At 73.9% G+C, this 41,482-nt stretch carries 40 protein-coding genes (1 of these 40 running past the window's edge); 32 read left to right on the plus strand and 8 right to left on the minus strand.

Annotated features, from left to right (window positions below; all coding sequences use genetic code 11):
* Both ACTWQH_RS16850 and ACTWQH_RS16855 read left to right on the plus strand, forming a co-directional pair.
* Nucleotides 1-10, plus strand: partial view of a tRNA (adenine-N1)-methyltransferase gene (locus tag ACTWQH_RS16850; protein WP_443287386.1) — the 3' end only. The gene continues 881 nt to the left of window position 1, outside the view; only the last 10 of its 891 coding nucleotides appear in the window; its start codon lies off the left edge, out of view; it ends in the stop codon at nt 8-10.
* 160 nt (nt 11-170) lie between these two features.
* Nucleotides 171-743 carry a hypothetical protein gene (locus ACTWQH_RS16855; protein ID WP_443287387.1) on the plus strand — a complete coding sequence of 191 codons (573 nt, stop codon included), beginning with the start codon at nt 171-173 and terminating at the stop codon, nt 741-743.
* A 41-nt stretch (nt 744-784) separates the two neighbouring features.
* Here ACTWQH_RS16855 and ACTWQH_RS16860 read toward each other — a convergent pair whose 3' ends face one another.
* On the minus strand, nt 785-1,099 hold the full coding sequence (locus ACTWQH_RS16860; protein WP_443287388.1) for a ferredoxin: 315 nt from the start codon (nt 1,097-1,099) through the stop codon (nt 785-787).
* Between the two features lie 226 nt (nt 1,100-1,325).
* Between ACTWQH_RS16860 and arc the strand changes: the two genes are divergently transcribed.
* The 15 genes from arc (at nt 1,326) to ACTWQH_RS16935 (ending at nt 18,010) form a co-directional block, all read left to right on the plus strand.
* The gene (gene arc / locus ACTWQH_RS16865; protein WP_443287389.1) at nt 1,326-3,092 is read left to right on the plus strand and encodes a proteasome ATPase; all 1,767 of its coding nucleotides are present in this window, start codon (nt 1,326-1,328) and stop codon (nt 3,090-3,092) included.
* 193 nt (nt 3,093-3,285) lie between these two features.
* Nucleotides 3,286-4,797, plus strand: a complete 1,512-nt coding sequence (gene dop / locus ACTWQH_RS16870) for a depupylase/deamidase Dop (protein ID WP_443287390.1) — start codon at nt 3,286-3,288, stop codon at nt 4,795-4,797.
* A gap of 224 nt (nt 4,798-5,021) precedes the next feature.
* Nucleotides 5,022-5,240: a ubiquitin-like protein Pup gene (locus tag ACTWQH_RS16875; protein ID WP_443287391.1), complete on the plus strand. Its 219-nt coding sequence runs from the start codon at nt 5,022-5,024 to the stop codon at nt 5,238-5,240.
* Nucleotides 5,241-5,416: 176 nt separating this feature from the next.
* The gene (gene prcB / locus ACTWQH_RS16880; protein ID WP_443287392.1) at nt 5,417-6,262 is read left to right on the plus strand and encodes a proteasome subunit beta; all 846 of its coding nucleotides are present in this window, start codon (nt 5,417-5,419) and stop codon (nt 6,260-6,262) included.
* Nucleotides 6,263-6,324: 62 nt separating this feature from the next.
* Nucleotides 6,325-7,170, plus strand: coding sequence for a proteasome subunit alpha (prcA, locus tag ACTWQH_RS16885; protein WP_443287393.1), 846 nt, complete (start codon nt 6,325-6,327; stop codon nt 7,168-7,170).
* Between the two features lie 111 nt (nt 7,171-7,281).
* Nucleotides 7,282-8,643 carry a Pup--protein ligase gene (gene pafA / locus ACTWQH_RS16890; RefSeq protein ID WP_443287394.1) on the plus strand — a complete coding sequence of 454 codons (1,362 nt, stop codon included), beginning with the start codon at nt 7,282-7,284 and terminating at the stop codon, nt 8,641-8,643.
* 143 nt (nt 8,644-8,786) lie between these two features.
* Entirely contained in the window at nt 8,787-9,842 is a 1,056-nt protein-coding gene (locus ACTWQH_RS16895) for an FKBP-type peptidyl-prolyl cis-trans isomerase (RefSeq protein WP_443287395.1), read from the plus strand.
* 58 nt (nt 9,843-9,900) lie between these two features.
* Entirely contained in the window at nt 9,901-10,275 is a 375-nt protein-coding gene (locus ACTWQH_RS16900) for an FKBP-type peptidyl-prolyl cis-trans isomerase (protein ID WP_443287396.1), read from the plus strand.
* Between the two features lie 120 nt (nt 10,276-10,395).
* A complete protein-coding gene (locus ACTWQH_RS16905) occupies nt 10,396-11,349 on the plus strand; it encodes a helix-turn-helix transcriptional regulator (protein WP_443287422.1) in 954 nt (317 codons plus the stop codon).
* A 48-nt stretch (nt 11,350-11,397) separates the two neighbouring features.
* Entirely contained in the window at nt 11,398-12,366 is a 969-nt protein-coding gene (locus ACTWQH_RS16910) for a helix-turn-helix transcriptional regulator (RefSeq protein ID WP_443287397.1), read from the plus strand.
* 137 nt (nt 12,367-12,503) lie between these two features.
* Complete coding sequence (locus ACTWQH_RS16915) at nt 12,504-12,725, plus strand: hypothetical protein (RefSeq protein WP_443287423.1); 222 nt, start codon at nt 12,504-12,506, stop codon at nt 12,723-12,725.
* A gap of 139 nt (nt 12,726-12,864) precedes the next feature.
* Nucleotides 12,865-13,149, plus strand: coding sequence for a Sec-independent protein translocase subunit TatA (gene tatA / locus ACTWQH_RS16920; RefSeq protein ID WP_443287398.1), 285 nt, complete (start codon nt 12,865-12,867; stop codon nt 13,147-13,149).
* A gap of 73 nt (nt 13,150-13,222) precedes the next feature.
* Nucleotides 13,223-14,140 (plus strand): twin-arginine translocase subunit TatC, encoded by a 918-nt coding sequence (gene tatC / locus ACTWQH_RS16925; protein WP_443287399.1) that lies wholly within the window; start codon nt 13,223-13,225, stop codon nt 14,138-14,140.
* Nucleotides 14,141-14,160: 20 nt separating this feature from the next.
* Nucleotides 14,161-15,087, plus strand: a complete 927-nt coding sequence (locus tag ACTWQH_RS16930; RefSeq protein ID WP_443287400.1) for a diacylglycerol kinase — start codon at nt 14,161-14,163, stop codon at nt 15,085-15,087.
* A gap of 55 nt (nt 15,088-15,142) precedes the next feature.
* Nucleotides 15,143-18,010 carry a DEAD/DEAH box helicase gene (locus tag ACTWQH_RS16935; protein ID WP_443287401.1) on the plus strand — a complete coding sequence of 956 codons (2,868 nt, stop codon included), beginning with the start codon at nt 15,143-15,145 and terminating at the stop codon, nt 18,008-18,010.
* 107 nt (nt 18,011-18,117) lie between these two features.
* On the opposite strand, the gene ACTWQH_RS16940 is transcribed toward ACTWQH_RS16935, so the two are convergent.
* The 4 genes from ACTWQH_RS16940 to ACTWQH_RS16955 all read right to left on the minus strand — a co-directional run bounded on the left by ACTWQH_RS16940 (nt 18,118) and on the right by ACTWQH_RS16955 (nt 22,460).
* Entirely contained in the window at nt 18,118-19,032 is a 915-nt protein-coding gene (locus ACTWQH_RS16940) for a 5'-3' exonuclease (RefSeq protein ID WP_443287424.1), read from the minus strand.
* Between the two features lie 118 nt (nt 19,033-19,150).
* Nucleotides 19,151-19,861: a gamma-glutamyl-gamma-aminobutyrate hydrolase family protein gene (locus ACTWQH_RS16945; protein ID WP_443287402.1), complete on the minus strand. Its 711-nt coding sequence runs from the start codon at nt 19,859-19,861 to the stop codon at nt 19,151-19,153.
* Between the two features lie 208 nt (nt 19,862-20,069).
* Nucleotides 20,070-21,587 carry an ethanolamine permease gene (gene eat, locus ACTWQH_RS16950; RefSeq protein WP_443287403.1) on the minus strand — a complete coding sequence of 506 codons (1,518 nt, stop codon included), beginning with the start codon at nt 21,585-21,587 and terminating at the stop codon, nt 20,070-20,072.
* A 93-nt stretch (nt 21,588-21,680) separates the two neighbouring features.
* Nucleotides 21,681-22,460 (minus strand): FadR/GntR family transcriptional regulator, encoded by a 780-nt coding sequence (locus ACTWQH_RS16955; protein WP_443287404.1) that lies wholly within the window; start codon nt 22,458-22,460, stop codon nt 21,681-21,683.
* A gap of 73 nt (nt 22,461-22,533) precedes the next feature.
* On the opposite strand from ACTWQH_RS16955, the gene ACTWQH_RS16960 reads away from it, so the two are divergent.
* From ACTWQH_RS16960 to ACTWQH_RS16975, 4 genes are all read left to right on the plus strand, one after another.
* Complete coding sequence (locus ACTWQH_RS16960; protein WP_443287405.1) at nt 22,534-23,940, plus strand: glutamine synthetase family protein; 1,407 nt, start codon at nt 22,534-22,536, stop codon at nt 23,938-23,940.
* Between the two features lie 137 nt (nt 23,941-24,077).
* A complete protein-coding gene (locus ACTWQH_RS16965; protein ID WP_443287425.1) occupies nt 24,078-25,403 on the plus strand; it encodes an aldehyde dehydrogenase family protein in 1,326 nt (441 codons plus the stop codon).
* An 89-nt stretch (nt 25,404-25,492) separates the two neighbouring features.
* Nucleotides 25,493-26,287, plus strand: a complete 795-nt coding sequence (locus ACTWQH_RS16970; protein ID WP_443287407.1) for a 3-oxoacyl-ACP reductase — start codon at nt 25,493-25,495, stop codon at nt 26,285-26,287.
* A gap of 106 nt (nt 26,288-26,393) precedes the next feature.
* Nucleotides 26,394-27,296 (plus strand): DUF2510 domain-containing protein, encoded by a 903-nt coding sequence (locus tag ACTWQH_RS16975; RefSeq protein WP_443287408.1) that lies wholly within the window; start codon nt 26,394-26,396, stop codon nt 27,294-27,296.
* Nucleotides 27,297-27,356: 60 nt separating this feature from the next.
* Here ACTWQH_RS16975 and ACTWQH_RS16980 read toward each other — a convergent pair whose 3' ends face one another.
* Nucleotides 27,357-28,313 carry a hypothetical protein gene (locus ACTWQH_RS16980; protein ID WP_443287409.1) on the minus strand — a complete coding sequence of 319 codons (957 nt, stop codon included), beginning with the start codon at nt 28,311-28,313 and terminating at the stop codon, nt 27,357-27,359.
* On the opposite strand from ACTWQH_RS16980, the gene ACTWQH_RS16985 reads away from it, so the two are divergent.
* The gene (locus tag ACTWQH_RS16985) at nt 28,312-29,160 is read left to right on the plus strand and encodes a hypothetical protein (RefSeq protein ID WP_443287410.1); all 849 of its coding nucleotides are present in this window, start codon (nt 28,312-28,314) and stop codon (nt 29,158-29,160) included. The genes ACTWQH_RS16980 and ACTWQH_RS16985 overlap by 2 nt on opposite strands.
* Nucleotides 29,157-30,440 carry a type VII secretion-associated serine protease mycosin gene (mycP, locus tag ACTWQH_RS16990; protein ID WP_443287411.1) on the plus strand — a complete coding sequence of 428 codons (1,284 nt, stop codon included), beginning with the start codon at nt 29,157-29,159 and terminating at the stop codon, nt 30,438-30,440. Before ACTWQH_RS16985 ends, mycP begins: the two co-directional genes overlap by 4 nt.
* Here the strand turns inward: mycP and ACTWQH_RS16995 are convergent.
* Nucleotides 30,427-31,488, minus strand: coding sequence for a serine hydrolase (locus ACTWQH_RS16995; RefSeq protein WP_443287412.1), 1,062 nt, complete (start codon nt 31,486-31,488; stop codon nt 30,427-30,429). The two genes, mycP and ACTWQH_RS16995, sit on opposite strands and share 14 nt — an antisense overlap.
* 150 nt (nt 31,489-31,638) lie before the next feature.
* Here ACTWQH_RS16995 and ACTWQH_RS17000 point away from each other — a divergent pair, with 150 nt between their 5' ends.
* On the plus strand, nt 31,639-32,409 hold the full coding sequence (locus tag ACTWQH_RS17000) for an SseB family protein (RefSeq protein ID WP_443287413.1): 771 nt from the start codon (nt 31,639-31,641) through the stop codon (nt 32,407-32,409).
* 174 nt (nt 32,410-32,583) lie between these two features.
* Entirely contained in the window at nt 32,584-33,438 is an 855-nt protein-coding gene (locus ACTWQH_RS17005; protein WP_443287426.1) for an aquaporin, read from the plus strand.
* Here the strand turns inward: ACTWQH_RS17005 and ACTWQH_RS17010 are convergent.
* Nucleotides 33,435-33,818 (minus strand): DUF1844 domain-containing protein, encoded by a 384-nt coding sequence (locus ACTWQH_RS17010; protein ID WP_443287414.1) that lies wholly within the window; start codon nt 33,816-33,818, stop codon nt 33,435-33,437. The two genes, ACTWQH_RS17005 and ACTWQH_RS17010, sit on opposite strands and share 4 nt — an antisense overlap.
* Before the next feature lie 285 nt (nt 33,819-34,103).
* On the opposite strand from ACTWQH_RS17010, the gene infC reads away from it, so the two are divergent.
* From infC to pheT, 7 genes are all read left to right on the plus strand, one after another.
* Nucleotides 34,104-34,718: a translation initiation factor IF-3 gene (gene infC / locus ACTWQH_RS17015; RefSeq protein WP_443287427.1), complete on the plus strand. Its 615-nt coding sequence runs from the start codon at nt 34,104-34,106 to the stop codon at nt 34,716-34,718.
* Nucleotides 34,719-34,845: 127 nt separating this feature from the next.
* Entirely contained in the window at nt 34,846-35,040 is a 195-nt protein-coding gene (rpmI, locus tag ACTWQH_RS17020; RefSeq protein ID WP_443287415.1) for a 50S ribosomal protein L35, read from the plus strand.
* A gap of 75 nt (nt 35,041-35,115) precedes the next feature.
* Nucleotides 35,116-35,499: a 50S ribosomal protein L20 gene (gene rplT / locus ACTWQH_RS17025; RefSeq protein WP_443287416.1), complete on the plus strand. Its 384-nt coding sequence runs from the start codon at nt 35,116-35,118 to the stop codon at nt 35,497-35,499.
* 201 nt (nt 35,500-35,700) lie between these two features.
* On the plus strand, nt 35,701-36,561 hold the full coding sequence (locus ACTWQH_RS17030) for a TrmH family RNA methyltransferase (RefSeq protein ID WP_443287428.1): 861 nt from the start codon (nt 35,701-35,703) through the stop codon (nt 36,559-36,561).
* A gap of 38 nt (nt 36,562-36,599) precedes the next feature.
* Nucleotides 36,600-37,679, plus strand: coding sequence for an ATP-binding protein (locus ACTWQH_RS17035; RefSeq protein ID WP_443287417.1), 1,080 nt, complete (start codon nt 36,600-36,602; stop codon nt 37,677-37,679).
* 111 nt (nt 37,680-37,790) lie between these two features.
* The gene (pheS, locus tag ACTWQH_RS17040; protein ID WP_443287418.1) at nt 37,791-38,912 is read left to right on the plus strand and encodes a phenylalanine--tRNA ligase subunit alpha; all 1,122 of its coding nucleotides are present in this window, start codon (nt 37,791-37,793) and stop codon (nt 38,910-38,912) included.
* A 5-nt stretch (nt 38,913-38,917) separates the two neighbouring features.
* On the plus strand, nt 38,918-41,443 hold the full coding sequence (pheT, locus tag ACTWQH_RS17045) for a phenylalanine--tRNA ligase subunit beta (protein WP_443287419.1): 2,526 nt from the start codon (nt 38,918-38,920) through the stop codon (nt 41,441-41,443).
* The last annotated feature ends 39 nt before the right edge of the window (nt 41,444-41,482 follow it).

Genomic DNA, 41,482 nt, shown 5'->3' on the forward strand with positions numbered 1-41,482 from the left:
CGAGGGCTGACGCCGGGCCCCGGCCCGGCACGGGCCGCGGAAGGGGACCCCGCCGTTCCGGCGCGGTGTGAGATATGGCACGATGCCCGAACCTGCCTGCGTGCAGGCTTCCAGCACGGCCCTGTGTCTCATCTCACGCCCGCCCCGCGCCCTCTTCGAGGAGTCCCCGCGTGCAGCTGCCACCGGCAGGCCCCGAGCACCCCGACCTCCCCCACACCCAGGCCCGTCCCGTCCACTGGATCGTCACCGCCGCCGCCCTCGGCGCCGCCCTGGGCGCCGCGGCCCTGGCCCAGCCCTCCGACGCCACCGCCAGCCCCGGATCCCGCGCCGCCGGGGCGCCCGAGGCGGCCGAGGCGGCGTACCCGGTCGACTGCGGGCCGTACGACGTCCTGGTGACCGACGAGGCGGCCGTCGACCTCGACGACGACGGCCGCGCCGAGACCGTCGCGGCCGTCCGCTGCGACGCGGGCGGCGGCACGCCGCCCAGCGGCCTGTACGTGCTGGCCGCGCCGCCGGAGCCGGGAGCGCCGCCCCGCGTCGCCGGGACGCTCGTGGACCCGGCGGAGCGGATGATCGTCGACCGGCTCTCGGCCGGGCGCGGCTCGGTCTCCGCGCGACTGCTGGGCTACTCCTCGCCCGACGTGCCGCGCACCGCCCCCGACCTGCGACGGGAGGTCACCTGGCAGTGGCGGGACGGGCGGCTGCGCCTCGAGGCCGAGCCCGCGACGGCCACCAGCGCCTGAGCCGGGGCAGGGACCGACGCCGGCCCCCGGCGGGCCAGGCGTCACTCAGGGGCGTCGGGCCCGTACACCTCGGCGCCGTCCGCCACGCGGCGTACGTGGATGCACTCTCCCGGGCACTCCCTCGCCGAGTCGGCGACCTCGCGCAGCAGGGGCAGCGGCACCGGGGCGGCGGACCGCGGCTCGGTCAGCAGCTCGGCCTCCACGCCGGGCGGCGCGGGCGGCTTCACATAGGCGAGCCCGTCGATGTCCAGCTCGAACACCTCCGGGGCGTACTGCGCACAGATGCCGTCCCCCGTGCAGAGGTCCTGGTCGATCCAGACCTCCAGCTCCCCGGCGACTTCGTGCTGCGCGGTCATATGGCCTACCGTTCCTAGATGGGTGTCCCCGACGGGCGTTGACCGCTTACGACCATACCGCCGCCCGCTTTCCGGCAAGGCAGGGTGGGTATTCCCTGGCGTGAGGGAGTGCGCAAGGGTGAAGATCGGACACACCCCGACGGTCTTTGTGATCTAGGGGTTTCGAACGACACCGGTCCAGGTAGGGTCTGGAAGCGTCCAGCTCCCCTTGGAGGAGGTGAGGACCGTGGCATCCCACGACGAAGACAGCAACCGCGGCATCCGGCCGGGGCGGGGTTCCGATGGCCCTTCCCGGGACGTCGCCGACCTGGAGCAGGAGATCACTGTCCTGCGTCGAAAGCTGGCCGACTCTCCGCGGCACACTCGGATTCTCGAAGAGCGGATCGTCGAGCTCCAGACGAACCTGGCCGGCGTCTCCGCGCAGAACGAGCGACTCGCGAACACCCTGCGTGAGGCCCGGGACCAGATCGTGGCCCTCAAGGAGGAGGTGGACCGGCTCGCCCAGCCGCCCTCGGGCTTCGGCGTCTTCCTGAGCGCCGCCGACGACGGCACGGCCGACATCTTCACCGGCGGCCGCAAGCTCCGGGTCAACGTCAGCCCGAACATCGAGCTGGAGGAGCTCCGGCGCGGTCAGGAGGTCATGCTCAACGAGGCGCTCAACGTGGTCGCCGCCATGGCGTTCGAGAGCGCGGGAGAGATCGTCACCCTCAAGGAGGTCCTGGAGGACGGCGAGCGGGCGCTGGTGGTCGGTCACACCGACGAGGAGCGCGTGGTCCGGCTGGCCGAGCCCCTGCTCGACGCCACGCTGCGCGCCGGTGACTCCCTGTTGCTGGAGCCTCGCTCCGGGTACGTCTTCGAGGTCGTGCCCAAGAGCGAGGTCGAGGAGCTGATCCTCGAAGACGTCCCCGACATCGACTACACGCAGATCGGCGGCCTGGGCGGCCAGATCGAACTGATCCGCGACGCCGTGGAGCTGCCCTACCTCTACCCCGACCTCTTCCGCGAGCACGAGCTGCGCCCGCCCAAGGGCGTCCTGCTCTACGGCCCGCCCGGCTGCGGCAAGACGCTGATCGCCAAGGCGGTGGCGAACTCGCTGGCCAAGAAGGTCGCCGAGGTCACCGGCATCCCCGCGGGGAAGAGCTTCTTCCTCAACATCAAGGGCCCCGAGCTGCTGAACAAGTACGTCGGCGAGACCGAGCGGCACATCCGCCTGGTCTTCCAGCGGGCCCGGGAGAAGGCCAGCGAGGGCACGCCCGTGATCGTCTTCTTCGACGAGATGGACTCCCTCTTCCGCACCCGTGGCTCCGGCGTCAGCTCGGACGTGGAGAACACCATCGTCCCCCAGCTGCTCTCCGAGATCGACGGCGTGGAGGGTCTGGAGAACGTCATCGTCATCGGCGCCTCCAACCGCGAGGACATGATCGACCCGGCGATCCTGCGCCCCGGCCGGCTGGACGTGAAGATCAAGATCGAGCGCCCGGACGCCGAGGCCGCCAAGGACATCTTCTCCAAGTACCTCAAGCCGCGGCTGCCGCTGCACGCCGACGATCTGAACGAGCACAACGGCAGCCCGGAGGCCACCATCGCCGGGATGATCCAGACCGTCGTGGAGCAGATGTACGCCGAGACCGAGGAGAACCGCTTCCTCGAGGTCACCTACGCCAACGGCGACAAGGAGGTCCTGTACTTCAAGGACTTCAACTCCGGCGCCATGATCGAGAACATCGTGGACCGGGCCAAGAAGATGGCCATCAAGGACTTCCTCGACCACAACCAGAAGGGTCTGCGCGTCTCCCACCTGCTCGCCGCCTGCGTGGACGAGTTCAAGGAGAACGAGGACCTGCCGAACACCACCAACCCGGACGACTGGGCTCGCATCTCCGGCAAGAAGGGCGAGCGGATCGTCTTCATCCGCACCCTCGTCACCGGCAAGCAGGGCGCGGACACCGGCCGCTCCATCGACACGGTGGCGAACACCGGCCAGTACCTGTAGTCACGACCCGAGGTCGGCCCTCGGGCCCACCGTCGGTTCGCGGCGTCCGGCTGCGGGGCACCAGTCCGTGCCCCGCAGCCGGACGCTTTCCCGGAAGGAAACCCGCAGTGAACTCCCCGCCGCAGGCCGTGTCGCTTAGGCTCGTACCCAGTGGCGCGGCCGTGCGGGGCCGCCGCCCGGCAAGGAGGGCCGCATGACTGTACGGCGAGTGATGGGCATCGAGACGGAGTACGGCGTCTCCGTGCCCGGCCACCCGAACGCCAACGCCATGCTCACCTCTTCGCAGGTGGTCAACGCCTACGCCGCGGCGATGCACCGGGCCCGCCGCGCCCGCTGGGACTTCGAGGAGGAGAACCCGCTCCGCGACGCCCGCGGCTTCGACCTGGCCCGGGAGAACGCCGACGCCAGCCAGCTCACGGACGAGGACATCGGGCTGGCCAACGTCATCCTCACCAACGGCGCCCGGCTGTACGTCGACCACGCCCACCCGGAGTACAGCGCCCCCGAGGCCACCAACCCCCGGGACGCGCTGCTGTGGGACAAGGCGGGCGAGCGCATCATGGCCGAGGCCGCCCGCCGGGCCGCCGAGGTGCCCGGCGCCCAGCCGATCCACCTCTACAAGAACAACACCGACAACAAGGGCGCCTCCTACGGCACGCACGAGAACTACCTGATGAAGCGGGAGACGCCGTTCTCCGACATCGTGCGCCACCTCACCCCGTTCTTCGTCTCCCGCCAGGTCGTCTGCGGCGCCGGCCGCGTGGGCCTGGGCCAGGACGGCAGCGAGCACGGCTTCCAGCTCAGCCAGCGCGCGGACTACTTCGAGGTCGAGGTCGGCCTGGAGACCACGCTCAAGCGCCCCATCATCAACACCCGCGACGAGCCGCACGCCGACGCCGAGCGCTACCGGCGGCTGCACGTCATCATCGGCGACGCCAACCTCTCCGAGGTCTCCACCTACCTCAAGCTCGGCACCACCGCGCTGGTCCTGTCCATGATCGAGGACGGCTTCATCGCGGTCGACCTCGCCGTCGACCAGCCCGTGCGCACCCTCCACCGGGTCAGCCACGACCCCGGCCTGCGCGAGCTGATCACGCTCCGCAGCGGGCGTACGCTCACCGCCGTCCAGCTCCAGATGCAGTACTACGAGCTGGCCCGCAAGTACGTCGAGGAACGCTGGGGCTCGGACGCCGACGAGCAGACCGCCGACGTGCTCAGCCGCTGGGAGGACGTGCTGACCAGGCTGGAGGGCGACCCGATGAGCCTGGCCGGGCAGCTGGACTGGGTCGCCAAGCGTGAGCTGATGGAGGGCTACCGCCGCCGCGACGGCCTGGGCTGGGACGCCGCGCGCCTGCACCTGGTGGACCTGCAGTACGCCGACGTGCGCCCCGACAAGGGCCTGTACAACCGTCTCGCGGCCCGCGGCAGGATCGCGCGCCTCCTGGACGAGGAGGACATCCTGCGGGCCCAGGGGACCCCGCCCGAGGACACGCGGGCCTACTTCCGGGGCCGCTGCCTGGAGCAGTACGCCGACGACGTCGCCGCGGCCTCGTGGGACTCGGTCATCTTCGACCTGCCCGGCCGCGACTCGCTGCAGCGCGTGCCCACCATGGACCCGCTGCGCGGCACGAAGGACCACGTCAAGGAGCTGCTCGACCGCTGCGCCACCGCCGAGGACCTGGTGCGCGCCCTGTCCGGCGGCTGACGCGCGTCCGGAGCCTCCTCGCGGGCGCCTCAGGGCGTCTCCCCGCGTCACGGCGGGATCTTTCCGCGTGATCCGGGAATCATGGAGGTGGCTGCAGGACGTTATAGCTAGGAGCAAGCTTCGAGAGAGCCAATGTCAGCCCCGGCTAGTAGGGTCTGATCTTGATACGTCTCGACCGACGAGCTGAGCATCTCGACCGACGAGCTGAGCATGGGGTGAGGGAGATGGCGACGAAGGACACCAGCGGCGGCCAGCAGAAGGCCTCGCGGACCACCGAAGAGACCGACGAGCAGACCCAGGACGTGGAGGTCTCCGAGGAGCTCAAGGAGCGCCAGGAGGCACTGACCGACGACGTCGACTCCGTGCTGGACGAGATCGACGAGGTCCTGGAGTCCAACGCCGAGGACTTCGTCCGAAGCTTCGTGCAGAAGGGCGGCGAGTGATCCGCGTCCGGGTCGTCCCGGGCATGTGGATCACCACCCTCTGAGGGGTAGGGTCCGTCGCGGATCCTGTCCGGCCGGGCCGGGCGGCGGGGAGGCCGGGGCTCCGGCCCGCCCCGCCACCCACGGCCCCTCGCTCCTCGCCCCATCCTCAGCCGACGTCCCCTGGAAGGAAATCTGTGGCAGCCAACACCCACGGCACGGGCCGACTCCCGGAGGCCTTCCTGAAGCCGGGGTCCTCCTCGTTCCTCGACTTCCTGTCCGACTACGCACCCGAGCGGCTCCCCGGCAACCGCGCGTTGCCGCAGGTGGAGGGCGCGATCGAGGCCGTCCACGGCACCACGATCGTCGCGGTCACCTTCCCCGGCGGCGTGGTGCTCGCCGGTGACCGGCGGGCCACCATGGGCAACATGATCGCCCAGCGGGACGTGGAGAAGGTGTTCCCGGCCGACGACTACTCGGCGGTCGGCATCGCGGGCACCGCCGGCATCGCCGTGGAGCTGGTCAAGCTCTTCCAGCTGGAGCTGGAGCACTTCGAGAAGGTCGAGGGCGAGGTGCTCTCCCTGGAGGGCAAGGCCAACCGGCTGTCCACCATGATCCGGGGCAACCTGGGCATGGCCATGCAGGGCCTGGCCGTCGTCCCGATCTTCGCCGGCTTCGACCTGGAGCGCGAGAAGGGCCGGATCTTCTCCTACGACGTGACCGGCGGCCGCTCGGAGGAGCTGGGCTTCGCGGCGGTCGGCTCCGGCTCGATCTTCGCCCGGGGCGCGCTGAAGAAGCTCCACCGCGGCGACCTCACCGAGCAGCAGACCGCCACGGTGGCGGTGCAGGCGCTCTACGACGCGGCCGACGACGACTCCGCCACAGGCGGCCCCGACCTGGCCCGCCGGATCTACCCCATCGTCACGGTGATCACGCAGGAGGGCTTCCGCCGGCTCGCCGAGGACGAGGTCGCCGAGCTCGCCCGCGCCGTCCACGAGGGGCGCCTGCAGCTGCCCAACGGCCCCCAGGCGCCGGTTCTGTAGGGCCCGGTTCTGTAGGGTCCCGGTGGAGTAGTTTTCGACGACGACGAAGGGACGAGTAGCCGGTGTCCACGCCGTTCTATGTCTCACCCCAGCAGGCCATGGCCGACCGCGCCGAGTACGCCCGCAAGGGCATCGCGCGCGGCCGGAGCCTGGTCGTGCTGCAGTACGCCGACGGCATCGTGTTCGTCGCCGAGAACCCCTCGCGCGCGCTGCACAAGATCAGCGAGATCTACGACCGGATTGCCTTCGCCGCCACCGGCAAGTACAACGAGTACGAGAGCCTGCGCATCGGCGGCACCCGGTACGCCGACTTCCGCGGCTACACCTACCACCGCGAGGACGTCACCGCCCGCGGTCTCGCCAACCTCTACGCCCAGACCCTGGGGAACATCTTCTCCTCCTCCACCGAGAAGCCCTTCGAGGTGGAGCTGCTGGTCGCCGAGGTGGGGGAGACCCCGGCGGAGGACGCGATCTACCGGCTGCCGCACGACGGCTCGATCATCGACGAGCACGGCTCGGTGGCCGTGGGCGGCAACTCCGACCAGATCGGCAGCTACCTCGACCAGCGGCACCGCGAGGGCATGACCCTGGGCGAGGCGCTGCGGCTGGCCGTCGACTCCCTCACCCGCGACAGCAACGGCGGCGAGCGCGAGCTGACAGCCGACCAGCTGGAGGTCGCCGTCCTCGACCGCACCCGCCCCCAGCAGCGCAAGTTCAAGCGGGTGCTCGGCGGCCAGCTCTCCCAGCTGCTCCAGGAGGGCGGGAAGGGCGGCAAGGGCAAAGGCGGAGAGGGAGACGGCGGCGAGGACGCCGCGGCCTCCGGCGAGGACACCGGCGACGAGGCCGCCGGCAGCTCGGGCAAGGACGCCGAGGGCGGCTCCCGGAAGGGCTCCGAGGGCAAGTCCTGAGGCGTTCCCGCAGCTCCCGGCCGTCCCGGATCGCGGCCCGATCGGGAAAATGATCGAAACGCCGTCCGGGAACCCGGTTTCAGACCGGGGCATCGGGCGTACTGTTCAGTCATGGATCGCCGAATCTTCGGGCTGGAGAACGAGTACGGCGTCACCTGCACGTTCCGGGGACAGCGACGGCTGTCGCCGGACGAGGTGGCGCGGTACCTCTTCCGCCGAGTCGTGTCATGGGGCCGCAGCAGCAACGTGTTCCTGCGGAACGGCGCCCGGCTCTACCTGGACGTCGGCTCCCACCCCGAATACGCGACTCCGGAGTGCGACAACGTCATCGAGCTGATCACCCACGACAAGGCGGGCGAGCGCATCCTGGAGGGGCTGCTGGTCGACGCCGAGCGGCGGCTCCACGAGGAGGGCATCGCCGGCGACGTCTACCTGTTCAAGAACAACACCGACTCCGCCGGCAACTCCTACGGCTGCCACGAGAACTACCTGGTGGCGCGGCACGGGGAGTTCTCCCGGCTGGCGGACGTGCTCATCCCCTTCCTCGTCACCCGGCAGCTCATCTGCGGCGCGGGCAAGGTGCTGCAGACCCCGCGTGGCGCGGTCTTCTGCGTCAGCCAGCGGGCCGAGCACATCTGGGAGGGCGTGAGCTCGGCCACCACGCGCTCCCGCCCGATCATCAACACCCGGGACGAGCCGCACGCGGACGCGGAGCGTTACCGGCGGCTCCACGTCATCGTCGGCGACTCCAACATGTCCGAGACGACCATGCTGCTGAAGGTCGGCGCCACCGACCTGGTGCTGCGCATGATCGAGGCCGGCACCGTGATGCGCGACCTCACGCTGGAGAACCCGATCCGCGCCATCCGGGAGGTCAGCCACGACATCACCGGCCAGCGGAAGGTCCGCCTCGCCACCGGCCGCGAGGCCTCCGCGCTGGAGATCCAGCAGGAGTACTTCGACAAGGCGCTCGACTTCTGCGAGCGCCGGGGCATGCGCAACGGGCTAACCGCGCAGGTCCTGGAGCTGTGGGAGCGGGCGCTGGAGGCGATCCGCAGCCAGCAGCTCGACAAGATCAACACCGAGATCGACTGGGTGATGAAGTACCAGCTCATCGAGCGGTACCGGACGCGGCACAACCTCACCATGTCGCACCCGCGGGTCGCGCAGATAGACCTGGCGTATCACGACATCCACCGCCGGCGCGGCCTGTACTACCTGCTGGAGCGCAAGGGCCAGGCCCAGCGGATCTGCAACGACCTGAAGATCTTCCAGGGCAAGTCGGTGCCGCCGCAGACCACGCGGGCCCGGCTGCGCGGCGACTTCATCCGCCGGGCCCAGGAGCAGCGGCGCGACTTCACCGTCGACTGGGTGCACCTGAAGCTGAACGACCAGGCCCAGCGCACCGTGCTGTGCAAGGACCCGTTCCGGTCGGTGGACGAGCGGGTGGAGAAGCTCATCGCGGGCATGTGACGGCCTGCCGCGGCGTCACGCTCGCGACACCACTTCTACGCCGTTCAGGGGTGATCCTTACGGGGCTCAGACGGTGAAGGCCGTAGGGTGGTGCGGGACCAACGGGTCCCGCCCGCCCACCGTCCCTACCCCGAGTTGGACTGATGATCCCCACAAAGCGACTGCGCCGCACCGTCGCGGCCCTGGCCCTGCCCGCCGCCCTCCTGTTCACGGCCGCCTGCGGCTCGGACGAGGACGGCGGCTCCGGCTCCTCCGGCTCATCCGACTCCGCCTCCTCCGGGCCCGTGGCCAGCGTCTCCGGCCAGCCCGGCGAGCAGCCCAAGATCACCGTCGAGGACGGTGCCGGGGTCGGGGCGGAGACCGTCTCCAGGGTTCTTCGGGAGGGGGACGGCGCGAAGGTCGACGAGGGCGACTTCCTGCGCATGGACGTCCTGGCCCGGTTCGTCGAGAACGACGCCGAGCTGCTCAACACCTGGTCCTCGTCCCAGAACGCCCAGGAGGGCGAGGGCTCCGGCGGCGAGGAGTCCAACGCCGGGGGCTCCGAGGACCTCCGGCAGCAGATCGTCAGCCAGGCCGGCGTCGAGTCGTACCTGCCCAAGGCCGTCACCGAGCCGCTGATCGGCAGCCCGGTCGGCAGCCGCGTCCAGATCGAGGGCCGCGCCGCCGAGATCTTCGGCGAGTCCGTCGCCCAGCAGTACCAGCTCTCCGAGGACGAGGGCGTCGTCTGGGTCATCGACGTCGTCGGCGCCGTCACCGTCGACGCCAAGGCCGAGGCCGAGGGCGAGCAGGCCCCCGTCGAGGAGGGCATGCCCGAGGTCGAGGCCGGCGGCCAGAAGCCCGCCACGATCACCATCCCCGAGGGCCAGGACCCGCCCAAGGAGCTCCAGGAGCAGGTGCTGATCGAGGGCGAGGGCCCCGAGGTCGAGGCCGGGCAGGCGCTCGCCGTCCAGTACACCGGCGTCACCTGGGCCGACGGCAAGAAGTTCGACTCCTCCTGGGACCGGGACAGCGCCTCGGCGTTCCAGATCGGCACCGGATCCGTGGTGCCCGGCTGGGACGAGGGCCTGGTGGGCAAGCACGTCGGCGACCGGGTGCTGCTGGTGCTGCCGCCCGACAAGGGCTACGGCGAGGAAGGCACGGAGGGCATCCCCGGCGGCTCCACCCTGGTGTTCGTCGTGGACATCCTCGGCGCCGCCTGACGCCCCCGACGCCGGCGCGCCCGGTGAGCAAGAAGACCACCTGCCAAGGAGCAACCACGTGAACACCGAAAAGCCCGAGGTCGAGTTCCCCGGCGGCAACCCCCCGGCCGACCTGGAGATCACGGACATCAGGGAGGGCGACGGCCCGGTCGCCCAGTCCGGCGCCCAGGTCGCCGTGCACTACGTGGGCGTCGCCTTCTCCACCGGCGAGGAGTTCGACGCCAGCTGGAACCGGGGCACCCCGATCAGCTTCCAGCTGGGCGCCGGGAAGGTCATCCCCGGCTGGGACCGCGGCCTGCAGGGCATGAGGGTCGGCGGCCGCCGCCAGCTGATCATCCCGCCGCACCTCGCCTACGGCGACGCCGGGGCCGGCGGCGGGCGCATCAAGCCGGGCGAGACGCTGATCTTCGTCTGCGATCTGGTCGCCGCGTAATCGCACCCGCCCGCATGGCGGTACCGTGGGCCCATCCCGTGCCGGGGTGGGCCCACGGCGTTCACCTGACGAGCGGTGAGAAACGAGCGGTTGACGAGCAAACGGGAGGGCGGCGCGCCGATGGCGATCGCCAAGGCCGAGCGGCTGATGAACCTGGCCCTGTGCCTGCTGGACAGCGGCCGCCCGCTGAGCAAGCGGGAGCTGCGCACCTCCATCGAGGCGTACATCGAGGTGAGCGGCGAAGACGCGTTCAACCGCATGTTCGAGCGCGACAAGGACGACCTGCGCGAGCTCGGCATGGTGATCGAGACCGTCGAGGGCCTCGACGGCGAGGTCGGTTACCTCGCCCACCGCGACCGCAACCGGCTGCCTCCCATCACGCTCGACGCGGAGGAGGCCGCCGCCCTGGGCCTGGCCGCCAAGGTGTGGCAGCAGGCCCGGCTGGCCGGTGCCGCCAGCGGCGCGCTGCAGAAACTGAGGGCCGCCGGGATGCCGCTGGCCGAGCGGGAGCAGGAGCCCTACAGCGCGCTGGAGCCCCGCATCCCGGCGGGCGAGGCCGCCTTCGAGCCGCTGATGATCGCCTGCCGTGACCGCAGGCCGGTCACCTTCGACTACCGCAAGTCCAACGCCGCCCGCCCGCTGACCCGGCACGTCGAGCCCTGGGCGCTGGAGTGCTGGCGCGGCCACTGGTACCTGGCGGGCTTCGACCGCGACCGCCAGGCCGAGCGCGTCTTCCGGCTCTCCCGCATCGTCGGGCGGGTGCGGTCCCGCGGCGAGGCGTTCACCGCCGAGGTGCCCGGTCACGTGGCGGTGCGCGAGAGCGTGGCCCGCTGGGCGGGCGAGAGCGCCACCTCCACGGCGCGGATCCGGCTGCGCGCCGGCTCCGGGTACCCGCTGCGCGCGCGGGCGGCCTCGGTCACCCCGTGGAACGCCGAGTGGGACGAGCTGGAGATCCCCAACGGCCACGGCCTGGACGCCTGGCTGGCCGAGCTGGGGCCGGACGTGATCGTGCTGGAGCCCGCCGAGCTGAGGGCGGGCGTGGTCGACCGGCTGCGCGCGGTCGCCAAGGGCTAGGGCTGGGGCGAGGGTTAGGGCCGAGGGCCAGGGAGGACGGAAGCTCACATGGCGACCACCGCCATCGACCGGACGCGGCGGATGCTGTCTCTCATCACCTATCTGCGGGAGCGGCCCGGCGCCCGGGTGGACGAGGTGGCCAGGGCGTTCGGGATCAGCGAGGCGGAGCTGATCTCCGACCTCGGCGTGCTGCCGATGTGCGGCACCAGCTTCCGCGGCGGCGACCTGCTCGACATCGACACCGACGGCGAGCACATCTGGTGGCACAACGCCGAGGCGGTGGCCTCCGGCGCCGGGCAGCCGCTGCGGCTCGCCGCCGACGAGGCCACCGCGGTGCTGGTCGCCGCGCGGGCGGTGGCGACGCTGCCGGGGCTGCGGGACGGCGACCGGGACGCGCTGCTGCGGGCGACCGCCAAGCTGGAGGCGGCGGCCGGGGAGAGCGCGACCGCCAGCTCCCGGCTGAACGTGACCTTCGAGGCCGAGGGCGGCGTCTTCGCCGACGTCGACCGCGCCATCACCGAGCGGCGGCGCCTGCGCATCCGCTACTACTCGCCCGGCCGCGACCAGCTCACCGACCGCGAGATCGACCCGATCCGGCTCTTCGCCGTCGGCCACACCTACGTCGAGGCGTGGTGCCGCAGGAGCGAGGCGCGGCGCACCTTCCGGCTCGACCGGGTGGCGCGCATCGAGATGCTGGACGTGCCGTCCGACCCGCCGCCGCTGGAACCGCGCGACCTCAGCGAGGGGCTGGTGCAGCCCGCGCCCACCGACCCGGAGGTGGTGATCGAGGTCGGGCCCGGCGGGCGCTGGGTGGCCGAGTACTACCCGTACGAGGAGGCCGAGGAGCTGCCCGACGGCGGGCTGCGCGTCACGCTGCGCACCCCCGACCCGGCCACGCTGCGCCGCCTGGCGCTCCGCCTCGGCGGCGACGGCCGGATCATCTCGCCACCCGAGCTGGCCGAGGCCGCCCGCGAGGCGGCGCGGGCCGCGCTGGCCGAGTACGAACGGATGCCCTGAGGAGACAGGCGCGCGACGCGACGCACCCCCGAACGCCGGGACGCCGAACGCCGGGCAGCCACGCAGCCGACGAAGACCACGAGACCACGCAGCCCACGCAGCCCACGCAGGACCCACCGATGGGGGGAAACGCCGCCATGTTCTGGCCGATGTTCCAGCTCGCCCTCGCCTTCGCCGGCGTGGCCGTCCTCGGCGTGCTCGCGGTGCGCGTCGGGCGGGAGGTGGGCCGCTTCTCCCGGGCCGTCGCCGACAGCGCCGAGCGCATCGGCCGGGCGGCGGAGGATCTGGAGCGCGCCGCCACGCCGCTGGCGGAGTCCGGCGGCCGGCTGCGTCGGCGGTCTGGCGCGAGCGGGGAGTAACGGGGAGACTGCGTGTACGCTCGGGCATTGATTCGTGTTCACCCTTGCGCGTTAAGATTGCCGCGCCTGCGGGACGTTAGGGACGCTCCGTCCGGCACGGCCGGAAGGTCACCCCCCAGAGAGAATTAGGACGGACACTATGGGCTCGCTCTCACCATGGCACCTGCTGCTTGTCGCCCTTGTCGTCATCGTGGTCTTCGGATCCAAGCGCCTGCCCGACACCGCCCGGTCCCTCGGCAAGTCCATGCGCATCCTCAAGAGCGAAACGCAGGCCATGAAGACCGACGGCCAGCAGACCACGGACTCCGGCACGGCCGCCAGCACCGCCGAGCAGCCGACCCCTCCCAAGACCATCCAGGCCGCGCCCGGCGACGTCGGCAGCGCCCGGCCGGTCGAGGAGCCCAAGGGCACCACCCAGAGCTGAACGAAGTCCGGTGCCAGGAGTGAAGTCAGGCGGCCGGCGTGGTTCCGGCTGCCCTACGAGATGAGGACGTGGGGTGGCAAGGGTCGCTCGGAAGACGAAGAAGGACCCCGAGGGGCGGATGCCCCTCACCGAACACCTTCGGGAGCTGCGTAACCGGCTCGGTATCTCGGTCGCGGCGATTCTCGCCGTCACGATCGTGGCGATGTTCTTCGCCAAGGACATCATGGGCTTCCTCATCGAGCCGATCCCGGAGTGCGAGGAGCAGACCCCTCCCGAGCCCAACTGCGCCCAGATCACGCAGCAGGGTTTGACCGCGCCGTTCGCCACCTTCTTCCGCGTCTCCCTGATGGTCGGCGTCGTGGCCGCCTCGCCGGTGTGGCTGTACCAGCTGTGGGCGTTCATCGCCCCAGGCCTGCACAGGAACGAGAAGAAGTACGCGCGCGCGGTCGTCGCGGTGGGTGTGCCGCTGTTCCTGACCGGCGTCAGCTTCGCGTACTGGCTGCTGCCCAAGGCGGCTGCGGTGCTGCTCAACTTCAGCACCGAGGGGGCGGACAACCTGGTCGACGTCGAGAACGTGCTCGACATCGCGATCCGGTTGGCGCTCGCCTTCGGTATCTCCTTCGAGCTTCCGCTGCTGCTGGTGCTGCTCAACGTGAGCGGCGTGGTGACGGGCAAGCGCATGCTGAGCTGGTGGCGCTGGATGGTCGTCGGCATCGCGATCTTCGCCGCCGCGATCACCCCGACCGACATGCTGTCGATGGTCGCCCTCCAGGTCCCGGTCACCGGGCTGTACTTCATCGCCTGCGGCATCTCTCTCCTGAACGACCGGCGCAGGCGGCGCGGCGACCCCGAGGCCGAGCTGAGCGACGACGAGGCGTCCGCGCTGGACCTCACGCCCTCGACGATCGAGCCCACGGCCGAGACGGTGAGCGCCTCGGGCGGCGACGGCGGCGGGGCGACTCCGCGCAACGGGTACGACGACGCGACGTGAGCTGACGTGGGGCCACGCGCGTGAGCGGTGAGATAGCGCTGCTGATCAACCCGACGGCGGGCCGCGGCCGTGGCGCCCGCGCCGCGCAGCCCGCCGCCCGCGCGCTGCGGGAGGCCGGGTTCGCCGTGCGCTCCGTCGTCGGCGAGGACGCCCCGGACGCGCTGCGCCGGGCGCGGGCCGCCGTCGCCGGCGGCACCGGCGCGCTGATCGCCGTCGGCGGGGACGGCGTCGTCTCGCTGGCGCTGCGCGCCGTGGCGGGCACGGACACGCCGCTCGGCATCGTCGCCGCCGGCACCGGCAACGACATCGCGCGGGCCTGCGGCCTGCCGGTGCGCGAGCCGCGCGCGGGCGCCACCGCTGCCGCCGCCGCGCTCAAGGCCGGCGACGCCCTCGCCATCGACCTGGGCCGGGTGGGGGAGGGCCCGGAGGCGGACTGGTTCGGCGGCGTGCTGGCCTCCGGCTTCGACTCCCGCGTCAACGACCGGGGCAACCGGATGCGCTGGCCGCGCGGCCGGCTCCGCTACGACGTGGCGATGCTCGCCGAACTCGCCTCCTTCCGGCCCATTCCCTTCGGCCTGAGGCTCGACGACGGCCCGTGGCGGGAGATCGACGCCACCCTCGTCGCCGTCGGCAACGGGCCGGACTACGGCGGCGGCATGCGCGTCTGCGCCGGCGCCCGGCTCGACGACGGCCTGTTCAGCATCACCGTGGTGGGGGAGTGCTCGCGGACGACGCTCGTGCGTGTCTTCCCCCGCGTCTACCGGGGCACCCACCTGGGCCACCCCGCGGTGACCGTCCACCACGCGGCCAAGGTCGAGCTCAGGGCCCCGGGCGTCACCGGCTACGCCGACGGCGAACGCATCGGCCCGCTGCCGCTGACGGCCGTCTGCGTCCCCGGCGCGGCCCGCGTGCTCGGCGCCCGCCCGGCCGCCCCGGCCGGGGCGTAGCGCTCGTCACGAGATCACGGCCCTGTCGGAGGGGGCCGGTAGGCTCGTAAGCACAATGACCGACGAGACCGACGCGATGTCACCCGCCGAGCGGTACGCCGCCGCCCGGGTCCGTGCCGCCGACCAGGCCACGGCGTTCGCCCCGTTCCGCGAGATGTACGACTTCGATCTGGACGACTTCCAGATCGAGGCGTGCCGGGCCCTTGAGGCGGGCAGCGGCGTCCTGGTGGCGGCCCCCACCGGCTCCGGCAAGACCATCGTCGGGGAGTTCGCCGTCCACCTGGCCCTGACGCACGGCCGCAAGTGCTTCTACACCACGCCGATCAAGGCGCTGTCGAACCAGAAGTACGCCGATCTGGTCAAGCGGTACGGGCCGGACCGGGTGGGCCTGCTGACCGGCGACAACAGCATCAACTCCGAGGCCCCCGTGGTGGTCATGACCACCGAGGTGCTGCGGAACATGCTCTACGCGGGGTCCTCCTCGCTGACCGGCCTGGGATACGCCGTGATGGACGAGGTGCACTACCTCTCCGACCGCTTCCGCGGCGCGGTCTGGGAGGAGGTGATCATCCACCTCCCCGAGTCCGTGACGCTGGTGTCGCTCTCCGCGACCGTCTCCAACGCCGAGGAGTTCGGCGACTGGCTGGGCGCGGTCCGTGGCGAGACCCGGGTGATCGTCTCCGAGCACCGCCCGGTGCCGCTGTGGCAGCACGTGCTCGCCGGGCGGCAGCTGTACGACCTCTTCGAGGAGCGGAGCGCCGGCGCCGCCGCCCGTCGCGAGGTCAACCCCGACCTGCTGCGCATGGCCCGGCTGGAGAACAGCCGCCCCCTGCCGCGCGAGCGCTACCGCAACGGCCGGGACCGCCGCGGCGCGGCGGACCGCGAGCGCGAGCGCCGCCAGCGCGCCCGGCTCCAGCCGCCGAGCCGCCCCGAGGTCATCGCCCGGCTGGACGCCGCCGGCCTGCTGCCCGCGATCACCTTCATCTTCAGCCGCGCCGGCTGCGAGGCCGCCGTCCAGCAGTGCCTCTTCGCCGGCCTGCGGCTGAACGACGCGGCCGCCCGCGACCAGGTGCGGGCGATCGTCGAGCGCCGCACCTCCGGCATCCCCGAGACGGACCTGCACGTCCTGGGGTACTTCGAGTGGCTGGAGGGCCTGCAGCGCGGCATCGCCGCCCACCACGCCGGGATGCTGCCGACCTTCAAGGAGATCGTCGAGGAGCTCTTCGTCCGGGGCCTGGTCAAGGCGGTCTTCGCCACCGAGACCCTCGCGCTCGGCATCAACATGCCCGCCCGCTCGGTGGTGCTGGAGAAGCTCGTGAAGTGGAACGGCGAGCAGCACGCGGACATCACCCCCGGCGAGTACACGCAGCTCACCGGGCGCGCCGGGCGGCGCGGCATCGACGTGGAGGGCCACGCCGTCGTGCTGTGGCAGCGCGGCATGGACCCGGCGGCCGTCGCCGGCCTCGCGGGCGCCCGCACCTACCCGCTGCGCTCCTCCTTCAAGCCGTCCTACAACATGGCCGTCAACCTCGTCGGCCAGTTCGGGCGGCACCGCTCCCGCGAGCTGCTGGAGACCTCCTTCGCGCAGTTCCAGGCCGACCGGGCGGTCGTCGGCATCTCCCGCCAGGTGCAGCGCAACGAGGAGGGCCTGACGGGCTACCGCGAGGCCATGACCTGCCACCTCGGTGACTTCGAGGAGTACGCGCGGCTGCGGCGCGAGCTGAAGGACCGGGAGACGGAGCTGGCGCGGCAGGGCACCGCGCAGCGCCGGGCCGCCGCGGCGACCGCGCTGGAGCGGCTGCGTCCCGGCGACATCATCCACGTGCCCAGCGGCAAGTTCGCCGGCCTCGCGCTCGTGCTCGACCCGGGCCTGGCCGACGGACGCAGCCCCGGCGCGCGCGGCGGTGTTCACGGGGAGCATCTCGACGGCCCGCGCCCGCTGGTCCTCACCGCCGAGCGGCAGGTCAAGCGCCTGGCCTCGATGGACTTCCCCGTGCCGGTGGAGCCGCTGGACCGGATGCGCATCCCGAAGTCGTTCAACCCGCGCAGCCCCGCCTCCAGGCGCGACCTGGCCTCCGCGCTGCGCACCAAGGCTGCGGGCGGCGGGCGCGGCACGCCGCCGCCCCCGCGCCACCGGCAGCGCGGCCGGCGCGGCCAGTGGAGCGGCGCCGCGGAGGACGCGGAGGTGACGCGGCTGCGCACCGAGATCCGCGCCCACCCCTGCCACGGCTGCGACGAGCGGGAGGACCACGCGCGCTGGGCCGAGCGGTACTACCGGCTGCTGCGCGACACCCGGCAGCTCCACCGGCGCATCGAGGGCCGCACCAACACCATCGCCCGCACCTTCGACCAGGTGTGCGCGCTGCTGACCGAGCTGGACTACCTGCGCGACGACGAGGTCACCGAGCACGGCCGCCGCCTGGCACGGCTGTACGGGGAGCTCGACCTGCTGGCCAGCGAGTGCCTGCGGGACGGCGTGTGGGAGGGCCTGGGCCCGGCCGAGCTGGCCGCCTGCGCCTCGGCGCTGGTGTACGAGTCCCGGAACGCCGACGACGCCCCGGCGCCGGAGCTGCCCGGCGGCCAGGCGCGGCAGGCGCTGGGGGACATGGTGCGGATCTGGGGGCGGCTGGACGCCCTGGAGGAGCGGCACCGCATCAACCAGTCCGCGAGCGTCGGGCAGCGGGAGCCGGACCTGGGCTTCGCGTGGGCGGCGTACCAGTGGGCCCAGGGCCACGGGCTCGACACGGTGCTGCGCGACGCCGACATGCCGGCGGGGGACTTCGTGCGCTGGTGCAAGCAGATCATCGACGTGCTGGGCCAGATCGCGGCGGCGGCGCCCGCGGACGGCACCGTGGCCAAGAGCGCCCGCCGGGCGGTGGACAAGCTGCTGCGCGGCGTCGTCGCGTACAGCTCGGTCGGCTGAGCCCGGCTGAGCCCGGCTGAGCCCGGCTGAGCCCGGCTGAGCGCGGCTGAGCCCGGCCAAGAGGCGTCGGGCCGCCGGCGCGGGCTCCCTGCGCGCAGGTGCCCGCTCTACGCCGCCCGCGTGGCCAGCGCGGCGATGAGGCGCCGGAGCGGTCCGCCGAGCCCCCAGCGGGCGTCCAGCGCCTGAAGGGCCTCCGCGTCGCGCGGCACGCGCGGCAGCGTCGCGTCGCGCTCGGGCAGCGGCACGTCCGTCGCGACCCGCACCACCCGGGGGGCGACCGCCAGGTACGGGAGGGCCTCGGTCAGCCGCCGCCGCTGGGTCGGGGTGAGGCCCGAGGCGGGGTCGTCGAGCGCGGCGAGGATCCCGGCCAGGTCGTGGAAGCGGGCCAGCAGCTGGGCGGCGGTCTTCTCGCCGATCCCCTGCACGCCCGGCAGCCCGTCGCTCGGATCGCCGCGCAGCAGCGCCAGGTCGGCGTACCCCGGGCCGTCCACGCCGTACTTCTCGCGCAGCGCCGCCCCGTCGAAGGACGCCAGGGTGCCCATGCCCTTGACCGGGTAGAGCACGCGGACGCCCCGCGGGTCGTCGATGAGCTGGAAGAGGTCGCGGTCCCCGGTGACGATGTCCACCGGGCCCGTCGCCCGGGTGCTGAGGGTGCCGATGACGTCGTCCGCCTCGTACGCCGGGGCGCCGAGCCTGACGATGCCGATCGCGTCGAGCACCTCCTCGATCACCGGCACCTGCGGGGAGAGCGTGTCGGGCACGACCTCGGTGTCCGGGCCGACGGCCGTCTCCTCGGCCACGCGGTGGGCCTTGTAGGAGGGGATCAGCTCGACCCGCCACGCCGGGCGCCAGTCGAAGTCCATGCAGGCGACCAGGGCGTCGGGCCGGTGGTCGATGACCAGGCGGGCGATGAAGTCCAGCAGCCCGCGCACCGCGTTGACGGGCGTGCCGTCCGGGGCGCGCACCGACTCGGGGACCCCGAAGTAGGCGCGGAAGTAGAGGGAGGCGGTGTCGAGCAGCATCAGGCGTGCGGTCGTGGAACTCACCCCACGGATCATGCCGCATCGGCGCCGCGCGGGGAGGGCTGGGGAGGCGTACGGGGCGCGGGGGGCGCCCGGCGTCCGGGGGCGGAGCCCGCGGCTACAGCCGCACCGCCGGGGCGGCGGCGCGGGTCAGCGCGCGCATGAGGCGTACGTCGTGCTCGCGCAGCCCCGCCTCGGGATGCCACTGCACCCCGAGGACCAGCACGGGAGCGCCGGCCAGCTCCACCGCCTCCACCGTGCCGTCCCCCGCGAGCGCCGCCGCCCGCAGGCCCTCGCCCAGCCGGTCCACGGCCTGGTGGTGGAAGGTCCGCACCGCCACCGGCTCCGGCAGCTCCCGCGCCACCAGCGTGCCCGGCAGCGGCGTCACCTCGTGCTCGGCGAAGACGCCCGGCGCGCCCTCGTGGCCGTCCACGTGCTGCCGCAGGGTGCCACCGAGCGCGACGTTCAGCAGCTGCATGCCCCGGCAGATGCCCAGCACCGGAACGCCGCGCGCGAGCGCCGCCCCGATCAGGGCCAGCTCCCAGGCGTCCCGCTCCGGCGCGGGCGGACCGGTGCGCGGATCCCGCGCCGCCCCGTACCGGGCCGGATCCACGTCCGGGCCCCCGGCGATGACCAGCCCGTCCAGCCGCGCCACCACCTCCCCGGCCGCCGCCGGCTCGTCGTCGGGGGGCAGCAGCGCCGCCAGCCCTCCGGCCCGCTGCACCAGCCGGTGGTAGCCGTCCGGCAGCAGCGCGGACGGCAGTGCCCACTCGCGCCAGCGGGCCGACGCCTCCAGATAGGTGCTGACGCCGATCAACGGCCGCGGCATGCGGCATCTCCCTTCGCTCGTCTCCGGCCTCGGCCGCCCCGGCCCGGCCCGGGGACCGGACCAGCCGGAGGCGTCAGGCCCTGTCCGGGCGGATCGTGCCGTGCCCGCGGCGCCGGTCACGGCACCTCGCCGCGTTGCGGCGGGCTCGCCCACGTATTCCCCCCGGCCGCCGCCGCGGGCCGATCCGGCAAGACCGCCCGGACAGGGCCTAGTCGCGGTTCAGCTCCGCCTCCGCCTCCGCCAGCGCCGCGAACTCCTCCTCGGGGGCGGCGGCCACCAGCCGGTGCCGACTGTAGACGGCGAAGTAGGCGATGGCCACCGCGTACACCCCCAGTGCGATGAACGCCGCCTCCCGGTCCACAAGGAACGTCGCCACCAGCGCCGCCAGCGACAGCGCCAGCGCCACGCCCGAGGTCGCCACGCCGCCGGGCGTCCGGTACGGGCGCGGCAGCCCCGGCTCGCGGCGGCGCAGCACGATGTGCGAGAGCGTCATCAGCGCGTAGGAGATCGTGGCCCCGAAGACCGCGACGTTCAGCATGCGGGCGCCGTCGCCGGTGGCGGCCGCCAGGCCGAAGCCGAGTGCGCCAAGGATCAGCAGCCCCAGGTAGGGGGACTTGCGGCGGGAGGTGAGCGACAGGAAACGCGGCAGGTAGCCGGCCCGGGAGAGCGCGAAGAGCTGCCGGGACCCGGCGTACACCAGCGAGAAGAAGGAGGCCACGAGCCCGGCCAGCCCCGCGTAGTTGACGAAGCGGCTCAGCGCCGACTCCTCCCCGTCCGGCTCCAGCGCCGCCACCAGCGGGTTGCCCGCGTCCTGCACGGCCGCCGAGCCCCGCGCCCCCGAGGCGGCCACGAAGGTCAGCAACGCCAGCACCAGCAGGATCCCGATCGCCCACGCCATCGCCTTCGGCAGGGTGCGGACGGGATCCCGCGCCTCCTCGGCCGCCAGCGGCACGCCCTCCACGCCAAGGAAGAACCACATGCCGAAGGGGAACGCCGCCCAGATGCCCATCAGCCCGAACGGCAGCCAGGAGCCGGATCCGAAGGCGTCCTCGTCGACCGGGATGTCGTCGAGCGAGCCCGCGCTGAACTCCGGGGCCGCGCCGATCACGAAGACCAGCAGCGCGGCCACGGCGATCGCGGTGACGACGAGGCTGAAGCGCAGAGCCTCGCCCACGCCCCACAGGTGGATGGCGATGAAGACGGCGAAGCAGGCCAGGTAGACCGGCCAGCCGGAGGTCAGGCCGAACAGGTCCAGGGATTCGACGTAGTCGCCGATGAAGATCGCGATCGCGGCCGGCGCCAGCACGAACTCGATGAGGATCGCCGTGCCGGTCAGGAAGCCGCCCCAGGGGCCCAGCGCGCGGCGGGCGAAGCCGTAGCCGCCGCCGGCCGTCGGCAGGACGGCCGCGAGCTCCGCCAGCGCGAAGACCATGCAGGTGTACATCAGGCCCATCAGCACGGCGGCGACCGCGAGGCCGCCGAAGCCGCCCTCGGCCAGGCCGAAGTTCCACCCGGCGTAGTCGCCGGAGACGACGTACGCCACGCCGAGGCCGGTCAGCAGCAGCGGGCCCGCGCTGCCGGTGCGCAGGGCGCGGCGGCTCAGATAGGCGTCCTCTGGAGAAGCGGACGAGGCAGGCGAGGCAGACGAGCCAGGCGAGGCAGCAGCCGGGGCGGTGCCGGAGGTGGAGTCGGATGGGGCGGACGGGGACTCGGTGTCGTCGGTCATGGGCTGCCGCTCCTGCCTCGCGCCGTAATGGTATGGGCGCATACCTTTGCGGCAGCCGGGCGGGCGCGCAACCCCTCGCGCGTAAAACGGCGGTTACGCCTCGCCCAGGAAGCCGCGCAGCAGCGCGGCCGTGCCCGCGCAGTGCTCGCGCATCACCTCACGCGCCCGGGGCGCGTCCCCCGCCAGCACCGCCTCCACCAGCGCGGCGTGCTGCGTCTGCGAGTGCTCCAGGTTCCGCACCAGCAGCGGGATGCGGTCCAGCAGTTCGTTCAGGCGCGCCCGCACCGCGGCGTACTGCGCGGCCAGCGACGGCGAGCCCGATATCTCCGCCAGCGTGAGGTGGAGGAGGGTGTCCGCGCGCCGGTAGTCCGCCGGCGGCGCCTCCCCGGTGCCGGCCAGCGCGGCCCGCAGCCGCCGGGCTGCCGCCGGGTCCGCCCCGTCCGCCGCGTCCGCCGCGGCGAGCCCCGCGGCCCCCACGTCGAGCACCTCGCGCAGCCGCAGCGTGTCCTCGATGTCGACCTCGGCCAGCGCCGCTCCCAGTGCCCCCGCGCTCGCCGCCGGGCTCGCGGCCGGGCCGCCGCCGCGCACGAAGGTGCCGCCGTACCGACCGCGCCTGCTCTCCACCAGGCCCTCGTCCTGCAGCACCTTCAGCACCTCGCGCAGCGTCATCCGGCTGACGCCGAGCCGCCCGGCCAACTCCCGCTCCGACGGCAGCCGCTCGCCCTCGGCGACCAGGCCGAGCCGCAGCACCTGGAGGATCTGCTCCAGCGCCTCCTCGAAGCCGTTGCCCGCCCGCACCGGTCGCAGCACCGCGGCCACGTCCCCGGCCACGTCCCCGGTCATGCCCCCGCCGGCGTCCCTGGTGTCACCCATCGGCCCTACTTCCCAATCAATGGTCTGCGCCGATACCTTATGGCCTCCGGCTGACGTGACAGGAGGCCATCGGATGACAGGTGTGAGAACCCGCCCGTCGGCGGGCGGCACACCCCCGCTGTCAGTAGAGGAGCTGCGGGGCCTGACCGACCTCGGCGAGATCGACACCGTCGTGCTGGCCTTCGCCGACATGCAGGGCAGGCTCCAGGGCAAGCGCTTCGCCGCCCGCTTCTTCCTCGACGAGGTCCTCGACCACGGCACCGAGGGCTGCAACTACCTCCTCGCCGTGGACGCCGACATGAACACCGTCGACGGCTACGCCATGTCCTCCTGGGAGCGCGGCTACGGCGACTTCGCCCTGCACGGCGACAGCTCCACTCTGCGCCGCGTCCCCTGGCACCCCGGCACCGCCATGATCACCGCCGACCTCGCCTGGCACGACGGCTCGCCCGTCGCCGCCTCGCCCCGCCAGATCCTGCGCCGCCAGCTCGACCGCCTCGCCGAGCGCGGCTGGCGGGCGTACGCCGGCACCGAGCTGGAGTTCATGGTCTTCACCGACACCTACGAGCACGCCTGGCGCTCCGGCTACCGCGGCCTGACCCCGGCCAACCAGTACAACGTCGACTACTCCGTCCTCGGCACCGGCCGCGTCGAGCCGCTGCTGCGCCGCATCCGCAACGAGATGGGCGGCGCGGGCATGACCGTGGAGTCCGCCAAGGGCGAGTGCAACCTCGGCCAGCACGAGATCGCCTTCCGCTACGCCGACGCGCTGACCACCTGCGACCAGCACACCATCTACAAGACCGGCGCCAAGGAGATCGCGGCCCAGGAGGGCTGCTCCCTCACCTTCATGGCCAAGTACGACGAGCGCGAGGGCAACTCCTGCCACATCCACTTCTCCCTCCGCGACGAGGAGGGCCGCCCGGTCTTCGCAGCCCCTGCCGCCGACCCGGACGGCCCCCACGGCATGTCGCCGGTGATGCGCCACTTCCTGGCCGGTCAACTCGCCGCGCTGCGCGAGCTCAGCCTGCTGTACGCCCCGAACATCAACTCCTACAAGCGCTTCCGCCCCGGCTCCTTCGCCCCCACCGCCGTCGCCTGGGGCATGGACAACCGCACCTGCGCGCTGCGCGTCGTCGGCCACGGCCCCTCGCTGCGTTTCGAGAACCGGCTGCCGGGCGGCGACGTCAACCCCTACCTCGCCGTCGCCGGGATGATCGCGGCGGGCCTGGACGGCGTGGAGCGGCGCCTGGAGCCGCCCGACCCCTGCGCCTCCAACGCCTACGCCGCGAGCGACGCCGAGCACGTGCCCGCCACGCTGCGGGACGCGGCCGAGCTGTGGCGGGACAGCCCGCTGGCCACGGCGGCCTTCGGCGAGGAGGTGGTGGCGCACTACCTCAACATGGCCCGGGTCGAGCAGGAGGCGTACGACACCGCCGTGACCGACTGGGAGCGGTTCCGCTCCTTCGAACGCATGTGAGTGTGAGGAAGCGCGTGCCCGACGAGCCGCAGGAGATCCAGCACCGGGGCCCCGAGCCAGCCGAGGTCACCGGCTCCGCCGAGGCCCCCGAGTTCCCCGAGGCCCACGAGGTCGTCAACCCGGCCACCGAGGAGGTCATCGCCACCGTCCCCGCCACCACCCCCGCCGGGGTCGACGCCGCCGTGCGCCGCGCGAGCGCCGCCCAGCGCCGCTGGGCCGCCCTCGCCCCCGCCGAACGCGCCCGCCTGCTGCGCCGCTTCGCCGCCGCCGTGGACGCCGCCGTCGACGAACTGGCCGGGATCGAGGTCCGCGAGGCCGGACACCCCGTCGCCGCCGCCCGCTGGGAGGCCGGAAACGTCCGCGACCTGCTCGACTACGCCGCCGGCGGCGTCGAGCGGCTGACGGGCCGCCAGATCCCCGTGGCCGGCGGCATCGACATCACCTTCGCCGAACCGCTGGGCGTGGTCGCCGTCATCGCGCCGTGGAACCTCCCTATGCCGATCGCCGCCTGGGGCACCGCCCCGGCCCTGGCTGCCGGCAACGCCGTGCTGCTCAAGCCCGCCGAGACCACCCCGCTCACCGCCCTGCGCCTGGCCGAACTCGCCCTCGCCGCGGGCCTGCCCGAGAACCTCCTCCAGGTGCTCCCCGGCGCCGGGCCCGTCACCGGCGAGGCCCTGGTGGACCACCCCGGCGTCGCCAAGATCGTCTTCACCGGCTCCATGGCCGTCGGCCGGCGCGTCATGGCCCGCTGCGCGGCGGGCGTGAAGCGGCTCACCCTCGAACTCGGCGGCAAGAGCCCCAACATCGTCTTCGCCGACGCCGACCTGGAGCGCGCCGCCGCCACCACCCCCGCCTCCTTCCTCGACAACGCCGGGCAGGACTGCTGCGCCCGCAGCCGCATCCTCGTGCAGCGCGCCGCCTACGACCGCTTCCTCGGACTCCTCGAACCGGCTGTCCTCGCCGTCACCACCGGCGACCCGGCCGACCCCGCCACCGTCATGGGCCCGCTGATCTCCGCCGCCCAGCTGACGCGCGTTCGCGCTTACGTCCCCGAGACGACGCCCGCCGCCATCCGGGGCCAGGTCCCCTCCGGGAAGGGCTTCTGGTACCCGGCCACCGTGCTGGAGTCCCGCCACGCGCCCGCCCGCGCCGCCGTGGAGGAGGTCTTCGGGCCGGTGGCCGTCGTCACGCCCTTCGAGGACGAGGCGGAGGCCGTGCGCCTGGCCAACGCCACCGAGTACGGCCTGTCGGGCTCCGTGTGGACCCGCGACCTGGGCCGTGCCGTGCGCGTCTCGCGCGCCGTGGCCGCGGGGAACCTCTCGGTCAACTCCCACAGCAGCGTTCGCTACGCCACCCCGTTCGGCGGCTTCAAGCGCTCCGGGCTCGGCCGCGAGCTGGGCCCCGACGCGCTGGCCGCCTTCACCGAGACCAAGAACGTCTTCATCAGCTCCGAAGAAGACTGAGCGAAGCGAAGAACGAAGAACGAAAAGCGATCAGCGATAAGCGATAAGCGAAAAAGAAAGCGACTAGGGAAGCGAACAGAGGGGACACCGTGAGCGAGGAAACGGCCGGAACCGCCGTCTGCCGCCGGCTCGTCGGCCGGACGGCCGTGATCACCGGGGCCGGCAGCGGCATCGGCCTGGCGACCGCCCGCCGACTGGCCTCCGAGGGCGCCCACGTGGTATGCGCGGACATCGACGCCGAACGCGGCGAGGCCGTGGCCAAGGAGACCGGCGGGCGGTACGTCCCCACCGACGTCACCGACGCCGACCAGGTCGAGGCGCTGTTCCGGGCCGCGCACGAGGCGTACGGCTCGGTCGACGTCGCCTTCAACAACGCGGGCATCTCGCCCCCCGACGACGACTCCATCCTCACCACCGGCCCCGACGCCTGGCGCCGCGTCCAGGAGGTCAACCTCACCTCCGTCTACCTGTGCTGCAAGGCCGCCATCCCCTACATGCGCCGCCAGGGCAGGGGCTCGATCATCAACACCGCCTCCTTCGTTGCGGTGATGGGCGCCGCGACCTCACAGATCAGCTACACCGCCTCCAAGGGCGGGGTGCTGGCCATGTCGAGGGAGCTGGGCGTGCAGTTCGCCCGCGAGGGCATCCGGGTCAACGCCCTGTGCCCCGGGCCGGTCAACACCCCGCTGCTGAAGGAGCTGTTCGCCAAGGACCCGGAGCGGGCCGCCCGCCGCCTGGTGCACGTCCCCGTCGGCCGCTTCGCCGAGCCCGAGGAGATCGCCGCCGCCGTCGCCTTCCTCGCCAGCGACGACGCCTCCTTCGTCAACGCCTCGACCTTCCTCGTCGACGGGGGCATCTCCGGGGCGTACGTCACACCCCTGTAAGGGCGGCGGGCGCGAGGTGGCTAACGCGCGGGGAGCTGTGAGAGGTTCGCGGTGTGCGGAGGGCGGAGGCGGCCGAGGGGCCGAGACCGATGAGGGGGAAGCGGGCATGACGGAGCCGGTGGGTCCCGGCTGGTATCCCGACCCCCGCCACGCCGGGGAGGACCCCGCGCCGGAGCGGTGGTGGAACGGCACCGACTGGACCGGCCACACCCGCGCCGCCGGCGAGGGAATCCCGGGTCCGGTGGCCGCCGCGCCCGCCGCGCCGCCCACGCCCGAGCGGCTGCCCGCGCCGCCGGGGGACACCGTCGGCGGCCGCGGCCCGCTCCTCATCGCCCTGACCGGGGCCGTCCTGGTGCTTTCGGCACTCGCCGCCGCGGCCGTGCTGCTGCTCGGCGGCGGGTCCGGCGACGACGAACGGGCGGACGGCGACCGCACCCCCACCGCCACCGCGCCCACGACCGGGACCGGCGATCCGGGGCCCCGGTACCCGCTCACCGAGGGCCGGGCCCGGGGCGTCGCGCTCCCCGTGCTCGACGGCTGGGAGGAGCGCCCCCTCGGCGACGGCGCGGCGACGGCCACGAGCGCCGGCTACCCCTGCCCAGCCGACGACGGCCAGGAGTGCCGCACCGCGGGCGCGTTCCTGACCACCGCCGAGGAGCACATCCCCGCCACCCCCCAGGAGGTGGCCGCCGCAGACGTCGCCGTCGGCGCCCGGGAGTCCTACAACCCGGAGGCGTACGGCGGCATCGCGTCCCACACGCAGGTGCTCGCCGACGAGGTCACCATCGCGGGCGAGAGCGGCTACCGCGTCCGCTGGCGCATCGTGACCGAGGCCGGGACGGAGGCGTACGTCGAGTCGGTGGCGTTCCCCGCCCCCGACGACTCCGGACGCATGCTGGTGCTGCGCCTGGGCTTCGACATCGGCGGCGACGCGCCGCCCGTGCGGGACATGGACCGGATCATCCAGGGCGTGCGGCCCGTATCGGACGCACCCGGTACCGACGCGTGAGCGGGCGCCCGTAAAGTGACTCCGTCATGGCGGCGATGGGGGTGCGTGGATGAGCATCGATCAAGGTGAACGGCGCGTGCCACCCCCGCCCACGGCCCCGCCCAGGCCCGCTGCCCCGCCCAGGCCGACGGCCCCGCCCAGGCCGACGGCCCCGCCACGCCCGTCCGGCCCGCCGGGCGTCGGCACCGGGCCCACGAACGCCGAGCGGGGAACCGCGCCCGCCGATGCGGCCAAGGCCAGGCCCGCGGCGAGGCCCGCGACGGAGACGTCAACGAAGCTCGATGCGCCGGAGGTTACGCCGCCCGAGGCGAGGCCCGGGAAGCCGGGACCGCGGGCCGGGACGGGCGCCGGGCAGCGCGAGGCCGCGCCCGGCCAGGAGATACCGGCGACGGTTGCGCCGCCCGAGGCGAAGCGCGTGAACGCCCGGCCGTCCGGGGCCGGACTGGCGGGGAAGGATTCCGCCGCAGCCGGGCCGCGCGACGCCGGTACGGCGGGGCCCGCACTCGCCGAGCCCGAGCCGCCGAGGGCCGGGCCGAAGGCCGGGCGGAAGGCCGGGCCGCGCGAGGCTGTGCCCGGCGCGGCGCCGCCGACCAGGGTTCCGCCGCCGGAGGTTGGCCCGCCCGGGGCCGGGCCCGCCGACGCCGCGCCGCCCCGGGCGGGGTCCGGGCCCGCGGCGACCTCGCCGCCGGCCGCGTCGCCGGGGGGCGCGCCGCCCGCTGCGGGAGCCCGAAAGGCCGGGAGGTCCGAAGGGAGGCCCGCGGGGGCGGATTCCCCTGACGCCGGGTCGCGCGACGCCGGTCCCGCTGAACCCGTCCGCGCCGAGCCTGCCTCGCCCCGCGCGGAGTCGCCCAGGGCGGCGACGCCCGCGAAGGCGCCGACGCCCGGCAGCGGCCCCGCGCGGGCGGACTCCGACGGCCCCGGGCGGGCCAGGGCCGCGCCTCCCGCGATGAAGCCGCGCACGGTCAGGGCGCCGGCGCGGCCGTCCGTGCCGCCGCCTCCGGCGGCGCCACCCGCCATGGCCGCCGCCGCCCACGACGAGTCGCCGCCGACGCTGCTGCTGCGCGCCGTCACCGTGCCCCGCCGCACGACGCCCCACCACCTCCCGACGCGCCTCGTGGCGCCCGTCGTCTGCCTCGTGCTCGGCGCCGGCCTGCTCAGCGGGGCCGCCGCCGGAGCCTGGCTCACCGGGGATGGCGACGATCCCTCCTCCGTCGAGGCGATGTACGAGGACGGCCGTTCGCTGTGGCGCGACGTGCCCGTCGACCGCCTCTTCCCCGCCGAACTCGCCGGCGAGGGCGCCGGGCCGGGGGGCGCGGACCGGCGCTGGCTCCGGGTCGGCGTCGCGCCCGACGGCGGCTGCGACCAGGCGTTCGACCCGCTGCTCGCCGAGGTCCTCGCCCCCGTCGGCTGCCACCGGCTGGTGCGCGCCACCTACGTCGACGAGACCCAGACCAGCGTCACCACCGTCGGGCTCCTCTTCACCGAGGCACCGGAGAGCGTCATGCGGCAGGCGAAGGAGCGCTTCCGCACCGAAGACCTCGCCGAACGCCCCGACCTGATGCCCCGGACCTACGCGCCCCCCGGCACCGTCGCCGAGGGCTTCGGGGACGCGCAGCGCTACTCCTGGACGGTGCGGGTGCTGACCGGGATACCGGTCGTGGTGTACGCCGTCACCGGATTCGTCGACGGCCGCACCGCCACCGATCCGCAGCCCGCCGCCGAGGCGACGGCCGAGGGGGAGGAGACCACGGTCGCCCTCGCCGGTCTCGGCCACGACGCCGAGGGCATCGCCGACCGCGTCCAGTCCGGCCTGCACCAGGCGGTCGACGAGGCCGAGGAGTTCGACCTGGGGGAGCCGCGATGACGCCCGCCCGCCTCCGCACCTCCACACCCACACCCACACCCACCCGCGCCCGCGCCCGCGCCCGCGTCCTGGCGTCCGCCGCCGCCCTGGCCGTCGCCTGGGGCCAGGGCCTGGTGCCCGGCACCCCGGGCCCCGAGGCCCGCGCCGACTCCATACGCGACCAGCAGCAGTGGGCGCTCGACGCCGTCAACGCCCCCGACGCCTGGCGCACCAGCAGGGGCGAGGGCGTCACCGTGGCCGTGCTCGACACCGGCGTCGACTCCGACCACCCCGACCTCGCCGGATCCGTCCTCGACGGCGAGGACTTCGTCGGCCTCGGCGCCGCCCCCGGCGACCCGGCGTGGGCCGCCCACGGCACCGCCATGGCCGGCATCATCGCCGGGCACGGCCACGGCCCCGGCCGCGACAGCGGCGTGCTCGGCGTCGCGCCGGAGGCCGAGATCCTGCCCGTGCGGGTGCTGCTGGAGGACGAGGACCCGCAGCGCGACGAGGCCAGCGAGTCGCGCGGCGACGCCCTCGCCGAGGGCATCCGCTACGCGGCCGACCAGGGCGCCGACGTCATCAACCTCTCCCTCGGCGACGACAGCGAGTCCGCGCACCCCGACCCCGAGGAGGACGCGGCCGTCCGCTACGCCCTGCGCAAGGGCTCCGTGGTGGTCGCCTCCGCCGGCAACGGCGGCGAGAACGGCGACCCGGTCTCCTACCCCGCCGGCTACCCCGGCGTCATCGCCGTCGCCGCCGTCGACCGCTCCGGCACCCCGGCCGAGTTCTCCACCAGCCGCTGGTACGCCACCGTCGCCGCCCCCGGCAAGGACGTCATCGTCGCGGAGCCCGACGGCCAGTACTACTCCGGCTGGGGCACCTCCGCCGCCGCGGCGTTCGTCTCCGGCTCGGCCGCTCTGCTGCTGTCCGCCTACCCCGACCTCACCCCTGCCGAGGTGAAGCGGCTGCTCGCCGACACCGCGCAGAACTCGCCCGAGGGCGGCCGCGACGACGCGGTGGGCAGCGGCATCGTCGATCCGGCGGCGGCGATCGAGGCCGCCGCGGATCCGGAGTCCGGGGAGCGGCAGCCCGCGGCCGCGGCGGAGCCGTACGCCCGGGAGTACTTCGGCGCGGGCCCGCGCCGGAACGACGGCGGCGGGGGCGGCGTACCGTGGCTGGCGCCCGCCTCGGGCGTGCTCGGCGCGCTGATGCTCGCCACCTCGGCGGTGCTCTTCCTGCGCCTGCGGGAGCCCGGCCCCGCGAGCCCTGGCGGTCCTGGCGGTCCTAGCGGTCGCTGACCGCGCCGCCGCTGACCGCGTCCACCGCGGCACGGGCGGCGGCCTCCACCGCCGCGATGCCGTCCGCCTGCGACGCGTGCCCGTCCGAGACGACCGCGACCAGGTAGGACGCGCCCTCCACCGTGACGCGGCCGATGCTGTTGACGTCCCACAGGCCGGTCTGACTGCGCGGCAGCCAGCCGTTCTTCAGCTCGAACTCCCCCCCGGACGCCGCCGATATCCCCCACTGCTGCTCGGATATGACCGAGCCCATCAACTCCTGTATGTACGCCCGCGAGCCGGTGTCGAGCGCCGAGTCCCCGCCGTACACCGCCCGCAGCAGCGCTATCTGGTCCGCGCTCGTGGTCTGCGTCAGCCCCCAGGTCCCGCCGCTCCCGGCCCGCGTCTCCGTCAGACCCAGCCGCCGGTTGGCGGCATCGAGGCCCGACGGGCCGCCTATCGACCACCACAGGCTGTCGGCCGCGTCGTTGTCGCTGGCCACGATCATCGCCTCGGCCAGCTCCCGCTCCGCGTCCGTCAACTCCCGCCCCGCGTCCTGCGCCTGAAGCAGCAGCGCGGCGAGTATGTCCACCTTCACGATGCTGGCGGTGTCGAAGCTCTCCGAGCCGTACCCGGCGGCGAGCCCGGTGTCCAGGGCCAGCACGGAGACCGACAGGCGCACCGGGGAGTACACCGGCACCTCCGACTCGCCGTCGAGCAGCCGGGTCATCGCCTCCTCCAGGACGGCGTCCGGTTCCTCAAGGAGCGCCGGGGAGTTGGGGGAGTCCTGTTCAGGGGGGCCGTCGCCCTCGGGCGGCGGCTGCGTGGCCTGCCCCGCTCCGGGCTCGTCGCCCCGCTCCTCTCCCCCCACCTCGCCCGCCTGTCCCTCCTGCCCGTCCCGCTGGGCCTGAGCCGCCGCCTCCGCGCTCCCCACCGGCTCGGAGGCCGGCATCAGCCGCGCCGCGTCGCCCGTGGCGGCGACGCCCAACAGCGCGGTCGCCAGCGCGGCCTGCGCTGCGACGGCAGGCCGGATCCGCCGCGCCAGCCGGCGGGGAATCGGGGGAGTCATGTCTCGCACGCTATCCCGCACACCTGGACGAGTCATCCGCCGTTCCATGACGAACTCGTAACAGTCGGTGACGAATACCGTGCATCGGTCGATTCGCCCGGGACGGACGGCGGCCACGGGACGCGGCGGACCCCCGGCTACCCTCGACCCGTGGCGTTGAAGAACATCCCCCAGCCGGAGTTCGCCCGCGACGACGGCTCGGCCGACCCCGAGGTACGCCGGGCCCTGGCCGACCTCGGGAGCGACCCGGCCGCCGAGCCCCGGCTGCTCGCCGCGCTCGCCCGCTCCAGGCTGCTGGTGCCGGTGGTCGCCGTGCTCGGCGAGGACGGCACCGCCGAGGCGGCCGCGACCGGCCCGGACGGGACGCCGCTGAGGCGCGAGAAGAGCAGCGACATGGCGCTGCTCACCCTCACCGTGCCGAGCGGCCGGCGCGCCCTGCCGGTCTTCACCGCCATCGAGACCCTCGCGCGCTGGCGGCCCGACGCCCGGCCCGTCCCCGTCACCACGGCCCAGGCGCTGCGCGCCGCCCACCAGGAGAACGCCGACACCCTGGTCGTCGACGTCGCCGGCCCCGTCACCTACGAGATCGCCGGCCCCGCGCTGCGCGCCCTCGCGGCCGGCGGCGGCGACCCGGGCGGGAGCCCGGTGGTGGCCGACGCGGTGCGCGCGCTGCTGGCCGCCGAGCCGGCCGTGGCCGCCGCCCACCTGGTGCCCGGCGGCGGCGCGGACGCCACCCTCGCTCTCGTCCTCGCCCCGGACGAAGAACCGCGGCCCGTCGTCACCCGGCTCGCGCGGGCGTTCGCGGCGGACGAGACCCTCCGCGCCCGGCTCGTGCGCGGCCTCGACCTCGCAGTCGTACCCGCCGGCACCCGGCTCCCCGGCGAGCCCCTGTACCGCCGCCAGGACCGCCCCGTGGCCTGACGCCCCACGTCTCCGCACCTCCGCACCTCCGCGCATCCGCGCATCCGCACCTCCACACCCACCCACCCATCCACCCGCCCGGCCCGCCACGGCGTGCGGTCGCCGGGCGCCGCCGGAAGACTGCGTGCAGGACCGGACGCAGGCAGGCCGGCAGCGGAGGGCGCCATGTTCCCGATGTCCCCGGAGACCCGGGACACGATCAGGCAGACGGCGAAGACCGCCGAGTCCGAGCCGCAGCCCGTCGCGGCCGAGGCGGTGGGCACCTTCGCCCTCGTCTTCTTCGGCGTGGGCTCGGCCGTGCTGGCCGCCGAGTACGTCGGCGCCTTCGGCATCGCCCTCGCCTTCGGCTTCACGCTGCTGGCCCTCGCCTACGCCATCGGGCCGGTCTCCGGCTGCCACATCAACCCGGCGGTGACCCTGGGGATGCTGCTCGCCGGCCGGATCGGGACGCGGACCGCGGTCGCGTACTGGCTGGCCCAGCTCGCCGGCGCGATCGCCGGAGCCGCGGTGCTCTACCTGCTGGCCCGCCAGGTCCCCGGGCTCCACGTCCACGACCGGTTCGGCACCAACGGCTTCGACGACCGTTCCGCGGTGGACCTCTCCCTCGGCGGCGCCTTCCTCGCCGAGACCATGCTCACCTCGCTGCTGGTCTTCGTGGTGCTGTCCGTCACCCACGAGGTCGCGGTCGTCGGCTTCGACGGCCTGCCCATCGGGATCGCGCTCGGCGCCGTCCACCTGGTCGGCGTCCCGCTCACCGGCACCGGCGTCAACCCGGCCCGCAGCATCGGGCCCGCGCTCTTCGCGGGCGCCGACGCGCTGGCGCAGCTGTGGCTGTTCATCCTGGCCCCGCTCGTCGGCGCCGCGCTCGCGGTCGCCGTCCACCTGCTGGTCCACCCGCAGCCGCATCCCCACCTGCGGCAGCCCACGACGCCGTCCGGCCCTGGCCCGGCGGGCGCAGCGGGGCCGGAGGACACGCGGGGACGGGGGGACTCGCGGGGACCGGAGGGCCCGGGCCCCGAGGGCGCCTAGCCGGGGACCACCGGCCCGGTGTGTCGTTCGCCCGGTCCCTCGCCCGGCGCGTCCGGCACCGCCGACGCCTCGCGGAACGCCAGCTGCAGCGACCTCAGCCCGTCCCGCAGCGCAGCCGCGTGGTACGTGCCCACCTCGGGCGCGCTCGCCGTGACCAGGCCCGCCAGGGCGTTGATCAGCTTCCGCGCCTCGTCCAGGTCCCGGTGCCGCTCGCCCTCCTCGGCCAGGCCCAGGTTGACCGCCGCCGAGCTCATCAGGTGCACCGCGACCGTGGTGATCACCTCCACCGCGGGCACCTCCGCGATGTCCCGGGCCGGCGCCCGGGGGTCGGCGGGGACGCGCGCGGGCGCGGGCGCGGGGGCCGGGGCGGTCTCGCTCATGCCGCACAGGGTAGGTGCCCGCCGGACGCCGCATGACGCGTGGTGCGGTAGTCTGGTAGATGACCGGCTGGGCTGACGTACGCCCGGCCCGCAAGTGGAGGCTCCGAACTCCCACCTGACCGGCTCCCCGAGGCTGGCAGGTCATTGGTCAGGCTGCGCCCCGCGGATCGCTGCGGCGGTGCTCCGGATCCACCAGGAGCCCCGCTCGTGCACCGGTCGGGGCGTTTTTTACGTCCTGGCCCGGTGGTCACAGACACATCCGGCACGGCTGCCCGCCAGGCAACCGTGCGGCGCAACCGAGGAGGCCCCATCAGCGCCGAGCCCCGCATCAACGACCGGATTCGCGTTCCCGAGGTGCGACTCGTCGGTCCCAGTGGCGAGCAGGTCGGCATCGTGCCGCTTGCCAAGGCCCTGGAGCTTGCCCAGGAATACGACCTCGACCTCGTCGAGGTGGCGGCCAACGCCCGCCCGCCCGTGTGCAAGCTCATGGACTACGGGAAGTTCAAGTACGAGTCGGCCATGAAGGCCCGTGAGGCGCGCAAGAACCAGGCGCACACGGTCATCAAGGAGATGAAGCTCCGGCCGAAGATCGATCCGCACGACTACGACACCAAAAAGGGTCACGTCGTCCGGTTCCTCAAGCAGGGGGACAAGGTCAAGATCACGATCATGTTCCGCGGTCGTGAGCAGTCCCGGCCCGAACTGGGCTACCGGCTGTTGCAGCGGCTCGCGGAGGACGTCCAGGAACTGGGCTTCGTGGAGTCCAATCCCAAGCAGGACGGCCGGAACATGATCATGGTTCTCGGTCCGCACAAGAAGAAGACCGAGGCCATGGCCGAGGCCCGGGAGGCCCAGGCCGCCCGCAAGGCCGAACGCCAGCAGGGCAGGTCGTCGGCCTAGGGGCCGCTGAGGTCCCGCCCGCTCTCGCCACGGTCGGCGGCAGCACAGGAACGAACAGCACCGGCGCTCCAGCCGCCGCGCCCATGCGGCGGCCAGGAAAGCCACGGACGAGGAGAGTTGCGGCGACATGCCGAAAAACAAGACGCACTCCGGCGCCAGGAAGCGCTTCAAGATCACCGGCTCCGGCAAGGTGATGCGCCAGCGCGCCAATCGCCGTCACTACCTGGAGCACAAGCCGTCCACCCTCACCCGACGCCTCGCCGGCAAGACGGAGACGGCTCCGGCCGACGCGAAGAGGATCAAGAAGCTCCTCGGCAAATGATCCGGTAACGACCGGGACCTCATCCGTTTCCGGGCCGCGCACACACCCCGTGGCCCCGCTACAAGGAGTACACACGTGGCACGCGTCAAGCGGGCGGTCAACGCCCACAAGAAGCGCAGGGCGATCCTGGAGCAGGCCAGCGGCTACCGAGGCCAGCGCTCGCGGCTGTACCGCAAGGCGAAGGAGCAGGTGACCCACTCCCTCGTCTACAACTACAACGACCGCAAGAAGCGCAAGGGCGACTTCCGGCAGCTGTGGATCCAGCGCATCAACGCCGCCGCCCGCTCGCACGGCATCACCTACAACCGCTTCATCCAGGGCCTGAAGGCCGCCGAGATCGAGGTGGACCGCAAGATGCTCGCCGAGCTCGCCGTCAGCGACCCCAACGCCTTCGCCGTCCTGGTCGAGACCGCGCAGAAGGCCCTGCCGAGCGACGTCAACGCGCCCAAGGCGGCGTAGCGGCCTCCGGGCCGCCCCAAGGCCGCGCGACCCCGTGACGGACCCGCGGGCTTCGGCCCGCGGGTCCGTCCTCTCCCCGCACCCGAACGCCGACGCCGCCAGGGGCGGAGTGTGGGCACACCCCGGGGCGGCAGGGGACGGCCCGCACCTGCCATGGCCGCAGCCACCGCCCGCACCGTCCCGGAAGCGAGCCACCACCCGATGGCCCCCACCGCCGAGCAACTGACCTCACCGCGCTCCCCGCGCGTCGTCGCCGCCAGGCGCCTGGCCCGCCGCGCCGCCCGCGGCAAGCAGCGGCGCTTCCTGGCCGAGGGGCCGCAGGCGGTGCGGGAGGCCGGCGACAGCCTGGTGGAGCTCTTCGCCACCGCCGAGGCCGCCGAACGCCACGGCGAGCTCGTCGCCGCGGCCCGCGCCGCCGGCGTTCCCGTGCACCTGGCCACCCCCGAGGTGGTCTCCGGCCTCTCACAGACCGTCACCCCGCAGGGCCTCGTCGGCGTCTGCCGCTTCGTGGACCGCCCGCTGCCGGAACTCCTCGCCGAGCGGCCCCGGCTGGTCGCCGTCCTCGCCCACGTCCGCGACCCGGGCAACGCCGGCACCGTGCTGCGCTGCGCCGACGCCGCCGGCGCCGAGGCGGTCATCCTCACCGACGCCTCCGTCGACCCCTACAACCCCAAGGCGGTACGCGCCTCCGCCGGCAGCCTCTTCCACCTGCCGCTCGCCGTCGACGTCCCGGTCCGCGACGCGGTCCGGGGCCTGGCCGGGGCCGGGCTGCGGGTGCTGGCGGCCGACGGCGGCGGCGAGCGCGAGCTGGACGCCGAGCTCGACGCCGGCGCGATGGGCGGCCCCACCGCGTGGATCTTCGGCAACGAGGCCTGGGGGCTGCCCGAGGAGACCCTCGCGCTGGCCGACGCCGCCGTCCGCGTCCCCATCCACGGCCGGGCCGAGAGCCTCAACCTCGCCACCGCCGCGGCCGTGTGCCTCTACGCCTCCGCCCGCGCCCAGCGCGCGCCCGGCGGGTGCCGGGCATCCCACCAGGGGCGGGAGAAAACCGCCGGGCGCTAGTAGGCTGACCGACCATTGGGGAGAGGGGCGAGCAGGGGATGGACATCGCGGCCGGCGCGGGCCAGCTTGATCTGCACCAGGACGACCTGCCCGACGGGCTCGTGGTGGCCGACCGGCTGGGCCTGGTCTGCTGCTTCAACGCCGAGGCCGCCCGCCTCACCGGCCGTCCGCCCGCCGCCGCCCTCGGCCGCCCCATCGGGAGCGTGCTGCCGCTGGAGGACCCCGACGGCCGCCCCTGGTGGTGCGTGACCAGCCCCTACCGGGGCCTGGCCACCCGCTCAGGCCAGCCCGAGCGCAACCTGCTGCTGCCCGGCGGCCGCGAGGTGCTGGTCTGCGCCCGGTACGTGCGCGACCACCCCGGCGGCCCGGTGCGGCGCCTGGTGGTCACGCTGCGCGGCACCGACGCGCGGCAGCGCAGCGAGCGCAGCGAGGCCGAGCTGATCGCCACCGTCGCCCACGAGCTGCGTTCGCCCCTGACCTCGGTCAAGGGCTTCACCGCCACCCTGCTCGACAAGTGGGACCGCTTCACCGACGAGCAGAAACGCCTGATGATGCAGACCGTCGACGGGGACGCCGACCGCATCACCCGCCTCATCACCGAGCTGCTGGACGTCTCCCGCATCGACTCCGGCCGCCTGGAGCTCCGCCGCCAGCTCGTCCGCCTCGACGAGGCCATCCGCCGCCACGTGAAGACACTCGTCAACGGCGGCTACCAGGCCGAGCGCTTCGAGGTGCGCATCGACGAGCAGTTCCCGGGCCTGTGGGCCGACCCCGACAAGATCGACCAGGTGCTGGGGAATCTGCTGGAAAACGCCGTGCGCCACGGCGAGGGCACTGTCACGATTGAGATGCACCGCGTACCGCCGAGCAGGACCCGCCAGGAAGGGACGGCAGTCACCGTGAGCGACGAGGGGCCGGGCATCCCCGAGGAGGCCATGCACCGCGTCTTCACGCGCTTCTGGCGAGGCAGCGACCGCGGCGGCACCGGCCTCGGCCTCTACATCGTCAAGGGCATCGTCGAGGCCCACGGCGGCACCGTGACCGTGGGCCGCTCCGCCGGAGGCGGCGCCCGCTTCCGATTTATTCTGCCCGCGGGCACCCCGGCCTTCCTGGCCTGAGAAGCCCGCGGGCTCACCCGTAGGGACCATCCCGCGTGCCCCCTTAGACTCGACCCCTGGGCGCGCGGCGCTGACCAGCGCAAGTCAAGCCACACGGAAGCACGGGAAGAGATGTCGGCACCGAACAAGTCGTACGACCCTGTCGAGGTCGAGGCACTGAAACCGGAAGAGATCGGCCGGGCCCGGGACGAGGCGCTCGACGCCATCGCCGCCGCCGAGGACCTCGACGCGCTGCGCGAGGCCAAGGCCGCCCACGCCGGGAACGCCTCGCCGCTCGCGCTGGCCAACCGCGAGATCGGCGCGCTGCCGCCGCAGGCCCGCGCCGAGGCCGGCAAGCGCGTCGGCCAGGCCCGCGGCGAGGTCGGCCGGGCGCTGGCCGCGCGCCAGGAGGAGCTGGAGGCCGAGCGCGACGAGCGGATGCTGGTGGAGGAGGCGGTGGACGTCACGCTGCCCTACGACCGCCTCCCGGCCGGCGCCCGCCACCCCATCACCACGCTGTCCGAGCGCCTCGAGGACGTCTTCGTGGCGATGGGCTACGAGGTGGCCGAGGGCCCCGAGGCCGAGGCCGAGTGGTTCAACTTCGACGCCCTCAACATGCTCCCCGACCACCCCGCCCGCACCGAGAGCGACACCTTCTACGTCGAGGGCGCGGCCGGCGGGCCCTCCGGCACGGTGCTGCGCACCCACACCTCGCCGGTGCAGATCCGCTCCATGCTGGACCGCGAGCCGCCCATCTACGTCATCTGCCCCGGCCGCACGTACCGCACCGACGAGCCGGACGCCACCCACGCCCCGGCGTTCCACCAGATCGAGTGCCTCGCCGTGGACGAGGGCATCACCATGGCCGACCTGAAGGGCACCCTGGACCACATGGTGCAGGCCCTCTTCGGCGGCGAGGGCATGCGCACCCGGCTGCGCCCGGACTACTTCCCCTTCACCGAGCCGTCGGCCGAGATGGACATGGTCTGCTACGTCTGCCGGGGCGAGTCCGTCGGCAACCCCGACCGGCCCTGCCGCACCTGCTCCAGCGAGGGCTGGATCGAACTCGGCGGCTGCGGGGTGGTCAACCCCCGCGTGCTCGTCGCCTGCGGCATCGACCCGGACCGCTACAGCGGCTTCGCGTTCGGCTTCGGCATCGAGCGGATGCTGATGTTCCGCAACAACGTGCGCGACTTCCGCGACATGACCGAGGGCGACGTGCGCTTCACCCAGCCGTTCGGAATGGAGGTCTGAGCCCCATGCGCGTTCCGCTTTCCTGGCTGAGGGAGTACGTCGACCTGCCCGCCGCCGTCACCGGCCGCGACGTCGCCGCCCGGCTCATCTCCGCCGGACTCGAGGTCGAGTCCGTCGAGCAGCTCGGCGCCGACCTCACCGGCCCGCTGGTGGTCGGTCGGGTGCTGGCCTTCGAGGAGCTGACCGGCTTCAAGAAGCCCATCCGGTACTGCCAGGTGGACGTCGGCACCGCCAACGGCACCGGCGAGCCGCAGAACATCATCTGCGGCGCCGTCAACTTCCGCGAGGGAGACAAGGTCGTGGTGGTGCTGCCCGGCGCCGTGCTGCCCGGCGGCTTCAAGATCTCCGCCCGCAAGACCTACGGCCGCCTCTCCGAGGGCATGATCTGCTCCGCCCGCGAGCTGGGCACGGGCGACGACCACGCCGGGATCCTCGTCCTCCCGCCCGAGCACGAGGTCGGCACCGACGCCGTCGAGCTGCTGGAGCTGGTCGACGAGGTCCTCGACATCGCCGTCAACGCCGACCGCGGCTACTGCCTGTCGATGCGCGGCATCGCCCGCGAGACCGCCATCGCCTTCGGCCTGCCGCTGCGCGACCCGGCGCTGCTCGACGTGCCCGGGCCGAACGCCGACGGCTACCCCGTCGAGGTCGCCGAGCCGGCGGCCTGCGACCGGTTCGTCGCCCGCACCATCACCGGCCTGCGGCCCGAGGCCCACTCGCCGATCTGGCTGCAGCGCCGCCTCCAGAAGGCCGGCATGCGCCCCATCTCGCTGGCCGTGGACATCACCAACTACGTGATGCTGGAGCTCGGCCAGCCGCTTCACGCCTACGACCGCGCCCGCGTCAACGGCACCATCGGCGTACGCCGTGCCCGGCTGGGCGAGAAGCTCACCACCCTCGACGGCGCCGCGCGCGACCTCGACCCCGAGGACCTCGTCATCACCGACGCCACCGGCCCCATCGGCCTCGCCGGGGTCATGGGCGGCGCAGGCACCGAGATCGCCGACGCCGTCGTCGAGCACGTGCTCCGCCCGGCCGAGGGCACCACCGACATCGTGCTGGAGGCGGCGCACTTCGACCCCGTCTCCGTGGCCCGCACCGCCCGCCGCCACCGGCTGTCCACGGAGGCCTCGCGGCGTTTCGAACGCGGCGTGGACCGGCAGGCGCAGGCCGCCGCCGCGCAGCGCGCCGTCGACCTGCTGCAGCTGCTCGCGGGCGGCCGGGCCGAGCACGGCGTCACCGAGGTCGCCGCCGACATCCCGCCGCACGCCATCACCATCCCCGCCGACCACCCCGACAAGGTGGCGGGCGTCGACTACGGCCGCGAGACCGTGGTGCGCCGCCTGCGCGAGGTCGGCTGCGACGTGCTCGGCGCCGACGAGCTCACCGTCACCGTGCCGAGCTGGCGGCCCGACCTCACCGACCCCAACGACCTGGCCGAGGAGGTCATCCGGCTCGAGGGGTACGAGTCGCTGCCCGCCACCCTGCCCCGGCCGCCCGCCGGGCGCGGCCTCACCGAGCCGCAGCGGCTGCGTCGCCGCCTCGGCCGGGCCCTGGCCGGCGCCGGGTACGTGGAGGCGCTCAACGCCCCCTTCGTCGGTCAGGCGGCGTTCGACGCCCTCGGCCTGCCGGAGGACGACCCGCGCCGCCGCACGGTGAAGCTGTCCAATCCGCTCTCCGACGAGGAGCCCGGGCTGCGCACCACGCTGCTGCCCGGCCTGCTGGAGGCGCTGCGGCGCAACGTCGGCCGCGGCAACAGCGACGTCGCGCTGTTCGAGACCGGCCTGGTCTTCCGGCCCACCGGCCAGGAGCCGGCGGCCGCGCTGCTGCCGGTCACCGCCCGCCCCTCCGAGGAGGAGATCGCCGCGCTGAACGCCGCGCTGCCCGAGCAGCCGCGCCACGTCGCCGTGGCGCTGACGGGCGCCCGGGAGCCATCCGGCTGGTGGGGCGAGGGCCGCCCGGCCGGCTGGGCGGACGCCGTCGAGGCCGCCCGCACCGTCGCGCGCGAGGCCCGCGCCGAGCTCGTCATCGAGGCCGACCGGCACGCCCCCTGGCACCCGGGCCGCTGCGCCGCGCTGTACGTGCTGATCGACGGCGAGCGCGTGCTGGCCGGCCACGCCGGCGAGCTGCACCCGCGGGTGGTGAAGGCGCTCGGCCTGCCACCCCGCAGCTGCGCGATGGAGATGCGGCTGGAGACCGTGCACCGCGCCGCCCAGGGCCCGCTGGACGCCCCGCCGGTCTCGACGTTCCCCGTGGCCACGCAGGATGTCGCCCTGGTCGTCGACGCCGACGTGCCGGCCGCGGAGGTGGCGAAGGCGCTGCGCTCCGGGGCGGGGGAGCTGCTGGAGTCCCTGCGGCTGTTCGACGTCTTCACGGGCGAGCAGATCGGCGAGGGCAGGAAGTCGCTCGCGTACGCGCTGCGCTTCCGCGCGCCCGACCGCACGCTCACGGTCGAGGAGACCTCCGCCGCCCGCGACGCGGCGGTGGCCGCGGCCGCGGAGCACACGGGCGCGGTCGCGCGCGGCGCGTAGCTGACGGCGGCGCCCAGCACTGGGTGGGGTGCCGGGGTG

Source organism: Streptomyces sp. 6N223 (assembly GCF_052246635.1).
Classification (GTDB): Bacteria; Actinomycetota; Actinomycetes; order Streptomycetales; family Streptomycetaceae; genus Streptomyces.

Coding starts and splice junctions, on each gene's coding strand:
- ACTWQH_RS16860 (WP_443287388.1), bottom strand. CDS start 1,099: ATGACCGCGCAGCACGAAGTCGCCGGGGAGCTGGAGGTCTGGATCGAC.
- dop (WP_443287390.1), top strand. CDS start 3,286: ATGACTGTACGGCGAGTGATGGGCATCGAGACGGAGTACGGCGTCTCC.
- ACTWQH_RS16875 (WP_443287391.1), top strand. CDS start 5,022: ATGGCGACGAAGGACACCAGCGGCGGCCAGCAGAAGGCCTCGCGGACC.
- pafA (WP_443287394.1), top strand. CDS start 7,282: ATGGATCGCCGAATCTTCGGGCTGGAGAACGAGTACGGCGTCACCTGC.
- ACTWQH_RS16895 (WP_443287395.1), top strand. CDS start 8,787: ATGATCCCCACAAAGCGACTGCGCCGCACCGTCGCGGCCCTGGCCCTG.
- ACTWQH_RS16905 (WP_443287422.1), top strand. CDS start 10,396: ATGGCGATCGCCAAGGCCGAGCGGCTGATGAACCTGGCCCTGTGCCTG.
- ACTWQH_RS16910 (WP_443287397.1), top strand. CDS start 11,398: ATGGCGACCACCGCCATCGACCGGACGCGGCGGATGCTGTCTCTCATC.
- ACTWQH_RS16915 (WP_443287423.1), top strand. CDS start 12,504: ATGTTCTGGCCGATGTTCCAGCTCGCCCTCGCCTTCGCCGGCGTGGCC.
- tatA (WP_443287398.1), top strand. CDS start 12,865: ATGGGCTCGCTCTCACCATGGCACCTGCTGCTTGTCGCCCTTGTCGTC.
- ACTWQH_RS16935 (WP_443287401.1), top strand. CDS start 15,143: ATGACCGACGAGACCGACGCGATGTCACCCGCCGAGCGGTACGCCGCC.
- ACTWQH_RS16940 (WP_443287424.1), bottom strand. CDS start 19,032: ATGCTGCTCGACACCGCCTCCCTCTACTTCCGCGCCTACTTCGGGGTC.
- ACTWQH_RS16945 (WP_443287402.1), bottom strand. CDS start 19,861: ATGCCGCGGCCGTTGATCGGCGTCAGCACCTATCTGGAGGCGTCGGCC.
- eat (WP_443287403.1), bottom strand. CDS start 21,587: ATGACCGACGACACCGAGTCCCCGTCCGCCCCATCCGACTCCACCTCC.
- ACTWQH_RS16955 (WP_443287404.1), bottom strand. CDS start 22,460: ATGGGTGACACCAGGGACGCCGGCGGGGGCATGACCGGGGACGTGGCC.
- ACTWQH_RS16960 (WP_443287405.1), top strand. CDS start 22,534: ATGACAGGTGTGAGAACCCGCCCGTCGGCGGGCGGCACACCCCCGCTG.
- ACTWQH_RS16975 (WP_443287408.1), top strand. CDS start 26,394: ATGACGGAGCCGGTGGGTCCCGGCTGGTATCCCGACCCCCGCCACGCC.
- ACTWQH_RS16985 (WP_443287410.1), top strand. CDS start 28,312: ATGGCCGCCGCCGCCCACGACGAGTCGCCGCCGACGCTGCTGCTGCGC.
- ACTWQH_RS16980 (WP_443287409.1), bottom strand. CDS start 28,313: ATGGCGGGTGGCGCCGCCGGAGGCGGCGGCACGGACGGCCGCGCCGGC.
- mycP (WP_443287411.1), top strand. CDS start 29,157: ATGACGCCCGCCCGCCTCCGCACCTCCACACCCACACCCACACCCACC.
- ACTWQH_RS16995 (WP_443287412.1), bottom strand. CDS start 31,488: ATGACTCCCCCGATTCCCCGCCGGCTGGCGCGGCGGATCCGGCCTGCC.
- ACTWQH_RS17005 (WP_443287426.1), top strand. CDS start 32,584: ATGTCCCCGGAGACCCGGGACACGATCAGGCAGACGGCGAAGACCGCC.
- ACTWQH_RS17010 (WP_443287414.1), bottom strand. CDS start 33,818: ATGAGCGAGACCGCCCCGGCCCCCGCGCCCGCGCCCGCGCGCGTCCCC.
- rpmI (WP_443287415.1), top strand. CDS start 34,846: ATGCCGAAAAACAAGACGCACTCCGGCGCCAGGAAGCGCTTCAAGATC.
- ACTWQH_RS17030 (WP_443287428.1), top strand. CDS start 35,701: ATGGCCCCCACCGCCGAGCAACTGACCTCACCGCGCTCCCCGCGCGTC.
- ACTWQH_RS17035 (WP_443287417.1), top strand. CDS start 36,600: ATGGACATCGCGGCCGGCGCGGGCCAGCTTGATCTGCACCAGGACGAC.
- pheS (WP_443287418.1), top strand. CDS start 37,791: ATGTCGGCACCGAACAAGTCGTACGACCCTGTCGAGGTCGAGGCACTG.
- pheT (WP_443287419.1), top strand. CDS start 38,918: ATGCGCGTTCCGCTTTCCTGGCTGAGGGAGTACGTCGACCTGCCCGCC.